Annotated in this window: 60 protein-coding genes and 2 tRNA genes (2 of these 62 cut by a window edge); 31 read left to right on the top strand and 31 right to left on the bottom strand. The window is 65.7% G+C overall.

Going from position 1 to position 54,164, the window contains the following annotated elements; all coding sequences use genetic code 11:
* The 9 genes from nadD to N2K99_RS10040 form a co-directional block, all read left to right on the top strand.
* Positions 1-395: the 3' portion of a nicotinate-nucleotide adenylyltransferase gene (gene nadD / locus N2K99_RS10080; RefSeq protein WP_231709344.1), read on the top strand. The gene continues 214 nt to the left of window position 1, outside the view; 395 of the gene's 609 nt are visible here — the last part of the coding sequence; the start codon falls outside the window, past its left edge; it ends in the stop codon at positions 393-395.
* A gap of 24 nt (positions 396-419) precedes the next feature.
* A complete protein-coding gene (locus tag N2K99_RS10075; RefSeq protein WP_227933675.1) occupies positions 420-1,715 on the top strand; it encodes a hypothetical protein in 1,296 nt (431 codons plus the stop codon).
* Between the two features lie 24 nt (positions 1,716-1,739).
* The gene (gene rsfS, locus N2K99_RS10070) at positions 1,740-2,126 is read left to right on the top strand and encodes a ribosome silencing factor (protein WP_227921091.1); all 387 of its coding nucleotides are present in this window, start codon (positions 1,740-1,742) and stop codon (positions 2,124-2,126) included.
* A gap of 9 nt (positions 2,127-2,135) precedes the next feature.
* Positions 2,136-2,819, top strand: a complete 684-nt coding sequence (locus N2K99_RS10065; RefSeq protein ID WP_227921092.1) for a histidine phosphatase family protein — start codon at positions 2,136-2,138, stop codon at positions 2,817-2,819.
* Between the two features lie 126 nt (positions 2,820-2,945).
* A tRNA-Ala gene (locus tag N2K99_RS10060) sits at positions 2,946-3,021 on the top strand.
* A 49-nt stretch (positions 3,022-3,070) separates the two neighbouring features.
* A tRNA-Ala gene (locus N2K99_RS10055) sits at positions 3,071-3,146 on the top strand.
* Between the two features lie 171 nt (positions 3,147-3,317).
* Positions 3,318-3,980, top strand: a complete 663-nt coding sequence (gene pnuC, locus N2K99_RS10050) for a nicotinamide riboside transporter PnuC (RefSeq protein WP_227921093.1) — start codon at positions 3,318-3,320, stop codon at positions 3,978-3,980.
* On the top strand, positions 3,977-5,083 hold the full coding sequence (locus N2K99_RS10045; RefSeq protein ID WP_227921094.1) for an AAA family ATPase: 1,107 nt from the start codon (positions 3,977-3,979) through the stop codon (positions 5,081-5,083). Before pnuC ends, N2K99_RS10045 begins: the two co-directional genes overlap by 4 nt.
* Positions 5,083-5,823 carry an NUDIX domain-containing protein gene (locus N2K99_RS10040; protein ID WP_227921095.1) on the top strand — a complete coding sequence of 247 codons (741 nt, stop codon included), beginning with the start codon at positions 5,083-5,085 and terminating at the stop codon, positions 5,821-5,823. Before N2K99_RS10045 ends, N2K99_RS10040 begins: the two co-directional genes overlap by 1 nt.
* Before the next feature lie 24 nt (positions 5,824-5,847).
* On the opposite strand, the gene N2K99_RS10035 is transcribed toward N2K99_RS10040, so the two are convergent.
* Genes N2K99_RS10035 through N2K99_RS10025 form a run of 3 tightly spaced genes read right to left on the bottom strand, consistent with a single transcriptional unit; the run spans position 5,848 to position 9,214 of the window.
* Positions 5,848-6,552: a lysoplasmalogenase gene (locus tag N2K99_RS10035; RefSeq protein WP_227921097.1), complete on the bottom strand. Its 705-nt coding sequence runs from the start codon at positions 6,550-6,552 to the stop codon at positions 5,848-5,850.
* A 56-nt stretch (positions 6,553-6,608) separates the two neighbouring features.
* A complete protein-coding gene (locus N2K99_RS10030; protein WP_227921100.1) occupies positions 6,609-7,916 on the bottom strand; it encodes a D-arabinono-1,4-lactone oxidase in 1,308 nt (435 codons plus the stop codon).
* Entirely contained in the window at positions 7,913-9,214 is a 1,302-nt protein-coding gene (locus tag N2K99_RS10025) for an amino acid deaminase/aldolase (protein ID WP_260554622.1), read from the bottom strand. Before N2K99_RS10025 ends, N2K99_RS10030 begins: the two co-directional genes overlap by 4 nt.
* Before the next feature lie 183 nt (positions 9,215-9,397).
* Here N2K99_RS10025 and N2K99_RS10020 point away from each other — a divergent pair, with 183 nt between their 5' ends.
* Both N2K99_RS10020 and N2K99_RS10015 read left to right on the top strand, forming a co-directional pair.
* Complete coding sequence (locus tag N2K99_RS10020) at positions 9,398-10,495, top strand: acyl-CoA desaturase (RefSeq protein WP_227921104.1); 1,098 nt, start codon at positions 9,398-9,400, stop codon at positions 10,493-10,495.
* A gap of 62 nt (positions 10,496-10,557) precedes the next feature.
* Positions 10,558-11,631, top strand: a complete 1,074-nt coding sequence (locus N2K99_RS10015) for an App1 family protein (protein ID WP_227921107.1) — start codon at positions 10,558-10,560, stop codon at positions 11,629-11,631.
* Positions 11,632-11,695: 64 nt separating this feature from the next.
* On the opposite strand, the gene N2K99_RS10010 is transcribed toward N2K99_RS10015, so the two are convergent.
* The 4 genes from N2K99_RS10010 to N2K99_RS09995 form a co-directional block, all read right to left on the bottom strand.
* Complete coding sequence (locus tag N2K99_RS10010) at positions 11,696-12,121, bottom strand: hypothetical protein (protein WP_227921109.1); 426 nt, start codon at positions 12,119-12,121, stop codon at positions 11,696-11,698.
* Between the two features lie 321 nt (positions 12,122-12,442).
* The gene (locus tag N2K99_RS10005; protein ID WP_227933673.1) at positions 12,443-13,321 is read right to left on the bottom strand and encodes an NAD(P)H-binding protein; all 879 of its coding nucleotides are present in this window, start codon (positions 13,319-13,321) and stop codon (positions 12,443-12,445) included.
* A gap of 110 nt (positions 13,322-13,431) precedes the next feature.
* Positions 13,432-14,532, bottom strand: a complete 1,101-nt coding sequence (locus tag N2K99_RS10000; RefSeq protein WP_227921113.1) for an aromatic acid exporter family protein — start codon at positions 14,530-14,532, stop codon at positions 13,432-13,434.
* Positions 14,533-14,572: 40 nt separating this feature from the next.
* Positions 14,573-15,511, bottom strand: a complete 939-nt coding sequence (locus N2K99_RS09995) for a LysR family transcriptional regulator (RefSeq protein WP_227921116.1) — start codon at positions 15,509-15,511, stop codon at positions 14,573-14,575.
* Positions 15,512-15,961: 450 nt separating this feature from the next.
* On the opposite strand from N2K99_RS09995, the gene nrdH reads away from it, so the two are divergent.
* The 4 genes from nrdH (at position 15,962) to nrdF (ending at position 19,967) form a co-directional block, all read left to right on the top strand.
* Complete coding sequence (gene nrdH / locus N2K99_RS09990) at positions 15,962-16,207, top strand: glutaredoxin-like protein NrdH (RefSeq protein ID WP_146361766.1); 246 nt, start codon at positions 15,962-15,964, stop codon at positions 16,205-16,207.
* Positions 16,208-16,305: 98 nt separating this feature from the next.
* Positions 16,306-16,803 (top strand): class Ib ribonucleoside-diphosphate reductase assembly flavoprotein NrdI, encoded by a 498-nt coding sequence (gene nrdI / locus N2K99_RS09985; protein ID WP_227921118.1) that lies wholly within the window; start codon positions 16,306-16,308, stop codon positions 16,801-16,803.
* Positions 16,800-18,938 carry a class 1b ribonucleoside-diphosphate reductase subunit alpha gene (gene nrdE / locus N2K99_RS09980; RefSeq protein ID WP_227922734.1) on the top strand — a complete coding sequence of 713 codons (2,139 nt, stop codon included), beginning with the start codon at positions 16,800-16,802 and terminating at the stop codon, positions 18,936-18,938. Before nrdI ends, nrdE begins: the two co-directional genes overlap by 4 nt.
* 54 nt (positions 18,939-18,992) lie before the next feature.
* On the top strand, positions 18,993-19,967 hold the full coding sequence (gene nrdF, locus N2K99_RS09975) for a class 1b ribonucleoside-diphosphate reductase subunit beta (RefSeq protein ID WP_227921120.1): 975 nt from the start codon (positions 18,993-18,995) through the stop codon (positions 19,965-19,967).
* A gap of 96 nt (positions 19,968-20,063) precedes the next feature.
* On the opposite strand, the gene N2K99_RS09970 is transcribed toward nrdF, so the two are convergent.
* From N2K99_RS09970 to N2K99_RS09945, 6 genes are all read right to left on the bottom strand, one after another.
* Entirely contained in the window at positions 20,064-21,479 is a 1,416-nt protein-coding gene (locus tag N2K99_RS09970) for a hypothetical protein (RefSeq protein WP_227921123.1), read from the bottom strand.
* 90 nt (positions 21,480-21,569) lie between these two features.
* Positions 21,570-22,538, bottom strand: a complete 969-nt coding sequence (locus N2K99_RS09965; RefSeq protein WP_227921126.1) for a PaaX family transcriptional regulator C-terminal domain-containing protein — start codon at positions 22,536-22,538, stop codon at positions 21,570-21,572.
* A gap of 12 nt (positions 22,539-22,550) precedes the next feature.
* Positions 22,551-23,744 carry a cytochrome P450 gene (locus N2K99_RS09960; protein ID WP_227933672.1) on the bottom strand — a complete coding sequence of 398 codons (1,194 nt, stop codon included), beginning with the start codon at positions 23,742-23,744 and terminating at the stop codon, positions 22,551-22,553.
* A gap of 86 nt (positions 23,745-23,830) precedes the next feature.
* Positions 23,831-25,519 (bottom strand): phosphonate ABC transporter, permease protein PhnE, encoded by a 1,689-nt coding sequence (gene phnE / locus N2K99_RS09955; RefSeq protein WP_227921128.1) that lies wholly within the window; start codon positions 25,517-25,519, stop codon positions 23,831-23,833.
* The gene (gene phnC, locus N2K99_RS09950) at positions 25,516-26,304 is read right to left on the bottom strand and encodes a phosphonate ABC transporter ATP-binding protein (protein ID WP_227921129.1); all 789 of its coding nucleotides are present in this window, start codon (positions 26,302-26,304) and stop codon (positions 25,516-25,518) included. Before phnC ends, phnE begins: the two co-directional genes overlap by 4 nt.
* Before the next feature lie 59 nt (positions 26,305-26,363).
* Positions 26,364-27,368 (bottom strand): phosphate/phosphite/phosphonate ABC transporter substrate-binding protein, encoded by a 1,005-nt coding sequence (locus N2K99_RS09945; RefSeq protein WP_227921130.1) that lies wholly within the window; start codon positions 27,366-27,368, stop codon positions 26,364-26,366.
* Between the two features lie 283 nt (positions 27,369-27,651).
* On the opposite strand from N2K99_RS09945, the gene N2K99_RS09940 reads away from it, so the two are divergent.
* The 7 genes from N2K99_RS09940 to N2K99_RS09910 all read left to right on the top strand — a co-directional run bounded on the left by N2K99_RS09940 (position 27,652) and on the right by N2K99_RS09910 (position 33,696).
* Positions 27,652-28,620 (top strand): ABC transporter ATP-binding protein, encoded by a 969-nt coding sequence (locus tag N2K99_RS09940; protein WP_227921132.1) that lies wholly within the window; start codon positions 27,652-27,654, stop codon positions 28,618-28,620.
* Positions 28,617-29,411 carry an ABC transporter permease subunit gene (locus N2K99_RS09935; RefSeq protein WP_227921134.1) on the top strand — a complete coding sequence of 265 codons (795 nt, stop codon included), beginning with the start codon at positions 28,617-28,619 and terminating at the stop codon, positions 29,409-29,411. The genes N2K99_RS09940 and N2K99_RS09935 overlap by 4 nt, the downstream gene beginning before the upstream one ends.
* A gap of 51 nt (positions 29,412-29,462) precedes the next feature.
* Positions 29,463-29,939 carry a hypothetical protein gene (locus N2K99_RS09930; protein ID WP_227921136.1) on the top strand — a complete coding sequence of 159 codons (477 nt, stop codon included), beginning with the start codon at positions 29,463-29,465 and terminating at the stop codon, positions 29,937-29,939.
* Between the two features lie 86 nt (positions 29,940-30,025).
* A complete protein-coding gene (locus tag N2K99_RS09925) occupies positions 30,026-30,841 on the top strand; it encodes a ribose-phosphate pyrophosphokinase (RefSeq protein WP_227921138.1) in 816 nt (271 codons plus the stop codon).
* A 10-nt stretch (positions 30,842-30,851) separates the two neighbouring features.
* The gene (locus tag N2K99_RS09920; protein ID WP_227933671.1) at positions 30,852-32,399 is read left to right on the top strand and encodes a nicotinate phosphoribosyltransferase; all 1,548 of its coding nucleotides are present in this window, start codon (positions 30,852-30,854) and stop codon (positions 32,397-32,399) included.
* Positions 32,396-33,037, top strand: a complete 642-nt coding sequence (locus N2K99_RS09915; RefSeq protein WP_227933670.1) for an NUDIX domain-containing protein — start codon at positions 32,396-32,398, stop codon at positions 33,035-33,037. The genes N2K99_RS09920 and N2K99_RS09915 overlap by 4 nt, the downstream gene beginning before the upstream one ends.
* A gap of 122 nt (positions 33,038-33,159) precedes the next feature.
* Positions 33,160-33,696: a DivIVA domain-containing protein gene (locus N2K99_RS09910; RefSeq protein WP_227933669.1), complete on the top strand. Its 537-nt coding sequence runs from the start codon at positions 33,160-33,162 to the stop codon at positions 33,694-33,696.
* A gap of 59 nt (positions 33,697-33,755) precedes the next feature.
* Here N2K99_RS09910 and arfB read toward each other — a convergent pair whose 3' ends face one another.
* The 6 genes from arfB to N2K99_RS09880 form a co-directional block, all read right to left on the bottom strand.
* Positions 33,756-34,178, bottom strand: a complete 423-nt coding sequence (gene arfB, locus N2K99_RS09905; RefSeq protein WP_227933668.1) for an alternative ribosome rescue aminoacyl-tRNA hydrolase ArfB — start codon at positions 34,176-34,178, stop codon at positions 33,756-33,758.
* A gap of 33 nt (positions 34,179-34,211) precedes the next feature.
* Positions 34,212-34,577, bottom strand: a complete 366-nt coding sequence (locus tag N2K99_RS09900; RefSeq protein WP_227933667.1) for a serine/threonine protein phosphatase — start codon at positions 34,575-34,577, stop codon at positions 34,212-34,214.
* Between the two features lie 16 nt (positions 34,578-34,593).
* The gene (locus N2K99_RS09895) at positions 34,594-35,169 is read right to left on the bottom strand and encodes a DUF1697 domain-containing protein (protein ID WP_227921152.1); all 576 of its coding nucleotides are present in this window, start codon (positions 35,167-35,169) and stop codon (positions 34,594-34,596) included.
* A complete protein-coding gene (locus N2K99_RS09890; protein ID WP_227921153.1) occupies positions 35,166-35,948 on the bottom strand; it encodes an alpha/beta fold hydrolase in 783 nt (260 codons plus the stop codon). The genes N2K99_RS09895 and N2K99_RS09890 overlap by 4 nt, the downstream gene beginning before the upstream one ends.
* Before the next feature lie 114 nt (positions 35,949-36,062).
* A complete protein-coding gene (locus N2K99_RS09885; RefSeq protein ID WP_227921154.1) occupies positions 36,063-36,896 on the bottom strand; it encodes an SDR family oxidoreductase in 834 nt (277 codons plus the stop codon).
* A gap of 147 nt (positions 36,897-37,043) precedes the next feature.
* Complete coding sequence (locus N2K99_RS09880) at positions 37,044-37,472, bottom strand: VOC family protein (RefSeq protein ID WP_227921155.1); 429 nt, start codon at positions 37,470-37,472, stop codon at positions 37,044-37,046.
* A 100-nt stretch (positions 37,473-37,572) separates the two neighbouring features.
* Between N2K99_RS09880 and N2K99_RS09875 the strand changes: the two genes are divergently transcribed.
* Positions 37,573-38,559 carry a YafY family protein gene (locus N2K99_RS09875; RefSeq protein WP_227921157.1) on the top strand — a complete coding sequence of 329 codons (987 nt, stop codon included), beginning with the start codon at positions 37,573-37,575 and terminating at the stop codon, positions 38,557-38,559.
* A gap of 57 nt (positions 38,560-38,616) precedes the next feature.
* Here N2K99_RS09875 and N2K99_RS09870 read toward each other — a convergent pair whose 3' ends face one another.
* Both N2K99_RS09870 and N2K99_RS09865 read right to left on the bottom strand, forming a co-directional pair.
* Positions 38,617-39,072 (bottom strand): hypothetical protein, encoded by a 456-nt coding sequence (locus N2K99_RS09870; RefSeq protein WP_227933666.1) that lies wholly within the window; start codon positions 39,070-39,072, stop codon positions 38,617-38,619.
* Positions 39,073-39,275: 203 nt separating this feature from the next.
* Complete coding sequence (locus tag N2K99_RS09865; protein WP_227933665.1) at positions 39,276-39,842, bottom strand: MOSC domain-containing protein; 567 nt, start codon at positions 39,840-39,842, stop codon at positions 39,276-39,278.
* Between the two features lie 123 nt (positions 39,843-39,965).
* On the opposite strand from N2K99_RS09865, the gene N2K99_RS09860 reads away from it, so the two are divergent.
* On the top strand, positions 39,966-40,667 hold the full coding sequence (locus N2K99_RS09860) for a D-alanyl-D-alanine carboxypeptidase family protein (RefSeq protein ID WP_227933664.1): 702 nt from the start codon (positions 39,966-39,968) through the stop codon (positions 40,665-40,667).
* Positions 40,668-40,677: 10 nt separating this feature from the next.
* Here the strand turns inward: N2K99_RS09860 and N2K99_RS09855 are convergent, their stop codons facing one another.
* From N2K99_RS09855 to N2K99_RS09840, 4 genes are all read right to left on the bottom strand, one after another.
* Positions 40,678-41,985, bottom strand: coding sequence for a Y-family DNA polymerase (locus N2K99_RS09855; protein WP_227921166.1), 1,308 nt, complete (start codon positions 41,983-41,985; stop codon positions 40,678-40,680).
* Entirely contained in the window at positions 41,978-42,397 is a 420-nt protein-coding gene (locus N2K99_RS09850) for a LexA family transcriptional regulator (RefSeq protein ID WP_227933663.1), read from the bottom strand. The genes N2K99_RS09855 and N2K99_RS09850 overlap by 8 nt, the downstream gene beginning before the upstream one ends.
* Before the next feature lie 87 nt (positions 42,398-42,484).
* Positions 42,485-43,036 (bottom strand): TM2 domain-containing protein, encoded by a 552-nt coding sequence (locus tag N2K99_RS19125; protein WP_227933662.1) that lies wholly within the window; start codon positions 43,034-43,036, stop codon positions 42,485-42,487.
* Between the two features lie 236 nt (positions 43,037-43,272).
* Entirely contained in the window at positions 43,273-44,280 is a 1,008-nt protein-coding gene (locus N2K99_RS09840) for an NAD-dependent epimerase/dehydratase family protein (RefSeq protein WP_227933661.1), read from the bottom strand.
* Positions 44,281-44,394: 114 nt separating this feature from the next.
* Here N2K99_RS09840 and N2K99_RS09835 point away from each other — a divergent pair, with 114 nt between their 5' ends.
* On the top strand, positions 44,395-45,240 hold the full coding sequence (locus N2K99_RS09835; protein WP_227921173.1) for an aldo/keto reductase: 846 nt from the start codon (positions 44,395-44,397) through the stop codon (positions 45,238-45,240).
* Positions 45,241-45,266: 26 nt separating this feature from the next.
* Positions 45,267-45,440: a hypothetical protein gene (locus N2K99_RS09830; protein WP_227921175.1), complete on the top strand. Its 174-nt coding sequence runs from the start codon at positions 45,267-45,269 to the stop codon at positions 45,438-45,440.
* 6 nt (positions 45,441-45,446) lie between these two features.
* On the opposite strand, the gene N2K99_RS09825 is transcribed toward N2K99_RS09830, so the two are convergent.
* Positions 45,447-45,776: a hypothetical protein gene (locus N2K99_RS09825; RefSeq protein WP_227921178.1), complete on the bottom strand. Its 330-nt coding sequence runs from the start codon at positions 45,774-45,776 to the stop codon at positions 45,447-45,449.
* Between the two features lie 109 nt (positions 45,777-45,885).
* Here N2K99_RS09825 and N2K99_RS09820 point away from each other — a divergent pair, with 109 nt between their 5' ends.
* Positions 45,886-46,572 carry an SOS response-associated peptidase gene (locus N2K99_RS09820; RefSeq protein WP_229951723.1) on the top strand — a complete coding sequence of 229 codons (687 nt, stop codon included), beginning with the start codon at positions 45,886-45,888 and terminating at the stop codon, positions 46,570-46,572.
* Between the two features lie 21 nt (positions 46,573-46,593).
* On the opposite strand, the gene N2K99_RS09815 is transcribed toward N2K99_RS09820, so the two are convergent.
* Complete coding sequence (locus N2K99_RS09815) at positions 46,594-47,568, bottom strand: aldo/keto reductase (RefSeq protein WP_227933660.1); 975 nt, start codon at positions 47,566-47,568, stop codon at positions 46,594-46,596.
* 98 nt (positions 47,569-47,666) lie between these two features.
* On the opposite strand from N2K99_RS09815, the gene N2K99_RS09810 reads away from it, so the two are divergent.
* The 3 genes from N2K99_RS09810 to N2K99_RS09800 all read left to right on the top strand — a co-directional run bounded on the left by N2K99_RS09810 (position 47,667) and on the right by N2K99_RS09800 (position 50,082).
* Complete coding sequence (locus N2K99_RS09810; RefSeq protein ID WP_227933659.1) at positions 47,667-48,452, top strand: thioesterase family protein; 786 nt, start codon at positions 47,667-47,669, stop codon at positions 48,450-48,452.
* Between the two features lie 3 nt (positions 48,453-48,455).
* On the top strand, positions 48,456-49,208 hold the full coding sequence (locus N2K99_RS09805) for a lipoyl protein ligase domain-containing protein (protein WP_227933658.1): 753 nt from the start codon (positions 48,456-48,458) through the stop codon (positions 49,206-49,208).
* Between the two features lie 100 nt (positions 49,209-49,308).
* Complete coding sequence (locus N2K99_RS09800; RefSeq protein WP_227933657.1) at positions 49,309-50,082, top strand: winged helix-turn-helix domain-containing protein; 774 nt, start codon at positions 49,309-49,311, stop codon at positions 50,080-50,082.
* Here the strand turns inward: N2K99_RS09800 and N2K99_RS09795 are convergent.
* Positions 50,079-51,521: a lipase maturation factor family protein gene (locus tag N2K99_RS09795; RefSeq protein WP_227933656.1), complete on the bottom strand. Its 1,443-nt coding sequence runs from the start codon at positions 51,519-51,521 to the stop codon at positions 50,079-50,081. The genes N2K99_RS09800 and N2K99_RS09795 overlap by 4 nt on opposite strands.
* A 55-nt stretch (positions 51,522-51,576) precedes the next feature.
* Entirely contained in the window at positions 51,577-52,119 is a 543-nt protein-coding gene (locus tag N2K99_RS09790; RefSeq protein WP_227933655.1) for a hypothetical protein, read from the bottom strand.
* Positions 52,120-52,237: 118 nt separating this feature from the next.
* Here N2K99_RS09790 and N2K99_RS09785 point away from each other — a divergent pair, with 118 nt between their 5' ends.
* On the top strand, positions 52,238-53,044 hold the full coding sequence (locus N2K99_RS09785; protein ID WP_227933654.1) for a PIG-L deacetylase family protein: 807 nt from the start codon (positions 52,238-52,240) through the stop codon (positions 53,042-53,044).
* A gap of 98 nt (positions 53,045-53,142) precedes the next feature.
* On the opposite strand, the gene N2K99_RS09780 is transcribed toward N2K99_RS09785, so the two are convergent.
* Both N2K99_RS09780 and N2K99_RS09775 read right to left on the bottom strand, forming a co-directional pair.
* Positions 53,143-53,916, bottom strand: a complete 774-nt coding sequence (locus N2K99_RS09780) for a class I SAM-dependent methyltransferase (protein ID WP_227933653.1) — start codon at positions 53,914-53,916, stop codon at positions 53,143-53,145.
* Positions 53,917-54,078: 162 nt separating this feature from the next.
* Positions 54,079-54,164, bottom strand: partial view of a hypothetical protein gene (locus tag N2K99_RS09775; RefSeq protein ID WP_227933652.1) — the end only. The gene runs 91 nt beyond the window's last position; only the last 86 of its 177 coding nucleotides appear in the window; its start codon lies off the right edge, out of view — the gene reads right to left on this strand; it ends in the stop codon at positions 54,079-54,081.

The following is a 54,164-nucleotide window of genomic DNA, read 5'->3' as shown; positions in this document are numbered from 1 at the left end:
TCGACCGGCCCGGCCCTACGTACACCATCGACACACTGCGCGATTTGAAGGCGGCGAGGCCCGAGGCTGACCTGTTCTTCATTACCGGCGCCGATGCCATGGCGCAGATCCTGTCCTGGAAAGACATCCAGGAGCTGTGGTCACTGGCGCGTTTCGTGGGGGTCACGCGGCCGGGACACGTTCTGGAGAACGTGGGCCGGGATGACGTCTTCCTGTTGGATGTGCCGGCCATGGCGATTTCGTCGACCGACTGCCGGCGCCGCGTGGCCGAAGGCAACCCCGTGTGGTACCTCGTGCCGGACGGGGTAGTGCAGTACATCGCGAAGCACCGTTTGTACGCCGCCGACAGGCAGGCTCCGAACTCCGCGGAAACCGAAACAGAACCAGTAGCGTAAATACAGATACCGGATGGGTAGGAAATGACTAACGGTCCAGAGTCCGCGCCGCGGCGCAGCCGCCGGGCGGCCGACGTACCCGTGGATTCCCCGGCCGGGCCGCGGGAACGTGAGTCCCAGCAGCGCGCCCGGGACCGGGAAGCGCTGCGTGCGTACAAGGCCCTGGCAGAGACGCCGGAGCGCCCTGACCCTGAGACCGCGACGCCCACCCGACGGCAGCTGAGGCTGCAGCAGCAACAGCGCGCTGCGGCGGCGGGTACCGGGACCGGGTCGGCTGAGTTGCCCGCGGATGTCCCGGCCTCGCCGGACGCAACCGGACCGGTCGCTTCCGAACCGTCTCCAACGGCACCTGCCGGGACGTCGCTGCGTCGGGAACGACGCCGGCAATCGTCAGTGGCGGGCACGGACACCGAACCGGAGTCCCCGACGTCGGAACCGAGGGCTTTGGAAACGCAGGCCTCGGAACCGAAGGCTTCGGAAACGCACGCTCCGGAAAGGCAGCACGAGCAGGAATCCGGCTCCCGGGCATCCCGAAAGCAGAGCCGCCGCGCCGCACCGGCGTCGGCAACTCCGGCCGTTGCGGAAGGTACGGCTGCCGGCACCGACCCCAACGCCGACGTCGAGGGTATGAGCGTGGAACAGGCCCTGGCTGCCCGTCAGGCACTGGAGGGACAGGCCCGCAACCACGTTGCGGCCATGGAGGCCCTGCAGGTTGATGATCCGCAGGCCGTGGACCTGGAACTGCTGGCCCAGCAGAAGGCGCTGGCCGAACGTGCCAAGGTACTGAACCGCCGCACCCGTGCCATCGAGAAACTGTCGCAGGAAAACGAGCAGCGCAAACCGTCGCCGAGCGACCCGAGTACTGCCCACAACCTGGCGATGGTGACGCCGCTCGAGTTCGTGAAGGTCCCCGGGATGGAACATCCCGTGATGAAGGCGCCGCAGACCTCGCACATTCCGATTGTTACCTCGTCGACGCCGGTGGTGGATCCGGAGGCTGCTGCCGCGCGGACCCTGCCGGCGGTTCCTGCCCAGCGTCCGGCGTCCGTGCCGCGCCGGGTACCGGTAGGCGCCACCGACGTGCGCCATTCACGGATCCTCGCCCGCGCGGACGCGCTGGTCAATAAACCGGTTGAATCCGAGGAAGCTGCCGCCCCCATCGGTGCCCGCAGTGCCTTCGGACTTGACCCCCTAGATGTCATGACGGCCGGACTCGGCCGTACCCGGAGGCTGCGTTTTGCGGCCGCCGGTGTTGCAGGTCTGGGCACACTTGCCCTGATCGTCGGAGTACTAATGATCGTCGGCGGCCTTGGCGGCTGACCGATTACCCCAAGGAGACACACTTTGAGCGCCACCGAATCTTCCATCGACATTGCACGGGCGGCGGCCAAAGCGGCCTCGGCCAAGATTGCGGACGATATCGTCGCAATCGACGTGAGCGAACGGCTCGCCATCACCGATGTCTTCCTCATTGCCTCGGCATCGAATGAGCGCCAGGTCAACGCCATTGTTGACGGCATCGAAGAGGAACTGTCCAAGATGGACCTCAAGCCCGTGCGCCGTGAAGGACGCAGCGAAGGCCGTTGGGTCCTGCTGGACTACGCCAACGTCGTTGTGCACGTCCAGCACGAGGAGGACCGCGTGTTCTACGCCTTGGAGCGTCTGTGGAAGGACTGCCCCGAGGTTGACCTTCAGCTCGAAGACGCTCCTGCCGGCGCCGAGTCCGAATAGCCTGTGACCATGAGCGCCCCTGCCCCTTGGGATCCGGATTCCGCGTCGCGCCGGGTGGTTTTCTGGCGCCACGGACGTACGGAATGGAACCGGGCGGGGCGCTTCCAAGGGCAGCAGGATATTGCCCTTGACGCCACCGGCCTTCGGCAGGCTGCCGAGGCGGCTGCAGTGCTGCGGTTCCTCGAACCCGACGCGATTGTTTCCTCGGACCTGAGCCGTGCCCTGGGCACAGGCAGGGTCCTGGCCGCCGAGACCGGTCTTGAGGTTGCGGAGGACAAACGCCTGCGGGAAACGTTTGCCGGCACGTGGGAAGGGCGTACCTTCACACAGATCGCGGAGCAGGACGCACCGCTGCTGAGTGCCTGGTCGGCGGGAGTAGGCAGCGCCCGGGCGGGCGGCGGGGAAACGCGCGTCGACGTCGGCCGGCGAGTCGCCGAAGCCGTGGGGGAGGCCGTCAGGGAAGTGCCTGCCGGCGGCACGCTTGTGGCCGTAAGCCACGGAGGAGCCATCCGCGCCGGAATCTGCGCCTTGCTCGGTCTGCCTACGGAGTCCTGGGCGGTCATCTCGGGAGTATCCAACTGCCACTGGTCGGTCCTTCAGGAAATCCCGGACCGGCATGGGAATTCCGCCTGGCACCTGGCCCAGCACAACGTAGGCCTGGACTCGCTCCCCAGCGGCCCGGTGGAGGGCTGAAAGACCCTCTTTCCTGCCCGGCAGGGGAGCACTGAGTGGATTTTGCGCTCCTGTTGATTTGTACTAAGGTAGAGGAGTTGCTTCGCCCCGGTGAACGGAAAAGTGAAGTAAACAACCTTTAGTTTTGGGGCTGTGGCGCAGCTGGTAGCGCACCTGCATGGCATGCAGGGGGTCAGGGGTTCGAGTCCCCTCAGCTCCACCAAAACCTTCGGGAAGCCGGAGGGTTTGCGGTGGAAAATCACTGAAAGTTTGGGGCTGTGGCGCAGCTGGTAGCGCACCTGCATGGCATGCAGGGGGTCAGGGGTTCGAGTCCCCTCAGCTCCACCAACAAGACCGCTGGAACACGGGAAATCCTGTGTCCGGCGGTTTTTTAGTGCCCGGAATGCTCCGGTTCGTTGTGACGTAGCTCTCAATACTGGTCCGCACCAGGTCTTCCGTTCTCTCCCCATCGGCCCTAGGCTACTCATTGTCACACTGACAATAAATCAGGAGAGCGTCATGAATGCAGTACTGGACTGGATGAACTCGCCGGCAGCATCCCTGCTTGGAGCACCCGTCAGCTGGATCGAAGTCATCGGGTTCGTCACCGGTGCAGCCTGCGTCTACGGTGTGGCCCGGCAGAAGGCCTGGAACTGGCCCGTGGGCATCATCAACAACATCGCGTTTATGGTCCTCTTCTTCGGCGCCGGGCTTTACGGGGAGACTCTCCTGCAGGCCGTGTTCGCCGCCGTGTCCGTTTACGGGTGGTACAACTGGGTCCGCGGCGCCAAGAACACGGAGCAGAAAAGCGACCTGCCCATCCGTGACGCCAGCCGGAACGAGGTGATCGCCGGCATCGCCGCCGTCGTCCTGGCCACCGCGGGGATCGCCATGATCCTCACCCACGGAACCGACTCCGAGGTTCCCTGGCCCGATGCCTTCGTCCTGGCCGCGTCGCTCCTGGCCACTTACGCGCAGGCCAAGAAGATTTTCCAGCACTGGTACGTCTGGATTGCCATCGACCTCGTCAGCGTTCCGCTGTACTTCTCCCGCGGACTCAACCTCACCGGCGTCCTCTACATCGGTTTCACCGCACTTTGCGTCTACGGTCTGATCGACTGGAAGCGCACGCGCACCGCGGCCGCCAGCCCGGCTGCTGCAGCCGGAAAGATACCGGCATGAACCTGTTTGGACAGGGTGTCGTGATCGGCAAGTTCTATCCGCCGCACGTCGGCCACCGGCACCTCATTGCCCGGGCAGCGGAGCAGTGCACCAAGCTCGCAGTCGTCATCCTGAGCAGCAGGTTTGAGAGCATCACCCTTGAAGACCGGGTGAAGTGGCTTGCCGCCGAGTTCGCGGAGACCAACGTATCCGTGATCGGGATGCCTGATGACTGCCCCGTGGACTACAACTCCCGGACCATCTGGAAGGCGCATAACGAGGCATTGCGCATCGCCCTCAAGCTGAAGGGAATCACAACCGTCGACGCCGTCTTCAGCTCCGAGGATTACGGCAGCGAACTGGCGCAGGACTTCGGCGCGGCCCACGTCATGGTCGACAGGCTCCGCACCGCCTATCCCGTCAGCGGCACCCTCTGCCGGGATGACCTCAGCGCAGCCTGGCGGAACATCATCAAAGGTGCCCGGCAGGACCTGGCCGTGCGCATCATCGTCGTGGGAGCCGAATCCACCGGCACCACCACCCTCGCCCGGGCCCTGACCGAGCACTACCGGGCAAGCTTCCCCGAGCTCGTCGACGTTCCCGAATTCGGCCGCCAGTACACCTACGACAAGTTCGCCGCAGTGCAGGAAACAAAGCCCGACGCCGTCCTGTCCGACATGGTCTGGACCGCGGAGGATTTTGCCGTCATCGGTGAACGGCAGAACGAGATGGAAAACGAAGCCGCCGCGCGGTGTCCGCTGGTCATCGCCGACACGGATGTGATCACCACCTCCCTCTTTGAGCGGGTGTACATCGGTGAGCAAAGCTATGGTTCCTACCATGCCGTCGACCGGCTGCCCCGCCGCGACCTCTACCTCATTACCGACCACGACGGCGTCGCGTTCGAGGACGACGGCTGGCGCGAGGCCGAGCACCCCCGCGCCGAGATGACCGAGTGGTTCAAGGAGGAGCTCACGGCAGCCGGGCACTCCTGGATCCTCGTTTCCGGCACTCCGGAGGAGCGGATATCCACGGCAACTGGGATAATCGACCTCATCATCGCCCAGCGGAACCGCTTCACCTCACCGCCCTGGGCAAAGCGGACGGTACTGACAGGAGCCTGATGGCCACCGAAGAAGAGCAGTTCCTTCAGGACTACGCGCCCAGGGAGTATCCCTCCGTGGCGCTGACCGTGGATCTGGTCGTCTTCGCCGTCAAAGGAAGCACCCTCCATGCAGCATTCGTCCGCCGCGGAGGGCACCCCTTCAAGGCTGCCCTGGCGCTGCCCGGCGGCTTCGTGGGGGCGGATGAGGATGCCCTCACGGCCGCCTGGCGCGAGCTGCAGGAGGAAACCGGGCTGGATCTGGGGGCGCACCGCGCCTACGTCGAGCAGCTCGCCACCTACAGCTCACCTGTTCGTGACCCGCGCATGCGCGTCGTGTCCGTCGCCCACCTGGCGCTGCTCGCAACCGACGGCAGTGCCCTGCCGGCACTGAACCCGGGCACCGACACCGCAGCCGCGCAGTGGATGCCCGTGTATGACGTCCTCGCCAATGAGACGCTGGCCTTCGACCACCGCGAGATCCTCACCGCGGCCCTGGACCGCCTTGCGGGCAAGATCGAATACACCCTCACTGCAGCCAGGCTCCTGCCTGAGGAATTCGCCCTCTACCAGCTGCGCCGGGTGTACCAGGCCGTGTGGAACACGGACAAGCTCGACGCCGGGAACTTCACCCGCAAGATGACCGGCGCCCTGCGCGACACCGGACGCAAGGTCGTCCGCGGGAAGGGCGCCCCCGCAGCGGTGTTCACCGTCAAGGACGAGTACCTCAGCCCGCCGATGATACGGCCCGCGGAGGGATGAGGCGCTTCCGCCGGGACTGGACCCTCAGCGTCCGTCCCGCCAGGTCCGAAGCACCCCGGCAACAATAAGGGCCTGCCCCGCACAGTAGGTCAGCATGACCAGGGGATTGGTCCAGTCAGGCATCTGCTCGGGCAGGAAGATCCGGCCGGACAGGATCGTGTCCGAGGCCAGGAACAGCAGGCCGCCGGCTGCCACCATCGGCCGGCACCGCGCCGCCGTCGCCGCAGTGCCGGCGAGGACAATGCCGTACGCGGCCACGGCCGGGGCCAGACCGCCCAGCGCAGGCCACAGCACCACGAGCATCAGCACCCACCACAGCGGGAAGACCAGTGCCCACCGCGGGATTCTCCCTGCAGCGGCGTACCGGGCCAGGAGCCAGATGTAACAGACGTGGGCGAGCCCGAAGGAGCCGAGCATTACCGGCAGTTCCGGTGCCGACGGGAAGAACGCGGCCGCGCCGTCACCGATCCAGGAGAAGAACAGGGCCGTAAGCAATAGGGCCGCCGGCAGCATCCGGCCGGCAGGCCCGCGGACGACGCCGCGCGCGCCCCACAGGGCGGCGATGGCAAGCAACGGCATCAGGGTGAGCTTGGTGGGCTCGGCGATGTCGGTGGCTTCGACCGCCCGCGCCCCGATATGAACGGCAGAGGCTGCTGCGAACGGCAGGAAACCCCACCACCACGAGCGGGGCAGGACGGTGGTCTGGCTTTGGGCGGGCGCGGCGGTCACGGCACTCCTTCGGGTCGGCTGCAGACCATCGTACGGTGACTCCGGCGCGATGGCCGTTAGGCGCCCAGCACCCGGTCCAGATAGGCGTTGGCGAAGACCCGGTCCGGATCCAGCTGCTCCCGTACCGCCAGGAAGTCCTTGAAGCGCGGGTACCGCTCCGCCAGTGCTGCCGCCTCCAGCGAATGCAGCTTGCCCCAATGCGGCCGCCCGCCGTGGGCGAGCATAAGTTCCTCGACGGCGTTGAAGTACTCGGCGAAGTCCTCCCGGTAATAGCGGTGCACGGCAATATAGGCTGTCTCCCGGCCGTACGCGGTGGACAGCCAGCGGTCATCAGCCGCCGCCCAGCGGACCTCCACGGGAAACGAGATCCGCCAACCGCGCTCCTCGATCAGCTCCCGCAGGGCGGAGAAGGCCGGGGCCACGCTGTCCGCCGGAACGGCGTACTCCATCTCCCGGAACCTCACGTTGCGCCGGGTGGTGAAGACCCGCGCCGAGGCGTCCGAATAGTCCCGGCCGCCGAGCAGCCGTGCCGCTGCGGCGTTCACGGCAGGGACAACCGCCGGGACCGCACTGCCCACGGCACAGGTACCCCGGAACACGGTGTTTGCCAGCAGGGAGTCGTTAATCCAGCGCGCAGCGGGACCGGGCGGACGGCAGCGGGCAGAGCCGGGCAGGCGGGTGTTCGCCTTGGTGGCAGCGCGGCCGGTGTGCGGAAACCAGTAAAACTCAAAATGGTCGGTTGCCTTCACCCTGTCGTTTAGTCCCTCGAGCACATCCGCCAGGGGTTCGGATCGCTCCTCGGCCTTGAGTACGAATGCGGGTACGCACTGGAGGGTGACGTCGGCGATGACGCCCAGGGCGCCCAGTCCGAGGGCGACGGCCGGAAGCAGGGGATCGTCGCCGCGCACGCTGAGCAGGCCGCCGTCGGGCTGGACCACGGTCACGCCCACCACTTGGGTGGCCATCCCGCCGAACCCGGCGCCCGTTCCGTGCGTCCCGGTGGAAACTGCACCGGCGATGGACTGCCGGTCAATGTCGCCGAGGTTCGGCATTGCCAGTCCATAAGGTTCCAGCAGCGCCGGAATCCGATGCAGCCATGTGCCGGCCTGTAACCGCACCCGGAACCTTCCGGTGTCCGCTTCGACTACCCCCTGCAGGGCACTGAGATCCAGCTGGACGCCGTCGGTGGCGGCAATGTCGGTGAAGCTGTGGCCTGCCCCCACGGCCTTGACCCGCTGCCCGGCACCGGCCGCGTCGGCCACGCACCGCTGGAGGCCGGCGGTATCGAGCGGCCGCTCCACGCGGAGCGGTTCCGCAGTAACGTTCCGTCCCCAGTTTTCCCACCCGGGGCCCGCCGCCCTCACAGGAACGCCTTCCCCTCGCCGCGGTAGGTGGGCAACGTGTCCACGATCTTCCCGCCGTCCACGACCTGGTACTCGTTGAGGTGTTCGGCCGGCTCGCCGCTCTTGGCGTGCCGGAACCAGACGCGGTCACCGGGATGCAGCGTCCCGGCGGCCGCACCGCGCAGGGGAGTCTGTACCTCTCCCGCCCCCTCACGCGGGAGGAAACGCAGGTCCGGCGGCCAGACCGGACGCGGGAGGCGGCTGGCTCCCGGCGGCCCCGAAGCGATCCATCCGCCGCCCAGCACGGTAGCGGTGTCCGACGTCGGACGGCGGACGACGTCGAACGCGTAGGCTGCTGCGGGGGCCGGCGTAAACGCACGGTAGTTGTCGAACAGGTGTCCGCCGAAGAGTCCGGAACCGGCCGTAATCTCGGTGACCGCCGGGTCCGCGCGCGTGGCTTCGATGGAGCCGGTGCCGCCGCCGTTCACGAATTCGAGCGGGGCCAGATCGCGCAGCCGCCCGGCAATGAGCTGCCTGCGGCCGAGGAGCTCGGCCATGGACCGCGGCTGCAGGTGCCGCATCAGGACATTCCGTGGGCCTGCCCCGGGAACCGCATCGCCCACGCCGGCCACCTGGGCTTCGTACATCATCAAACCCACCAGCGCGAAGCCCGGCCGGGCGGCAATCCGGCGGCCCAGCCCGACGGCGTCGTCCGGGGTGTGCAGGGGAGACCGCCGGGTGCCGATGAAGCCCAGCGCCGGCGCCTGCCAGGAGGCATCCGCATCCAGGCAGATACGCACTTCCGGGCGCTTCCCCGCCGGCGCCAGGGCATCCACCAGGTCCAGCTGGGACTCGTCGTCGACCATCAGGGTTACCCGGGAGGCCAGCCGTTCGTCGCCGAGGAGCCGGGTGAGGGCCGCCCGGTCCGTGCTGGGATATCCCACCAAAACATCCGTGCACCGCTCCGCCAGCCAGAGGGCTTCGGAGAGTGTGTAACCGAAGACGCCCCGAAAACCGGGAAGCTGAAGCAGTGCCTCTATGACGCCGCGGACGCGGAGGGACTTGCTGGCAACCCGCAGGGGCACGCCGCCCGCGCGCCGGAGCAGGTCCGCAGCGTTGGACCGAAGAGCCTCCAGCCCCAGCACCGCCACCGGTGCGGGCAGTGCCGCGGTGGCCTCCGACAATGCGGGCCAATAGGTTTCGGGGGTCAGCCAGGGACGGGACACTGCTGTTCCGGATGGATCCGGTGTTCCCGGAAAGCCGGGCGGGAACAGTTGCAGAGGGGGAGCCGGAGTCCCGGCGTCGTTGCGGTTACCCATGGTGACCTCCGTTGTCTGCACCCACCCTAAACGCGGAACACCGCACCCTCCAGCACGCAACGCTCGGCAGCAGCAGCGCAATGTCACAGACAAACACCAGACTTCCGGGTTAGGGTGGTCACATCCGCAGAGCGAAACCGCTCGCCACGCCGACTGGGAAGTCGTACACCACCAGAAGGCCGCATGAGCTTAACCGCATCCTCCACTGCACCCGTTGAAGAAGTCCCGAGCGAAAAGAAGCCGCGCCGGAATAACGTCACCAGCACCTACTCCGGACTGCTCAAAGCCGTCCGCGACGAAGGCCTGCTGAAGCGCCGGAGCTCTTTCTACATCACCACTTTCGTGTTCCTGTGCATCGGCCTGGTTGCCGCTGCCACAGGGTCTTTCTTTATCGGGGAGAGCTGGTTCCAGCTGCTCATCGCCGCGGCGCTGGGCATCCTCCTGACGCAGCTCGCGTTTATTGCGCACGAGGCCTCGCACCGGCAGGTCTTCGAATCGGGGCCGGCTAATGACCGGGCCGGCAAGTTCGTGGCAAACGCCGTCGTCGGCATCAGTTACCAGTGGTGGATGAACAAGCACAGCCGGCACCATGCCAACCCCAACACGGTGGGCAAGGACCCGGACATCGACATGGACACCATTTCCTTCCTTCCGGAGCAGGCGGCACGGCAGAAGGGCTTCATGGCCTGGTTCGCACGCCGCCAGGGATGGCTGTTCTTCCCGCTGCTGATGCTGGAGGGCATCAACCTGCATGCGACGTCCATCAAGCACCTGTTTGCGAACAAGCAGGTCAAGGGACGCATTTCCGAACTGGTCATGGTCTTCACCCGCCTGGGCCTGTACCTGGCTGCCGTGTTCTTCTTCCTGCCGGTGGGAATGGCCTTCGCCTTCATCGGTGTGCAGCTGGCAGTCTTCGGCGTGTACATGGGTGCTTCGTTCGCCCCGAACCACAAGGGCATGCCGATTCTCCCCAGGGACTCCAAGGTCGATTTCCTTAGCCGCCAGGTTCTGACTTCCCGGAACATTGTGGGCCGCGGCATGAACACCCTGATGGGTGGACTGAACTACCAGGTGGAGCACCACCTGTTCCCGAGCATGCCCCGGCCGTCGCTGGCCCGGGCCAGCGAACTGGTGAAGGAACACTGCTCCAAGCATTCCATCCCTTACACCGAGACCACGCTCGTGCAGTCCTACGCCATTGTGGTTCGGTACCTCAACGAGGTGGGGCTCTCCGCCCGGGATCCGTTCGACTGCCCGGTCCGGTCAAAGTACCGCATCTAGCGTGCTGATCCTCCGGAGCAACGGCAAATACCTGCGATCGAAGCATCTGACAGACTAGGAATATGACAAAAAACCCCGCAGACCGTCCGGCAGACAAAACCCCGGCGGCCCACCTCGGCATGCGCATGGAGGATTCCCTGCATGCGTGGCGCGATGAACGTGCCCGGAAGCGGGGGGACGTGCAGATAGTCCTTCCCTTCACCGGATACGGCTCCACGGAATGGGTGCGCGTACTTGGCCGGGTCATCCTGGCCAAGCCCGGTTATTTCGACGGCGCTGAAAAGTCGATGGCGTCCAAGGCGATCGCCGACGGGATCCGCGGCTGGCGGAACTTCATGAGCCCGCCGGTCAACAAAGCCACGGTCACCGTGGTTGTGGGCGACCAGAAGCATGTGGTCACCGCGGACCGAGGGGGAGTGGTTGACGCCGTCCTTCCTGCGGATCTTGCTCCGGGCTGGACCACCGTCCTGCTCCGTTCCGAAGACGGCGAGGAAACCACCGCGCCGGTCTACGTGGTGGATCCCGCAGCCGAGGTGGGCGTGGTGTCGGACATTGACGACACCATCATGGTCACCGCCCTTCCACGGCCGATGCTGGCAGCCTGGAACACCTTTGTCCTCGATGAGCACGCCCGAACGCCCACGCCGGGAATGGCTGTGATGATGGACCGCCTGGCACGGGAAAACCCCGTGGGCCCGGTGCTCTACCTCTCGACCGGCGCCTGGAACGTCGCCGCTACGCTGACCCGGTTCATTACCCGCAACCTGTATCCGGCCGGTCCGCTGCTGCTGACCGACTGGGGTCCCACCACGGACCGCTGGTTCCGCAGCGGCCAGGCGCACAAGCGCAGCCAGCTGGAACGGCTGGCCCAGGAATTCCCGGACATCAAGTGGCTGCTGATCGGCGATAACGGCCAGCACGACGAAGAAATCTACGCCGACTTCGCCCAACGCCACCCGGAGAACGTCCGGGCCATTGCCATCCGCCAGCTGTCAGCCGGCGAAGCGGTGCTGGCCGGTGGACGGACGGGCAAGCCGGGGGAGACCCCGGTGGACGTCCCCTGGATCTACGCGCCCGACGGCGCCGGGATGGCCCGTCAGCTCGCGGAGCTCGGGCTGCTTACCGACGAGGGGTAGCTTTCCCGCTTTCAAGAATCGGCTCGTGCCCTGGGAGGTCCCAGGGCACGGGCCGTTTGGCGTTTTAGGGCAGTTCTGCCTCAGTGATCGTCATTCCCCAGGGAACGCCTTCCGCCCCGGTCACCGCCACGTCAATGATGCCTGCGGCGGGCCGCACATCCACCGTCGCGGTGGTGGTTGCGCCCTCCTGCCCACAGGAGAACGTCACAGGGCCGATGTTCGCAACGTCAACGGTGACGGTGCTGGCCTGGGCACAATTTGCGTGGAAGGTAAGGGCCTCGGCACCACTGCGGAGACCATGGACGGCGAAACTGCCGCCGTCCGCGTCCTCCATCTGGGTAACGAGGACAGCTGCACCCGGGTCCGGCGCCGAGACCGGGAAGGCCGATCCGGACGGGGCCCGCGGGCTCTGGGTTACCGGGGTCTCCGGGGCAGCGGAACCTTCCGCTGTTTCTGCCGTTTCGGCTGCCGAACAGCCGGACAGGAACATAGCGCCAAAAGTAAATGCGGCAATTGCCGGCAGTGCGATTCTGCGCTCTTTCACTAACATTGGTTCCCCCTTTTTAGTGGGGAGGCCCTCCATGTTGTCTAACCCGGATTTCCGGGCGGCTGACCCCTACGGATGGTGCTTAGCGGTACGCAGTTCAAATGGTGTTTCTATGTGGAGTCTTGCTTTTCCGCCGGACAGTGTCAACCTTTACGGGCCCATTCCAGGGGTGCCCCTGTGCCCTGGTCACGCGCTATTCCGCGCTTTTAGCGGTGATTAAACTAATTTCCGACAACGGTGTTTCCGGGGGTATTTTCCCTTGGTTTAACGGTGCGAATTCAGGGCCGGGCGAAGGACATCGTAAGCCCACGCCGCCAGGGAGGTGGGGGTGGAGGTCATCAGGCTGCGCGGGTCCTCCGGGGTGAAGTCCAGCTGCCCGCGGGACATCCCCAGGATCCCCTCAATCCGGGCCTCCGTTAGTCCGGCACCGCGCAGCATGCCGGCATACTCCGTCTCGGATATCTGCTCCGCGGCCAGCGGGCGGCCGACGGCGGCACCAACAATTGCGGCTATCTCCCGGAGCGACAGGTCCTGCGGACCGAGGACTCCCAGGGTGTGCCGGCCGTGCCAGTCCGTGGCGAGCAGCCGCGCGGCTGCGACGTCACCAATGTCCCGCGGATCGACCCACGGCATCCGGTGGCCCACCGGGAGGATACTGATCAGCACGCCGGCGCGCACGGAGTCCAGGTCAGCGAGCAGGTTGGTGAAGAAATAGCCGCAGCGCAGGTGCGGCACGTGTGCGCCCGTACCGTTCAGCAGTACTTCGGTGCGGGCCAGCCCGTCCACTTCGCCGAACCCGCTGCGGACCTCGGCTCCCACACTGCTCTGGAACACCACGCGCGGAACGGCATTGGCGGTCACCGCTGCGGCGGCCGTTTCCCCGAACCGCTCATAGCCGTCCAGCGGGTCGTCGTCATCGCTGGGCGGATCCACCCAGTACAGGGCATCTGCGCCGAAGGTGGCACGCAGGACGGCGTCCTCATCGTCCTGGTTGCCCTCCACCAGGTCGCAGAACCGCCGGAGTCCGGGCTCCAGCCGGGAGGCATCCCGCAGCAGGGTCGTCGGCCGGACGCCTGCCTGGATGAGCAGCCTTAGGACCCGGGAACCAACGTGCCCCGTGGGCGTGGTGACAACAATCTTCATGGCGCTGTCCCTTGTCCGGCGGCATCCTTGGTGCGGCGCGGCCTGGTTGCGGTCTCTGCTGCGGGGGAGTCTAACGGTCCGCCCGCACGGCAGGAAAGGGAGGCGCGGGGCTATGCGTCGCCGTCGGACTCCGTGTTGATGATCCGCAGGATGCGGCGCAGGTCCATGGCCAGGGCCGCCGTCGCGTCCACGGGGCTGTCGGCCGAGCCTGAGGTGTTGACCAGGCGCACCAGCTCCACGAGCGCCTCGGTTGCCGTGGAGTGCTCCTCGCTTTCCGGATCCCAGGCCTCCACCGCTTCGGCGCAGCCGTTCACTGCCTTGGCCAGCGGTACGGTCAGGGCGGCCGGGACAGCGACGTTCTGCGGATTCCGCCAGATGGCGTCAGTGAGGACTTCGGTCATATCCTTCACATGCCGGGTGGCACGTTCCATGGCCCGCAGCGCCCGGTAGTCGGCAGTGAAATCACGGCTGTACTTGCGGCTGCGGATGTTTCCGTGCCGGCTGGTGTCCGCCAGCTCCACGGCTTCCCGGACCTCCTTGGTCAGGGTATCCAGTTCGCTCTCGCGCTGGGACCAGTCCTCGTGTTTGGGCGGCCAGGTTTCCTCCAGCGCCGTCCCCATGTCCCGCAGCTGCCGCGCCAGCGATTTCCGCAGCGTCACCAGCCCGTTGACGGCGCCGTTCAGGTGCAGGGGCGGGAAGACGAGGGCGTTTACGGCCAGCCCGACAATAACGCCGACCAGCATCTGCACGCCGTAGCCGAACGAGTAGCCGTCCGGATCATCACCGCCCAGGAGCAGCACGAACAGCGCAGCCATCGGCACGTATTCCCGGCCGGACGCGCCCAGGAAGGACAACCCGCCGAGCAGCACGCCAATGCCGACGATCACGGATATGGTCCAGACATTCGGGGTGCCGATCAGCAGGGCCCCCAGCGCCAAAAGCATGCCGGTCACCAGGCCCGCGAGGGTTTCCATGCCGGTGCGGAAGGAACCGGAGACGGTGGGGTACATGCTGACAATGGCGCCCAGCGGAGCGTAATACGGGTACTGCGAAGCCACCCCCGGCACATGCGGGGCAAGTGTCCAGGCTATGCCGACAGCGAGGGTGGCCTTGAAGGCGAGCTGGAAGCGGGTGACGCGCAGGACTCCGGTTACCCGGTTGGTAACGGCACTCAATGACCGTTTGGGGATGGTTTTTTCGCCAGTGGTCATGTTTCGAGTATGGCCCGGGCCCAACTCAGGAAACGACTTTTCAGCCCTGCCGGGCACCGGATGTGGGGAGCGGCACTATGCTCCGGCGGCCCAGCACATCGGCCAGCCGGTCCAGGAACAGCCGGACCTGGACGTTTTGTTCGTGGATCAGCAGGGCAAAGATGCTGCGTGCCAGCCGGATTTCGGGGACATCCAGCACCACTGTGCCGGCCGGCCGGTTCAGCATCGCCAGTTCCGGCACCAGCGCCGCGCCAAGGCCCGCGGAAGCCATGGCCAGGCTGGCGTTGAAGTCATCGCAGTATGCGGCCACCTGCGGGTGGAGGCTGCAGCTGGCGAAGAGCCGCTCAATCACCAGGGCATCGGGGGTACCTGGATGATGCATGATCCAGGGCATCCCCGCCAGCTGCTCGGCCGAGACCTCGGCACCGCTTTGGATGCCCCAGGACTCGGGCAGCACCACACGGAAATTATCGTCGCCCAGCCAGCGGCGGCTGATGGAGGACGGCCAGGCCAGTCCGCCCTGGCCCACCTGGTACACCAGTGCGACGTCGAGGTTCCCTCCCGTGCGCAGGCCCTGGATGGTCTGTGCGGGTTCGGCGACGGAAAGCAGCAGGTCAATTCCCAGATCCCGCCACTGGGGCGAGGCCAGCAGTTCCGGCAGGGCGAAGGTGGCCAGGCTGGGGAAGATGCCCAGGCGGAGCACCTCCGAGCTGCCCGGTCCGGGACGGGCCGCTGCCGCCAGGAGGGCATCCATGTCGGTGAGCACCTTGACGGCGTGCCGGGCCATAACGACGGCGGCTTCCGTGGGGGAGGCGGTGCGGGCGGAACGCTCGAACAGGCGCGCACCGGTGTCCTTCTCCAGGGCGGACATCTGCTGGGACACTGCCGAGGCCGTGTAGCCCAGCCGCAGGGCGGCTCCGGCAAACGACCCGGTGCGGAGGACCTCCAGCAGCGTCTTCAGGTGCACGGGGTTCACCATCCTGCCCCTCCTTCCTCGCCCCTGCGGGGCCGACCACAATATCTAGTGTTGGCGGGTACTAGACCCGACACGCCCACGGTACGCGACACGCGTGAATCTTGCCTGCCTCGTCACATGTGCATCGCGTTCTGCACAGGCTGTGGAGAACCCCCGCCGGGCCGCGGGAATCCCGCCTATTTACGCGGCATCCCCTGTGCACAAACTGTGGACGGCGGCCCCGTGTAATGACATACTTGTAATACATCATGTAGGGGTTCCACCTTGGGGGGCGCACTAGATGTAGTGTCTGGGCATGGAACTGGATGTAGTATCTAGGAACAGACTTCGAGAGCTTCACCAAGCTCCACAAGCAACTTTTTGAACACGACGAACGTCCAGTATCGCCGGCTTCATCAGGCACCATCCAGCATCACAGAACAGACTTCACGCTTCACTAGGGGAGACCACGCCATGACCGTTACGGTTTACACCAAGCCCGCCTGCGTACAGTGCAACGCCACTTACCGTGCCCTCGACAAGAAGGGCATTGTGTACCAGAGCGTGGACATGTCGCAGGACCCCGAGGCCCTCGAGCGCGTCCGTGCCATGGGCTACATGCAGGCACCCGTTGTCGTCACCGAGCAGGACTCCTGGTCCGGCTTCCGGCCCGACAAGATCGAAGAGCTGGCCCAGGCACAGGTTTCCTCCGTAGCCTAGGGAACCGCCGGGCCCCGTCCGGCTTCCCGCCGCAGCACCTCGCATCACGCACCACCCGCGCAACACCCGTCAGGAGCGCAGCAACCATGGCACTGGGGATGGCAGACCAAGCCGGCTTTGCGCCGGCATCGGCATCCGCAGGGGATGGACAACCGGAAACGGACGCCTCCCTGATTTACTTCTCCTCAGCCTCCGGGTATACCCGCCGCTTTGTGGAAAAGCTCGGGATCTTCGCGGCGGCTCTCCCGCTCCACACCTCCCAGCCCACACTGCTGGCTACCCGGCCCTACGTACTGCTGCTTCCCACCTACGGTGGAACGGCAGCACAGCCGGGGGCCGTGGCCCGGGGCGCCGTTCCCAAGCAGGTCATCAAGTTCCTGAACAACGAGCGCAACCGCTCCTTGATCCGGGGTGTGATCGGGGCGGGCAACACAAACTTCGGGGACTCCTATTGCCTCGCGGCGGACATCATCGCCGTGAAGTGCCAGGTCCCCGTGCTGTATCGATTTGAACTCATGGGCACGTCCGAGGACGTTGCCAAGGTTAACGAAGGATTGGAAAAGTTTTGGACACATCAGTCGCAGAAGCCGGCATGACGGACTCCAAGGAGCTCCCGGAGGCTTACAAGGACCTGGGCTACCACGAGCTCAACGCCATGCTGAACCTGTACGGCAAGAACGGAGAGATCCAGTTCGACGCCGACCGCGCTGCTGCGCGCCAGTACTTCCTCCAGCACGTTAACAACAACACGGTCTTCTTCCATGACCTGGAAGAGAAGCTGGAATACCTGGTCAAGAACGACTACTACGAGCCGGAAACGCTCGACCAGTACTCCATGACCTTCATCAAGGAGCTGTACACCCGCGCCTACAAGAAGAAGTTCCGCTTCGAAACCTTCCTCGGCGCGTTCAAGTTCTACACCTCGTACACGCTGAAGACCTTCGACGGCAAGCGTTACCTGGAGCGCTACGAAGACCGTGTCTGCATGGTTGCCCTGCACCTGGCACGCGGCGACGAGCAGCTCGCCACGCAGATGGTGGACGAAATCATCGAGGGCCGCTTCCAGCCGGCCACCCCCACGTTCCTCAACGCCGGCAAGGCCCAGCGCGGCGAGCTCGTCTCCTGCTTCCTGCTGCGTATCGAAGACAACATGGAGTCCATCGGCCGCTCCATCAACTCCGCGCTGCAGCTCTCCAAGCGCGGCGGCGGCGTCGCCTTTGCGCTGACCAACATCCGCGAGGTCGGCGCGCCGATCAAGCAGATCGAGAACCAGTCCTCGGGCGTCATCCCCGTGATGAAGCTCCTTGAGGACAGCTTCTCCTACGCGAACCAGCTCGGTGCCCGCCAGGGTGCCGGTGCCGTATACCTGCACGCCCACCACCCGGACATCAACCGGTTCCTCGACACCAAGCGTGAGAACGCCGACGAGAAGATCCGCATCAAGACCCTCTCCCTCGGCGTCGTCGTCCCGGACATCACCTTCGACCTGGCCAAGCGCGACGAGGACATGTACCTGTTCTCGCCGTACGACGTCGAGAAGGTCTACGGCATGCCGTTCTCCGACATCTCGGTCACCGAGAAGTACTACGAGATGGTGGACGATTCCCGGATCAAGAAAACCAAGATCCGTGCCCGCGAGTTCTTCCAGACCCTCGCCGAGATCCAGTTCGAGTCCGGCTACCCGTACATCATGTTCGAGGACACGGTGAACCGGGAGAACCCGATCGACGGCAAGATCATCATGTCCAACCTGTGCTCGGAAATCCTCCAGGTTTCCCAGCCCACCACGTACAACGATGACCTGTCCTACGACGAGACCGGCAAGGACATCTCCTGCAACCTCGGCTCGCTGAACATTGCCAAGACCATGGACTCGCCGGACTTCGGCCGGACCATCGAGACGGCTATCCGCGCGCTGACCGCCGTTTCGGACATGAGCCACATCGGTTCGGTTCCGTCCATTGCCAAGGGCAATGACATGTCGCACGCCATCGGCCTGGGCCAGATGAACCTGCACGGCTACCTGGCTCGCGAGCGGGTCTATTACGGTTCCGAAGAAGGCATCGACTTCACGAACATCTACTTCTACACGGTGGTCTACCACGCCGTGCGGGCGTCGAACCTGCTGGCCATCGAGACCGGCCGCAAGTTCGCCGGCTTCGAACGCTCCAAGTACGCCACGGGGGAGTACTTCGACAAGTACACCAACCAGGAATGGGCACCGCAGACCCAGCGGGTCCGCGAACTGTTCGACGGCGTGCACATCCCCACCCAGGCTGACTGGGAGGCGTTGAAGGCTTCGGTCATGGAACACGGCATCTACAACCAGAACCTGCAGGCCGTGCCGCCCACCGGCTCGATCTCCTACATCAACAACTCCACCTCCTCCATTCACCCGGTGGCGTCGAAGATCGAGATCCGCAAGGAAGGCAAGCTGGGACGCGTTTACTACCCGGCTCCGTACCTGACGAACGACAACCTGGAGTACTACCAGGATGCGTACGAGATCGGCTACGAGAAGATCATCGACACCTACGCCGCTGCAACCCAGCACGTGGACCAGGGCCTGTCCCTGACGCTGTTCTTCAAGGACACCGCAACCACCCGCGACATCAACAAGGCGCAGATCTACGCCTGGCGCAAGGGCATCAAGACCATCTACTACATCCGCCTGCGCCAGCTCGCGCTGGAAGGCACCGAGGTTGAGGGCTGCGTTTCCTGCATGCTGTAAGGCCTGCCCGAACTGCATTCCCTTCCCCGAACTTTTGAAGACAAGGAATTATTCATGACCGAGAAGCTGAAGCTGATCGACGGCGTCCAGGCGATCAACTGGAACCGGATCCAGGATGAGAAGGACGTTGAGGTCTGGAACCGTCTGGTCAACAACTTCTGGCTGCCGGAGAAGGTGCCGCTGTCCAACGACGTCCAGTCCTGGGCCACGCTGACTCCGGATGAGCAGCAGCTCACCATGCGTGTGTTCACCGGGCTGACCCTGCTGGACACCATGCAGGCCACCGTCGGTGCCGTCTCGCTGATCCCCGATGCGCTCACCCCGCACGAGGAAGCGGTCTACACGAACATTGCGTTCATGGAGTCCGTGCACGCCAAGAGCTACTCCTCGATCTTCTCCACCCTGGCTTCCACCAAGGAGATTGACGAGGCCTTCCGCTGGTCCACGGAGAACCCGAACCTGCAGAAGAAGGCGCAGATCATCACGGATTACTACCGCGGCGATGATCCCCTGAAGCGCAAGGTGGCTTCCACCCTGCTGGAGTCCTTCCTCTTCTACTCGGGCTTCTACCTGCCGATGTACTGGTCCTCGCGGGCCAAGCTCACAAACACGGCCGACCTGATCCGCCTGATCATCCGTGACGAGGCAGTACACGGCTACTACATCGGCTACAAGTACCAGCGCGGCCTGGAGACGGTTCCCGTGGAGCGCCGCGAGGAACTGAAGGACTACACGTACGAGCTGCTCTTCGAGCTGTACGAAAACGAAGTCCAGTACACGCATGACCTGTACGACGGCGTCGGCCTGGCCGAGGACGTCAAGAAGTTCCTGCACTACAACGCCAACAAGGCGCTGATGAACCTGGGCTACGAGGCCATGTTCCCGTCCACCCTGACGGACGTGAACCCGGCGATCCTCTCGGCCCTGTCCCCGAATGCCGACGAGAACCACGACTTCTTCTCCGGCTCCGGATCTTCCTACGTGATCGGCAAGGCCGTGAACACGGAAGACGACGACTGGGACTTCTAGTGGGCGTCTGATCCACCTGAACAACTACGGCCCTCCGTCCGAGCAACGCTCGGATGGAGGGCCGTATTGCTGCCACCGGGACCGCCGGAAAACCGTTTAGTTCCCCCTCTCGCCGCGCAGCATCTCATCGGGCTTGAAGGTGGCAAAAGTGCCGCCCCGCTCCAGACCGGACTCTTCCGCTATGGTGTCTGCCAGCCGGTTAAGTGCCGCTGGATGCGCCACATTCGCCCACCTTCCGGTCTCGAGCCGGCGCTGGAGACTAGTGACGGCGGCGGCAACTTCCGAGTCGGCGTAATTGCAGTGCCCCGGCCGGTCGACGAAGGCCTGTCGGAGCAACCGATTGTCGCCATTGGCCCTGACACGGGACGCATATGTTCCCGCCTGCGTAACGGTGGGTGCCGTATCCCCGGTCTCATGGAGGGACAGCACCGGTCCGGAAAGCTCTCCCCTAGGGGTGGCGTTGGCCTGCATGTAGGCCAATGCGCCGGGATCGGCGGTAATCCGGTCACTGGCCGCCAGGGTCTTGAGGTCTTCTTTCAGGGAGATGCCGGCCTGGGAATAGAGGTCGCGGACCAGCTTGGAGTTCCCCGAATGAATCAGTGACCCGGCATAGTCGACCCCGGTGTTCCAGGAGAAGTTTCCGCCCGCCCGTCCTTCAAGCGGCTGCCGGGGAGAGATGACGCCGAACATAAAGGCTGAGTACATCTGCTGCTGTTGAGCGGCATAGTCCTTTGGTGACGGCCGCGGATCCTCCGGCTGGGTCCACCCCGGAATCTGTGCGACGGCGGCCGCCAAAGCGATTCTGGCCCGGCCAGCCGGTGTAGCCTGCGCTTCGTCCAGCACTTGGCGGAAGGCTGCCTGCCGCGTTTGCTCATCAGTGACGTTCACGAGTTCCAGGCGTGGGTCGTCGGGGGCGAGGAGCATCTTCAGGATGAAGGCGCCGTCGAGGCTGCCGTTGAGCATAGGCACCGCACCGGCAACGGATCCGCACAGCGGCAGTGCTGCATCAACCTCTGCGGGATAGGCCTCCATACTGGCCACGGACGTGAGTCCGCCCATGGATGCGCCCCAGGCGATGACGGATCCGGGTTCCCCCATATTCTCCTCTATCACGGCAGCGACTGCGGGTTGGTTGGCGATCAACTCCTCTACTGCCCATCCACCCGTCGCCGCGGTGGTTCCCGCGAGGGCATACCCCTGGTCCAGAAGCCAGCGCCGAAGCTCGTCAGACGGAGCGGCTGCGGGTTCAGCACCGGCACCGCCACCGTAGCCGGGATTCCAGATCAGCGCGGTGCCGTTCCAGTGGGTTGGTGCATACAGGACGTAGCGGCCACCCTGGGGCAAGTCGCCGCGGAATTCGGCGGTCCCGGCGGCGGCCGCCGGGGATGTCGCTGGGTTCGGCGAGGCGGTGGCCGTCGACGCCGGGATAAGGCAGAGGGCGCACGCGACGCCGGCGGCTATGACAGCGCCGGGGCGTCGGGCGGAATGGGAGGTTGGGGTGCGGTATGGCATGTTCGTCCTTCCAGTAGCACGTCTGTTCAGCGCGCGGCAATGGAGATGCATAACGGGAGGACGGCGGCACCGCAGGGCATAGACCGGGAATCAGTCCTCCGAGAGAAGGGAAGCCGATGCAGCGAACGTATGGTGCGTGATCCGCTCAGCCAACTGCTCGTCGTGTACACGAAGTATCCGGCGAACACCTGCCTCGGCCGCTGGACCAAGGCTGTCATAGAGGGCGGCGCAGGCAGCAACGGCCCGGTGCAGGGGAAAACCGGCCCCCAGCAGTTCATGAGGCAGGTGGGGATCCTGCCTGCGGAGGGTGCGCCAATCCGCCATCAGGGAGGTCCGCAACCGGAGGGCCTCGTCCCCTGACCGTTCCGATGAACCCGGCGGCAACCCCAGCACTGCTTCCGGTCCCTGCTCCAGCTTCTGGGCGAAAGGCTCCCACCGATCGATGAAAGCGGCGTAGTCCGCGGCCAGCTCCGGGAGGCCGAAGGCAGCGTGTATCGCGTCCAGCCCCGTGCCCTCGGGCAGCTTCGCTTCGGTAAAAACAGTCAGGTGGCCCTGGTTCAGCTGTGCTCCCAGGTTCGCCTGGAGCTCGACGACGGATTCGAGCTGGTTGCCGGGCCTGATCCATAGTGCGTCGTAGAGATTTCCAAAGTGAAGCTGGCGCAACTGGTCGCGCAGCAGCCGCCGCGTACCCCTGGCGTCCTCCGGAAGCGAGTATCCCACCAGCGTCCATGTGCCGTCCCACGGCTGGGCGACGTGGCCCATGAAGAGGGCACGGACGTGGTAATTGATGCGTTCGCGGCTCATGGGTGACACCCCATATGCCGTCTGGCGTCCTGCCTTCGTTCCGGTCAGGAACCCTCTCTGGGCCAGGCGTTGAATCGCCGCTCGTCCGCCTGTTGCTGTAATCCCGAAGACCTGGAGCAACTCGACAAGCGCAGCCGAGGGGATGGGCTCTTTCCGTGCGTGCCAGTAATCTCCCAACAGGACCGTCAGTAGCTGCTGCGAACGGGCGCCGTTCTGGAAGCGTGGAAGAACCGGCACGGATGTGGACGTGGGCATGGGACGATTCTGTCATTCGCCCGGCCCGCTGGAAGCGTCGGCGTTGCCCGTGTCCGGTGTGACCCGCAGTCGAAGCGGGACGGCTCGGGGTCCGTACTCCAGCCAGTTCATCATCACGACATCACCCGCCAGTTCAAAGGCCTCCGTGTGTTCGAGAAGCACCTCCAATGCGATGAGCAGTTCCAGCCGTCCCATGGTTGCCGCGGGACACTTGTGCGCACCGCGCCCAAAGGCCAAATGCGAGTTGTTCGGTCTCCGCAGCACAAAATCGTCCGGACTCGCAAAGACCCCTTCATCCCTGTTCCCGGACGGGAAAATGAGGGCAATGGGCTCGCCTTCGCGGACCGGCCGCCCGTGGACTTCCGTGTCTCGGCTGGCTGTTCTCGCGAAGACCCGGTAGGGGGCGTGGAGCCGGAGGAACTCTTCTATGGCAGGAGCAAGGTCTTCCGGGTGCTCCCGCAGATGCTGCTGAAGGACCTGGTCCTGTGCAAGATGCACCAGACAGCTGCCGAGAACGGCCTGTGGTGCGCCCATGCCGGCTACGATCATCTGCCGGATCGTGGCTATTGCTGTCCGCTCGCTGATATGGTTCTCCGGATTCAGGGCAGCCTGGTGAAGACTGGAGACGAGGTCCCGCTCTGGGTCGGCGCCGGCTTCCACCCGCTCCCGGTACACCTGCTCCGCTATCGTGTAGAGCTCAGTACTGCATTGCCCGATGACGTCGTCATCCATGTCCTGGATGGCGAAGGAGTATCGGACTCCGATGTCCCGGATACGCCGGGCGAGGGAGGCCGGCACGGCCAGGAAAGCGGCGAAGCAGTCCATGACATAGGGGGCTGCAAAATCCCGGACGCCGTCGGCGTCGTCGCTGAGGAAGAGCGACTGCACCAGCTCCCGTGCACTCGCTCGAAAGGCTTCTTCGTGCTCCCGGACCACTGAACGGCGCAGGACGGGGTCAATTGCTTCACGGTAAGCGGTGTGTTCCGGCGGATCGAAATGCAGGGGAGGCCTGCGGGAGGATCTGGGGACATGAGGAACCACGTTCTGCACGGAGGTGATGAAAAGTTCATCGTCCTGCGTAATGCGGACAATATCCTCGTAGGTTGTTGCCGACCAGAAGCCGCCGAAGTCATCGCTCCACGGGAAGGGATTGCTTCGGCGCAGCTCTGCGTAATCCTGGTGGGCACTGCCGAACGTCTCGTCCATGGCGGGAGACCACTCCGCGGCGCGTCCCCCGGATGCGGGGGCGCCGGCCGAGGCCGGCGAAGCGTTGCCATAAGGGCATGGGGACATTAGATAACCTTTCTGCGGGCCCAGCGGGCCACCGATTCAAGAGCGATGACCACAACAATGAGGCCGATAAGGATGCCGGCTGTCTGCTGGTAGTGCAGGGTCGCCACGGATTCGTCCAGCAGGAAACCCACGCCACCGGCACCAACGATTCCCAGCACGGCTGACTCGCGCAGGGCCAGGTCCGAAGTAAAGAGGCTGTTTCCAATGAAACTGGGAACAAACTGCGGCCAGACCCCGCTGACGAACACCTGAACCCGGTTCGCTCCCGTCGCCTCAAGGGCCCTTAGCGGTGCAGGGTCAACGTTATGCAGGGAATCCGTGAAGAACTTGGACGCCAAAGCCGTGCAGGAGATCGTCAGAGCCAGGAAACCGGCGAACGGTCCAAGTCCCAAAGCGGCAACGAAAATCAGGGCGTAGATAATGTCGGGGATGCCCCGGACGAAAACCACCAGGCCGCGCAATGCAAATGCCAGCGGGGCGAAGCGCACCAAATGCCGGGTGGACAGTACGGCGATAACGAGGCCGATCAGCACTCCGAAAAACGTGGCAGTGAACGCCATGATGACGCTTTCGAAGATCCCAAGCAGGATGTCCTGGGTGAATACGGGAGGGACAAAACCGGCGAGTAGGGCAGTGGCGTTGCCCCAGGCCTGTCCCAACCGGGCAGGATTCACGGAAAGCTGACCCAGCGAGAAGAGGAAAAGGCAGGCGGCCGCCGCGCCGGCGCCGGTGCGCAGCAGCCTTGACCGGTTCCATCCCGGCGTGGCCGCTGTTTTGCCGGCTGCAAAGAGCCGGGACTCGGTGTGTTCATCTGCGTGCTCGGCCACCGCACGCTGAACGAGGTAGGCAATCAGTTCAAGGATCAGGAGGAGGACGACGATGGCCAGGATGATGCCCGCTGCCCTGCGGTAATTCAGGGACCCGATGGCAGTCTGCAGCGCAACACCGATACCGCCGGCCCCGACCAGCCCGAGTACGGCAGAGGCACGGACATTGATGTCCAGGCGGTAAATCACTAGCGATGCAGCGGCCGGCAGGGCTCGTGTCAGCGTGGTGGAAACAAAGTTCTGCATGCGGTTCGCGCCGACGGCGGCAATTGCTTCATGCGGAGCCGGAGTTTGTTCTTCAAAGACGTCGGACATCATCTTTCCGATCATGCCGACGGAATGGAACGCGATGGCCAGTGCGCCGGCGAGCGGTCCCAGACCGAAAATACGGACGAAGAGGATGGCAAAGATCAGTGACGGGACGGCTCTGGTGACGATAATGATGCCTTGGGCAAACCACCGGACTGCCCGAGGGCCAGTGAAGTGCCGTGATGCCGCCGCTGCCAGGAAAACCGACGCGATTGCCGCCAGCCCCGTTCCAGCCAGGGCGATCCAAAGTGTTTCAAGCAGCAGGGTCAGGAGAGCCGGTACGGGACCCGTGGTGGGAGGAACCATCCTTTGAAGCAGCCGGCCGATGTCCCCGAGTCCAGCGGCCACCGCGGCAGGGCGGATGTCGATCCACCAGATGCCGAAGACCGTCACAGCGAGGTAAGCCAGCGGAATGCCGAGCGTCGCTGCGGATACGCGCGGTCGCCCGCCGGGGGTTGGCTTCGGTGTGCCGTTGCTCCCGGGGTCGAACTGCCGTTCCGCCCCCGCCACTGCCCGGCCGGCTTCGTCGATACTGTCCGTGGAGGCACTCATGCAGTGCGGCCTTTCGCCTTCTCGTAAATGGCGCGGACAGCAGCCTCCGAGGTAGCCGGGGTGGGGGTGTCGAGGATGAGGGAGCCGTCACGGACCGCCACCACCCGGTCTGATACCTGCAGGGCGAGGTCAACCTGATGCAGGGAACAAATAACCGTAAATCCGTCCTCTGCACTGACCTTCTTCAGGGTGTTCAGGACCGAGAGGCTGGCACTGGGGTCCAGCGACGCCACCGGCTCGTCGGCGAGGACAATGCGGGCATCCTGCATCAGTGTCCGCGCTATGGCTACCCGCTGCTGCTGCCCGCCCGAAAGCGTGTCACAGCGTTGGAACCTCTGATCGGCCAAGCCAACCCGTTCCAGGTTCGCTACTGCTTTCTCCCGCAGCGGCCGGGGATAGGTTGAAATCCCGTAGCGGGGCATCTTGAGCGATCCCAAAGCCCCCATCAGCACGTTTTCCATTGCGCTGAGGCGGCCCACCAAGCCGAATTGCTGAAAAACAAAGCCGACGCGCGTCCGCAGCTTCCGCAGGTTCTTTCGGCCGCACGTGGCCGGGTTTACGCCTAAGACGGTCACACTGCCCCCGGTGGGGCTATGGCTGCCGTTGATCAGCCGGAGAAGCGTGGACTTGCCGGCGCCGGAGGGTCCGACGAGGGCGACAAACTGCCCCGGATGCACATCCAGGTTTACCTCTCGGAGGACGGTCTTGGCCCCGAAGCTCATGCTTAGATCCGTGAGGAGCAGACTGGGGGCGGTGTTGGTGTCGTTCGGGGACTGGGGGGCCACGGTGTGATGTCCTGACTCAGGCGGGGGCAGGGGAGCAGGCATTGCTTCTTCCTTACCGGCTATTCGTTCCGGCAGACTTCTGCCTGGGTGGTTTCGCAGATTTCACGGATGGTCGCGAAGTCCTCATCGGTGGCAGGTTCAAAGGCGAAGGCCCCGGTACCGCCCCATTCACAGGCCATCTTGCCGGCATACTCCTCGCCCCACGACGGCTGCGCCTCGCGTTGGTCGTCGGGGCAAAGACCCGCTTCAGCGGCGGTTACGGCATTGTATTTGAGCACCGCATTGCTGATTTTGGTGCGCAGATCTTCCGGCAGCCAGTTGCCGATAACCATGGGAGTTCCTGGAATATCCGGGGAGGTCCACAGGGTCTCGACGTCTCCGTCCTTAATTACTCCTCGAGCCGGAAGAATGTCCGTGATGAAAGTGCCGGCAACAAAAGCGACATCGCAGTCACCGGCAAGCATCTGCGTCACTGCAACGTCATGGGAACCTGCGAAAATCGGATTAATGTCGCTCTTGGGATCCAAGCCGATGCTTATCAATCCTGCTGCTGCAGCCAGATAGCCGGTGCTGGACGCAGGATCGGTGAAACAGACGTCCTTCCCCTGGACATCCTCAAGCGTTTTGATGTCCGAACCGGCAGCGACGACGCCCAGGGATTGGACTGCACCGGATCCGGCTGCCGGAGTCCGCTGGTCCATGGCAACCGGCGTGACGTCCGCGACATTCTGGGCAAGGTAGTAGGAGAATGCTCCATAGGTGGCCACGTCTACGCGCTCCGCAGCCTGCGCTTCGATGACCCCGGCATTGCTGCTCACGGCCTCGATGCTGGTGGGGAGCCCGGTTTCCTTTTCGATTGCCGCAACGATTGGTTTGAAGCTGTCCTCGAGCTCTTTGCTGTCATCGGTGGGTACAACCGCGAAAACGAGCGACTGCGGTGCATCGCTGGAAGCACCGTCTGAGTTGTTGTTGCCGGCGGGTCTGGCGTTGGGGCTGGCTCCGCAGGCACTGAGCAGGAGACTGGCGACGGCTAGGGCGGCAAAGGCCTTGGTGTTTTGGTTCATAGTCAGCTCTGACTCCTCTGATTGCGTCTGGAAGTTTCGCCCGTTGCTGGCCGGCATTGCCCATCAAGGGGGGAACTAAGCGACACTTTCCTGATCGAACGATTACAAATGTGTCGCCTATTGCCGGACGACTCAGCTAAGGTTGTGGCGTGCGTCACAGTTGACCAACTATTATTGAATTTGTCAATGGTTCAAGCATGGATCCTGCGTTGCCTCCTGGCCCGCCCCGGCGACCGGTGCCGCCGCCTACCCGACACCCGCTGCAGGCGCGTAGCCTGACCGCATGGAATCTGGCTCTGGCGTCGCCGTCGTCCGCACCCGCGGGTTGCATAAGAACTTCGGACGCGTTGAAGCGCTGAAAGGCATCGATCTGGAGGTTCCCACGGGAAGCATCTTCGGGGTCATCGGTCCCAACGGCGCCGGCAAGACCACATTGATGCGCCTGCTGCTGGACCTGCTGCGTCCCAGCTCCGGGGAGGTAACCGTCCTCGGTGTTGATCCCCGCAGCGGAGGGTCGGCCCTGCGTCGTCGCATCGGCTTCCTGCCGGGAGATCCGGCCCTGGCGGACAGGGTCAGCGGACGTGAACTCCTTCGCTTTTTCTCGCACATCAGTGGACACGTGGATCCGGGGACCGTTCCGGCGCTGGCGGAGCGGCTCGATCTGGACCTCGGCCGCCCGGTGCGTGCCCTGTCCAAGGGAAACCGGCAGAAACTGGGACTCATTCAGGCGTTTATGCATCAACCGCCACTGCTCATCCTTGACGAACCAACCAGCGGATTGGACCCGTTGGTCCAGCAGGAGTTCCTGGCGCTGGTGAGGGAAGCGAGCAGCAACGGCCAGACGGTGCTGCTCAGCTCGCACGTTCTCAGCGAGATTGAGGAGGCAGCTGACACTGTGGCCATCCTCCGGAAGGGGACAGTGGTGTCCGCTGCCAGCACCGCGGATATCCGGGCTTCAGCCGGTCGCCGCGTGCGGATTGGAATCACCGCAGCAGAGGCACCTGCCTTGGTTGAACGCCTTCGGCAGGTGCCCGGATTCGAGCTGCTGCAGGTACCCGCTGACCCGGACCCCCGGGACCCAACCTCAATCCATGGCCGGTTCAAGGGTGACATGCCGGACCTGATCACGGCCCTGGCGGGACATCACCTCCTCGACCTGGTGGTTCAGGAGCCCGACCTCGAGGAAGCCGTACTGCGGTTTTATGGGCCGGAGAACGCCGCCGGACCGGACGACGGCGGTGCCGCCGAATGAGCCGCCTCCCCTTGTTCACCCGTTCACTCGCCGCGTCATGGCGTCCGCTTCTGGGATGGGCGGCGGGTATCCTGGCTGTCCTGAGTCTGTACCTGCCCCTCTATCCATCCCTGGCCGGTCAGGCTTTCCAGGATCTCCTGCAGAGCCTGCCGCCCGAACTCATATCCGCACTGGGCTATGACGAGCTGACCACCGGCGCCGGTTATACCCAGTCGACGTTCTTCGGCCTCATCGGGTTCGCCCTCTTCACCATCGCCGCCATTTCCTGGGGAACCCGGGCGATTGCCGGCGACGAGGAGAGCGGGACGCTGGAACTCGTGCTGGCCCACGCGGTCGGCCGGGTCCAGCTCGTGCTGGAGCGCAGCGCCGCCATTGCTGCCCGTCTGCTGCTGCTCGGCCTTTTCGCGGGCCTGGCCGTGCTGGTTTTCAACCGCCCCGCACAACTCGGTCTCATTCCTTCCCATGTCTGGGCCGGGTGTGCGGCGCTCATCGGACTGGCGCTGCTGACTGCGTCCGTCGCCCTTGCTGCGGGAGCCTTTACCGGCCGCCGCGTCTGGGCGCTCACCGCGGCCGTTGCGGTCGCCGTCGGCGGGTACGCTCTCAATGCGGTGGCCAACCAGAATCCGGACCTGGACTACCTTCACTCCTGGACGCCCTATCACTGGGCCTTCGGCGGCAGCCCGCTCGGCAACGGGGCCGATTGGGCCGGGCTCGGTGCACTGTATGGAACAAGTGCGCTGCTGGTGCTGCTCGCTGCCTTCGCGCTTACCCGGAGGGACATCGGCACGTGATTGGCAGGCCTGTGCAATGATGTCCCCACCAAAACGACGGGGTGGACGCCAATGCGCAAAGTAAAGGAACTCGCAGCCGCAGCAGCGACGGTGCTGCTGCTTTCTGCCTGCACGGACGCCGGGTCGTCGAGCGCGGACGAGCAGGCCGCTCCGGCCGGCCGCACCGTCGAGGGAACTCTTTCCTCTTTCGGGTCGGTCAACGAAGTGTACGACGCCGTCGTCGGCGTCCTGGACTGCGACCCCGGCACCACAGCGGAGCCTGTCACGATGCAGATAGACGGATATCTTCCCGAGTATCGGATGTGCACCGACACCGTCGAAATAGTCCGCTACGAGAACGAGGCGGACCGGACCAAGGCGTCCGAACTGCTGAACGCCGCCGAAAACCCGCTCCCGTACTTCGCCGAAGGCAGCAACTGGCACGTGCTGGTCCTGCCGGGCCGTGAGGGGCAGATGCCGGGGCCGGACCAAACCGCCGCTCTCGCCGAGGAGTTGGGCGGCCGTTTCGTCAGCCCAGCGACCGGGTAGCCCGCACCCATTGTTCATTATTCGTAACAGTACGTTTATTGCACCAATAAACTTCCATTGACGAAAAAGCGGTGTAGGCTGGCAGCATGTTCACCGCATACGCCACAGTCCCGCAGGGATACACCGTCCACTCGGCAGCGACGCCGATGTCCTTCCCTGCCGGGGAGGCCCACCTCAAGGTCGCAGGCAGCCCGGAGGAAACCCCGCTGTACTTCTATCTGACCGGCGCCGACGCCAACGAGTACATAACCGCAGCCATGTGGATCGACTACGCCCACCAGGGCGGCCACAAGGTCCAGGCCCTCATTCCGTACCTGCCCGGAGCCCGCCAGGACCGCGGCAACCCCTTCGGTGCCAAGGTCTACGCCAACCTCATCAACGCCATGAACGCCGACGAAGTGGTCTGCTTCGACCCGCACTCGCCCGTCATGCCGGCCCTGGTCCGCAACCTGCGCGTCGTGGATTCCTCCGCCGTCATCGCCCAGGTCCTGCGGAACAAGGCGGGGGAGTATGCCGGCGTCATCTGCCCGGACGCCGGGGCGAAGGAACGCACCGCCCGAGCCGCCGCAGCCCTCGGACTTCCGCTCTACTCCGCCGAGAAGCACCGGGACTTTGCCACCGGCAAGCTGTCCGGGTTCACCTGCGAGGAACTGCCCGACGACGGACGCTTCCTGGTGGTCGACGACATCTGCGACGGCGGCGGAACCTTCATGGGCCTGGCAGCCGCCACGGGGCTCGGGCCGGACCGCCTGGACCTATGGGTCAGCCACGGAGTGTTCTCCGGCAAGGCAGCCCAGCTGCGGCAGGCCTACGGCTCCATCTACACCACGGATTCACACCCCGGCGCCGCCAACCCGGCAGTCGCCGCTTCCATCACGCCCCTGATCTCCCACCTCATCTAAGGAACCGGCCATGACCACGACAGCAGCACCGATCGCCCTGACCACCGCCAGCATCACCGCAGCCCTGTTCCAGACGGACGCGTACAAGCTCGGCCACATCCACATGTACCCCCGGGGCACCACAAAGGTTCTCTCCAACTTCACCAACCGCGGCTCCCGGATCGAGGGCGTGGACCACGTGGTGCACTTCGGCCTGCAGGCCTTCCTGCAGAAGTTCTGCATTGAAGCCTTCGCCCCGTTCTTCGCCGCCGATGAAGACGACGCCGTGGCCGAATACCAGGCCGGCCTCAACGACATCCTCGGCCCCAACACCGTAGGCACCGACCACATCCGGTCCCTGCACCGCCGCGGCTACCTGCCGCTGATCTTCCGTGCCGTGCCCGAGGGAACCCGGGTGCCCCTGCAGGTCCCCTCGGTCACCGTCGAATCCACCGAGCCGGAGTTCTTCTGGCTGGTCAACTACATCGAGACGGCGCTCAGCGCCTCCATCTGGCAGCCCTCCACCGCGGCGACCATTGCCGACAAGTACCGCGGCATCCTCGACACCGCCGCCGCGAAGACCGGCACGGACGCCGGCTATGTGGACTGGCAGCTCCACGACTTCTCCTTCCGGGGCATGCCCGGTGTCGAAGCTGCCGCCGCTTCCGGCGCCGGCCACCTGCTCTCCTTCAAGGGCTCGGACTCCCTCGGTTCGGCCGACTTCATCCGCCGCTACTACAACTCCTCCTTCGGCACGGACAACGGCCAGATCCTCGGCTCCATCCCCGCCAGCGAGCACGCCGTGATGTGCGCCGGCGGCCAGGACGGAGAAGCGGAAACCTTCCGCCACATCCTGGAGGTCAACCCCACCGGCAACATTTCGCTGGTTTCCGACGGGTACGACCTGTGGCACGTACTGCAGGGCATCCTGCCCGGACTCAAGGACATCATCACCTCGCGCGACGGCAACGTCGTCATCCGTCCCGATTCCGGAGACCCGGCCGACATCGTCTGCGGCTCCTCCACCCGCCCCGGCGCCGTCGCCCCCGACACGGCACCGTCGATGGCAGAGGACCCGGCCTACTTCGGCGTCGTCGCCCTCCTGGAAGCCGAGTTCGGCTCCACCCGTAACGACGCCGGCTACAAGGTCCTGAACAACGTGCGCGTTATGTACGGCGACTCCATCACCCCCGAGCGTGCCGCAGACATCACTGCACGCCTGGAGAAAGCGGGCTACGCCTCGGAGAATGTCGTGCTCGGCGCCGGTTCGTTCACCTACCAGTACGTCACCCGGGACACGTTCTCCTCGGCCATCAAGGTCACCTACATTGAGGTCAACGGCCAGCCCCGCAACGTGTTCAAGGATCCGATCACCGCCAAGGGCTTCGGTTCCAAGCGTTCCGCCACCGGCCGCCTGGCCGTCACCCGGAACGACGACGGCGAACTGGTCCTCATCGAGAAGGCCACCCCCGAGCAGGAAGAGGCCTCCCTGCTGCAGCCCGTCTGGGCCAACGGCGAGTTCCTCCGCCGCCAATCCTTCGCGGACGTCCGTGCAGTGCTCGGTAACATTGCCTCATGAGTTCCGAAAGGCTGCAGCCCCTCGTCTCGATCGATACCGTGCCCTTCATCGTGCGGGACGGGGGGCTGTGCCTGGTGACGGCGGAGCGGGCCAATGAACCCTTCGCCGGCGCGCAGGCGCTCCCCGGTGTCCTCCTGCTTCCGTCCGAACGGCTGGCCGAGGCCGCACTGCGCGCGCTGACGGTCAAGACCGGAGTAGGGGAGGACCAAGTGCAGCACCTCGACACGGCGGGCGTCTACGACAACCCGGACCGGGATCCGCGCGGGCCGACCATCTCGATTGTCCACACCGTTGTCCTGCATCCGGACGCCCGGCTCAATGAAACCGCGGTGAAGGTCACCCCGGTGGAACGGGTATCCGGGCTGCCCTTTGACCACGACACCATCATCCGCCGCACCGCCGGCACCGTGCTGGACGCGCTCTGGGTGGACGCGGGACTGACCAAGGCGCTGCTGGGGAAGCACTTCACCACGGCCCACGCCGCACGGATGAGCCGGAGCCTGGCGGCCGCCGCCGGACGCACCGAACCGGACTCCTCCAACCTGGGCCGGATGCTGGCCCGCAACCCTGCATTGTCCAAATCCGGTGCAGTGGCAGAAGGCCGTGGGCGGCCGGCCGCAGGGTGGTCCTGGTTGTAGAACGTCCTGGTAAATTGCGTGAATCAAATGCCAGCGTTTAAAAGGGGGACGGTTACAGTTATTGCCGCTAGCACTACCCGTTCTGCGGCACAGCAAACCGACCCAACGAAAGCCGGATATCCATGTCTTTTGAGTATGTTTCAGCGGTAATGGCCCAAGGCAGCAGCGAAAGCGATGGCTCAGGGAGTAATTGGATTCTTGTAGGGATGATTGTTTTGGTCTGTTTGGTATGTTTCATACCCTCCAAATCCAAGGGGAAATCCGGATCGCTGGGTACCGGGCAGCTCACTGCTGAAGAAGTTAAAGCTATGCGTTTCCAGCCCACGAAATTCAAGGAGGGCTACGACCAGGACGAGGTCGATGACCTGCTTGAACGGGTAGTCAGGGAGCTTCAGCGCCTCGAAAAGGAAAACACTCAGGTGCAGCAGGCCGTTTCCCTGGGTCGGTCCGTTCCTCACACCTCGCCGATCATCACTGCTGACCAGGTAATGAATCAGAAGTTCTCACCGACAAAATTCCGTGAGGGATATTTGCAGGATCACGTTGACGATGCCCTCATGAGGGTTGTTATGGGTCTTCGGGACCGGGTTTCCGAAAATGAGCAGCTTCGACGCCGGGTAGGCCCGTCCCAGTACGGAACTTCGACGACGCCGAGCTAACCCGGATACGGCCCTTCGGCGGGCAGCAGCCCTCGAATTGATGCCAAGCCCTGGTGGAATTAATCAGCCGGCGGCCGTTGCCGTTGCCGCTTCGTGGCACCCCGTTGTTTCTTTGCATCGAGGCGGCGGTAGTTCGAGCCGCGGGTAGGTTTGGTGGTCCGGCGCGGAGCAGGTCCGGGCGCCAGTCCGTCTGCCACGAGCGCGGCGAGCTTGGCCAGGGCTGTTTCCCGATTGCGAAGCTGGGATCGTTGCTCGGAGGCCGTCACGGTCAGCACTCCAGCCACGAGACTGCGTTTCAGCCGCTGCAGCAGCAGCAGGCGTTGCTGTTCCGACAGCACCGCAGAACCGGCTACGTTCCAGGAGAGCGCAACGCGGCTGTCCGAGGTGTTGACGTGCTGGCCCCCAGGGCCGGACGAACGGGAGAACCGCCAGTCGAGTTCAGCCGCGGGAATCGTGAGCGCGGGCGACACCACCAAATCCATCCCTCCAGCGTCGCACGAACGAAACCGGTAGGGCTAACGGGAATGCAGCCGGTCGGTGGGCAGCAGCAGTTCAATTGCAGCGGTCATATCGGCGGCCTTGGCAATCGCGCCCTCCGCTGTCGGAGCCACCACCACCCGGTCCCGGCGCACTTCCTGGATCAGCACCGGTATCTGCTGCCCGCCGTCGTCGAGCCACCACTCCTCGATAAACATCCGAAGGCCCAGCTCATCGAGCAGGGCTTCGGCCGCATCGAGGTCACCGGCCTCAGCGCGACGGCGGTGCAGCAGGTCATACGGGACAAACCCGCCGTCGTCGGTCATATGGATGAAGCCGACGTGCTCGCCGTCGAGGCTGCGCAGATGGTCGAAGGTGTTGTCGGACGGCAGGGGTTCGGACATGGCAGGACCCTAACACCTAAGCATCACCCGGCAGCCGCTCCCACAGTTTCCGGGTGGTGTTCCAGCTGCGGATGGTCATCGACTTGTACAGCGGCGAGGCCGCGATGGCACTCAGCCGGCTCTTGGTCAGCTCGGAGCTGAGCCGCTGCGAGTAGATGACGCCGTCGCCCGGCCAGATCTCGTCAATGCCTTCCCTGGGACGAAAAGCGTCCATGGCGGTGTCCGCATCGATGTCCATGAGGAAAATCGCGTCCGAGTGGTAGAGGTCCGGCCGCTCTCCGAAGTGCTGGGGCCGGTGTTCGACGACGGCCTGCAGCTGCGCCCGGCCCAGCACGAGGACCTTGATGAGTTCGTCGTCGAGGTCGAAGTTATCCGTGAGTGCGGCTTCGATCTGCCGGCCGACGGAGCCGGCGTCGTCACTCGATGCCAGGAAGACATTCCCGCTCGCAATGTAGGTGGACACCTGCTGGAACCCGAGGCCTTCAAGATGCCCCCGTAACTCCTTCATGGGGACCTTGTTCCGCCCGCCGACGTTGATGCCGCGCAGGAGAGCCAGGTAAGGGAGCGTGTCCGCGGCCGGGCTGTCGGTCATTGCACCGGGATACGGCGGCGGATTTCGCGCACGGTGCCGGTCGGATCGGGGGAGTGGTCGTGGGATTCGGGCACTGTTACCAGGACGGCCTGCGGCATCCGCCGCGCCAGCTTCTCGGTGGCGTCCATAATGACCGGGTAGGTGGTGGTACCGCGCAGGATGGTGACGGGTACCGAAACCTGGGCCATCGCCGCCGTCGGGGTGGACACGGCCTGCGACAGCAGCGCGTCGTAGACGGCGGACTGCGCCAGCGGAACCAGGGAATCGAACATGGGGCTGGCCTGGATCTGCTCAATAAACGCTTCGGGCAGGCCGATACCTTCCCGCTGAAAGGTGGTGACGGCGTCCGCCGGGTTACCTGAATCAACGAGGGCCTGAAGCCGCTGCGGAAGGTCGATCGAAGGTTCCCCCTCGCCGAAGAGGAACGGCGGCTCCGACAGGAACAGGTGGCTGATCGGTGCCCCTTCGGCCGCGGCAAGCAGGGCGAGCATGGCACCGGAGGAATGTCCGAGGACTGCCGCGTCACCGCCGACGGCGTTGAGGACCGCCGTGAGGTCCTCCACCTCCCGCCGAGGAGAGTAAGGGGAAGTATCCGTGCTTTTCCCGCGGGCTCGGCGGTCCACCGTCACCGCCTGGAAACCGGCGGCTTTGAGCGCGGCGGCCAACGGGGCGCCGGCGTCGGCGGTTGAAAACGCACCGCCGACAATGACCACCGGCGGGCCGTGGCCCGTCTGGTCGAAGGCGATCCGGGTGCCGTCTGCTGAGTCTGCGTACAACATGCCCAGATTCGATCACGCCGGCGAGGCCCCGGCAATCAGTGGCTGCGCATCCGCTGCTCCCGGCGGCCAAACTTCCCGTGCATCCGGCACCCCGCCGCCGCGCCGTCAGTGGGCCTAGCCGGCCACCTGGCTGCGCTGGCCGGTGTCGACGGCGGCCACCGCACCGCCGTCGACCAGCAGGTCCGCGCCGGTGATGAAGCTGGCGTCCTGGCTGAGCAGGAACGCCGTTGTGCTGGCGATGTCGAAGGCGGTGCCGAGGCGCTTGGTGCCGGAAGCTTCGATCATGGCGCGCATCTGCGAGCCGGATTCGCCGGAGAGTTCCTGCTGGCCCATCGGCGTGGAGATGACGCCGGGGCTGATGCTGTTCACGCGTGCCCCGCGGGCACCCCAGCGCAGGCTGGCGGTCTGGACGCGGACCTGGTTGGCGCGCTTGGCCACGCTGTAGGCGTGTCCGGGGTGGTCGATAGCGGCAACAAACGGAATCAGCAGCAGATCATCGGCAGGCTTGGTGGCCAGGCTCGCCAGCACGTCGGCGGGCATCTGGCCGCCGGCCATGTAGGCGGACATGCTGGAAATGACGACGCCGGCACCGCCCGGGGCGATGACCTTTTCGAATTCCTCCAGCACCACGGCCACACCGAACAGGTCCACCTTCCAGATGGCCTCCACCGGTGCCTGGACGGGGGAGAGCCCTGCGGTGTGGACGACGCCGGTCACCGCTCCCAGCTCGCGGGCCGTTGCGGCCAGGGCGGCCACGGATTCGCGGGAGGAAACATCGACCTTTTGGGAAACGACGTCGTAGCCCTCACCGAGCGCGGTGGCCACTGTGCTCTCCAGCAGCTCTTCATTGAAGTCCGCCACGAGGACCTTCCGTCCTGCGCCGGACCGGCGCATAACCGCCTGGCCCATGCCGCCCATGCCGATAACTACCAGTACTTCCGAGGCCATGATGCTCCCATGTCAGAGGTGACCGGCGGAGAAAACCGCCGGATGTATGCCTCTGAGACTAGCGGGTCTCGGTTTCCCCGGGCACGGCGCCGCGGCGGGCACGGACAGAGGAACGGTCCGTGCCCGCGGTGTACCGGCGCATGGAGGTTAACCGGCAGGGTCATAGGCGACGGCGACGTCCAGCACCCACGTGACGCCGAAGCGGTCCTGCACCATTCCGTATGCGGGGGAGAAGGCCGAGGGCGCCAGGTCCTGCAGCACGGTGGAGCCCTCGGCAAGCCGCCCCCAGAGATCCGCGATCTCCTCGGACGAGTCGCCGCGGACCGAAACGAAGGAGGATTTATCCCCCTGGTCGTAGGACACGCTGGCGGGAACGTCGTAGGCCATGATCGAGAAGCCGTTCCCGCCGATGACCTGCCCGAACTTGACCTGGCCGGCCTCCTCGGGGAGCTCGACGCTGTAGGCGTCCTCGTTGGTGACGACGATAAGCTGCCCGCCGAAAACCGAGTGGTAGAACTCGAGGGCGGCCCGGGCATCGCCGCGGAAGTTCAGGTGGGGCGTGGTGGTGACAGACATGGGTTGCTCCTTCTGGAATGGCCCGGGTGTTTCCCGGTAACACCCACTCTTCTCTTAGTAGAGGTCAGTTTCTGGCCGCTATTTCGTTTATCTTTCTCGTATGCCCACCACGACGTCGCGTCTCCTGCTGCTCCTCTCACTTCTGCAGACCCCGCGGGACTGGCCGGGGCAGGTGCTCGCGGACCGGCTGGAGATCAGCCCCCGGACCGTGCGCCGCGATGTCGACCGCCTGCGGGAGATGGGTTACCGCATCTCCGCGCTGAAGGGGCCGGACGGTGGCTACCGCCTCGACGCCGGTGCCGAGCTGCCGCCGCTGCTTTTTGACGACGACCAGGTGCTGGCCCTCGCCGTCGCACTGCACTCCGCGCCCCTGACCGGAGCAGGCATCGAGGAGGCCGCCGCCCGCGCGCTGGCCACCGTCCGGCAGGTGATGCCCTCCCGGCTGCGCCACCGTTTGGACGGACTGCAGTTCACCGCGCTGCCGGGCCGTGCGGCCGAATCTGTCCAGCCGGACGTGCTGCTGGCCCTCTCCACAGCCGTCGGCACACGTCAGGTGCTGCGCTTTGACTATGCAGGTGCCCAGTCGGGAGACGGCGACGTCGGATTCTCGCCGCCGCGCCGCGCGGAACCGCACCATCTGGTGGCATCGCGCGGACGCTGGTATCTGGTGGCGTGGGATTTGGACCGAAACGACTGGCGGATCTTCCGGGCCGACCGGATCACTCCGCGGCTGCCCGCCGGTCCCCGGTTCCGGGAGCGGGAACTGCCCGGCGGCAACGTGCATGATTTCCTTTCCGCACGGTTCCGGGGAACGGAACCGGGGAAGAGTCCCGCTGAAGACTGGCCCTGCCGCGGCGCCGTGGTCCTGCATCTGCCGGCGGCCGACGTCGTCCCGTTCGCCGGTGACGGCACGGTCGAAGCGGTTGGATCCGACCGGTGCCGGTTGGAAGCGGGCTCCTGGTCCTGGGCAGCGCTTGCGGCGGCCTTCGGCAGGTTCGACGCCGAGCTGGAGGTGGTTGGTCCGCCTGAGCTGGCGTCCGCCTTCGGAACGCTGGCGGCCCGTTTCGCCGCGGCTGCACCGCGGTAAGTCTCCGCCGGTCAGGAGCTCTCCCAAGCCGATTAATGAATGTGCTCTCTGTGGCAGTCAGTTCGTAGAAAAGTAGAACACCGCCCCGGCTGCGACGATGAAGAGCATGCCGACCGTTGATGATCCGGCCGTAAGCAGGCGGGACGGTTTCCTGCCCCTTCGGGTGAGCAAATGAATAATAGCCAGGATGCCGAAACCGAAACCGATCAGTGCAAGCACAATGACCGCCGGATTCAACGGCGGACCCTCGGGAGCCTGGTCGTTTCCTATGACGCCGATGACGGACAGAATGACCATCACCGCGCCCAAGGCCATTCCCCCGAACAAGGGAATGATCAGGTTTGCTTTGGCTGTATCGCGGTTCCCGGTGAAAGTTCCGGCGGCCCGCCTGCCGTAAGACGACTCCAACACGGAGTTCGTGATCCTGGCGAGCCAGTCACGCCGGGAATACCCGAGGAAACACCCGGCAATAATGAGTGAGCCAATAATGACTCCCGGCCAGAAAACGGACATAAAGAACCCCCGATGAATGAGACTGGGCCCGGATACCGGGCTGCCGGAATGCTAAGTCATCGGGCCTGTGCTGTCACTGGGTGATTACCTGTTTCTTCGCCCGGGGGCCGTCCTACTCCGTCCGGGCGTTGACCTCTCCCTTGTGGCTGGGATGGGAGAAAGCGGAACAGCCCATGGGGAGAACTACCCATGGACCGCGTGGCTTACGGGAGCCGGCCGGGCCTCAGCAGCGAGGGGATGGCAGCCCGCGCAGGGTCCAGCGGCACCGGGCTGATAAGCACCGCCGGGCCGCGGTGAAGCGTGCCGCTGCTCAACGGCCGGCAGCGCAGCCCGCCCCGGCCCCGCATCGCCTTGTGCGCACCGGGCGCCAGGACCCGATCCATCCAGGCGCAGGGGTGGGCCTGCCTGCCGCCATGGAATTCCACCCGACCGTCGACAGATTCGAGGACAAAGTCCTGCCCCAGCAGCGGAGACAGCTCGGCACCGCAGAGCACCACGTTCCGGCGGGCCAGCAGCGGGTCAAAGGGATCGGCACCAAGCTCCGCGGCGATGGCCTCCAACGACTCCACAGCGAACAGGGTCACGGCCGCATCCATATGCGCGGCCTTGCCGAAGAACCGGTCCCCGACAATCCCCTTCCCGGCTACTACCTGAGCTTCGTCCGCATCGGTGGTGACGACGTCGGCCGGCCCGTCCTTGGCGCGCCCGAAGTAGGCGTGCGCCGGTGAGACCAGCAGGTGCAGGATCTCGACGTCGTACGTATAGCTCATGCCTCCACGCTAACCGCTCCTCCGAGGACGTACGTTGCCGGCACGGGCGCGCCGGTGCCGCGCGCGTTGCGCCGCACGTGCGAGGATGGCGCGAAATGATGAGGGTGCCATGCCGGATAAGGGGTGGGTAACGGGACAATGCGGTACGTCTACCTGCGGACCTGCGCGTCAATGGCCGGCCTGCTGTGTTTATGCCTGGTCGTCTCCCTTGCCGTGTTCCTGAACCTGTCCAATGAGCCGGCCGACGCGGCGGCTGCCCCTGAAGCCCAGGCGCCGGACAGCGTCACGCTCGTGGTCAACAAGCACCGTCCCCTCGCGGCGGACTATGTGCCGCCGGACTTGGTCGACGCGGGCGGGCTGCTGCTGCGGGCCGAAGCGGCTGCGGCCTATACCGGCATGGTTAGTGCTGCCGCGGCGGAGGGCATCCCCATTTCTCCCGTCAGCGGCTATCGGTCGAGCGAAGAACAGTCCCGGCTGCACTCCTCCTACACCGAGAGGTACGGGCAGGAGGGAGCCGATTCGCTCTCGGCCCGGCCCGGCTACAGCGAGCATGAGACCGGGCTGGCCGTGGACATCGGCAATCCGGATGGCCTGTGTGCGCTGGAAACCTGTTTCGAAGGAACCGCGGCCGGTGCCTGGACTGCGGCGAACGCCCACCGGTACGGCTTCCTCATCCGCTATCCGGCGGGGGCGGAACACATCACCGGGTATGCCTATGAGCCCTGGCACCTGCGGTACGTGGGGCCGGAAGTCGCCGGCGGAGTCCACGACGCCGGGCTGACGCTGGAGGAGTTTCTCGGTCTTCCGGCCGCCCCGGACTACTGATCGGGTGTGGCTAAACCGCCTTCACTACCGGCAGTTCGCTCCACTCGGTGGTGTACCGGGGTGAGGAATACTTACGCGACATGGTCCACTCCGGCGTCGCCGTCGACATCCCCGCCAAACCGAGGCCGATGCTCGCCGCCCCGTATTTGTCCGTGACTTTCCCCAGCAGTTCGCCCAGGTTCCGCCGTTCCTGTGCGGAGACGAACTCCTCGAACAGGGGCTGCGCGCCGGCGGATTCCAGCCCGCTGAGCATCACCCCGGCCTTGGTGTAGGGCACCCCCTCGACCACCTGGGACTCGAGGGCACCGACGGCGGCCCGGCTGAGGACCACGGGATCTGACGTCGGGCTGGGCAGGCGCACCGTGGCAGAGGGGAACGACGCCGCCCGCTCGCTGAAGTGCGATGTGCCGGCATAAGCGGTGAGGATGCTGGCCTGCTGTCCTTCGCGCTCCAGCCGGGCGGCCGCCTGCTGGGCGTAGATGCTCATGACCTGGCGCATCTCGGCACCGGTAGTGACCGGGGTCGAGAAGCTCCGGGAGAAGATCAGCTGCTTGCGGTCCGCCCGCTCGTCCTCCTGCGGAATGCAGGCGGTGCCGTTGAGCTCCAGCACGGTGCGCTGCAGGATAACCGAGAATTTCCGGCGGATCAGTGCAGGGTCGGCGGCGCGCAGGTCCGCGACGGTGGAGATCCCCATGGCATCCAGCTTCGCGCCCAGCCGGGACCCCACGCCCCAGAGTCCGGTGACCGGCACCCGGGACATGATGGCTTCCACAGCTGCCGGGTCCATGGTCTCGAGGTTGCAGACACCCTGCAGGTGCCGGTTCTGCTTGGCGATCCGATTGGCGAACTTCGCCAGGGTCTTGGTGGTGCCGATGCCCACGCAGACAGGCAGACCGGTGTGGCGGGCGACGGCGGTGCGGATGGTTGCGCCCTGTGCCTCCAGGTCGCGCGGTGTGCCGGCGAGTCCGAGGAAGGACTCATCGATCGAGTACACCTCCTGCCACAGCGCGTAGCGCCCCAGCAGTTCCATCACGCGGGAACTGAGGTCTCCGTAGAGCTCGTAGTTGCTCGAGCGCTGGATCAGGCCCACGCGCGGCGCGGATTCGGCGAGCTTAAACCACGGCGTGCCGGTCTTGATGCCCAGCGCCTTCGCTTCGTCGGAGCGCGCCACCACGCAGCCGTCGTTATTGGAAAGCACCACCACCGGCACCCCTGCCAATTTCGGGTCGAAGGCGCGCTCGCAGGAAACGTAGAAGCTGTTGACGTCCACCAGGGCGATCCGCTGGGCGGCGTTCGGCGACACGGACTGCTCAGACATGGTGCAGGCAGCGGGTCACAACACCCCACACGGATAGTTCCGACGGCTCCGCCACGAGGATGTCCGGATACCCGGGGCTTTCGGCCCGCAGCACGATCCGCTGCCCGCCCAGCAGCAGTCGCCGGACCGTGAGCTCGCCGTCCACCACGGCGACGACGACGGCGCCGTCGCGCGGCGTGAGCGAACGGTCCACAATCAGTTCATCCCCGTTGCAGATACCGGTGCCCGCCATGGAATCGCCCTCCACCCGCACCACGTAGGTGGAGGTGGGGTCCCGGATCAGGTGCCGGTTGAGGTCGATCCGGCCGTCGAAGTAGTCCCGGGCCGGACTGGGAAAGCCCGCGGCAGTCGCGGCGTCGGACTCCGACGGCGGCGCGGGGCGGCGCGACCGGTCCGCTGAGAACACCGCCATGCCGAGGCCTCCTGGGGATATTTCTAGAACAGGGATATTTCTAGAACATACTTTCGAACCCTCAGCCTAGCACCGGACTGCTGTTCGTTACTTGAGCGGGATCCCGTGCGCGTCGGTGCGGAAGGCCTTGGCGTTGCAGAGAATCATCAGGCCTTCGACGAAGCCCCAGACGGCTCCCATGCCCGTGAAACAGGTCAGGACAAGCTGCGCGATGCCCACGCTGTTGTTGCCCAGGTAGAAGCGGTGGACGCCGAAGCCGCCGAGGAAAATTCCGAGCAGCCCGGCGGCGACGCGGGATTTCTGCGGCCGGTAACCCGTGCCCTGCGGTGCATGGCCGAACTGGGCATGGCCGTAGCCCTGGGCCTGCTGGTGGCCGGCGGCAGGGTAACCCTGGACGGGATACCCTGGGCCTGGTTCGGGTAGCCCTGGCCGGGATACCCCTGGGCCTGGTTCGGGTAGCCCTGGCCGGGATACCCCTGGCCGGGCTGGTTCGGGTAGCCGGGTGAGGGATAGTGAGGTGCCTGCTGCCCGTATCCCTGGGGATTCTGGGGCTGGGGATGAGACTGGGGGTGCTGAGCCTGGGCCGCCGGCGGCGGGGTCGGTTCGGGTTTCTTGGGGGAGGCGTATTGCTCGTCCCACTCGTCGGACCACCGGTTTCCGTGGTTGTTTCCCTGACCGGGACCGTTACCTGACATGGTTTCCTCCAACGTTTTTTCGAAGCCATCCCGGACCGGGTGTCGAGACTGCGCTTCAACTCCGGCGGCGAGCGCCGCAACCATCCGGATATACCTGCTGCCTGCACTCTAACAGCCGCCGGAAAACAGACGCTCCGGACCCGCCACCCGGAGGGAACCGGGCCCCCGGAGGAACTGCCCCTAGGCGCCCGCCCGTGCCCAGCCCGCGAGGCAGTCGCTGACTTCCATCCATCCGGCGTCCAGAACCTGTTCCCGGGGATGGGCATCATGCCACTGGATGATTTCGCGGGCACCCTCGGAAAACGGAATCACTGCACGGTAATCCGGCACCAAGGATTTGATCTTGCTGTTGTCGAAGATGACCGAATGGCTCTTGTCACCCAGCAGGCCCGGGCCCCGCTTCGGATCCAGTGCTGCAATGGTCTCAGAGGCCACGTGGACCAGGAGCGGGTCGGGGACGCCGGCGGCCGCCGCCAGGGAACGGTAGACGGCATCCCAGGGCAGGAACTCATCGGACGTGATGGTGTAGCTTTCGCCGACGGCGGTGGGCCGGCCCAGAAGGCCCACAAAGGCCTTCGCGAAATCCCGGCTGTGCGTCAGCGTCCACAAGGACGTGCCGTCACCGTGCACCACCACCGGCAGCCCGGAGCGCATCCGGTGGATGTCCGTCCAGTGCCCGGACATCGGGACCATCGTGGCGTCATAGGTATGCGACGGGCGCACCACCGTCCCCGGAAAGCCCTCGCTCCGGTAGGCCTGCACCAGGATGTCCTCCCCGGCGATCTTGTCCCGGGAATACTGCCAGAACGGGTTGCGCAGCGGCGTCGACTCCCGCACCGGCAGCCGCGCGGGCGGCTTCTGGTACGCCGAGGCCGAGCTGATGAACACATACTGCCCGGTCCGGCCGCGGTACAGCTCCACCGCCGCTGCCACATGTTCGGCGGTGAAGGACAGGAAGTCCGCCACGGCGTCGAACGTCCGGCTGCCCAGGGCGTCCCGCACGGCACCTGTATCCCGGACATCCGCGGCCAGGACTTCGACGCCGGCCGGCACCGGACGCAGCGCAGACACACCCCGGTTCAATACGGTCACCCGATGTCCGAGACTGGAAGCGTGCGCGACGGCAGCGGCACTGATCACGCCGGTGCCGCCGATGAAAAGCAGATCAAGAGCCGCTGGATGCGTCATTGCGGGTTTCCTTACGGGTTTCCTTGACTGGGGGCAGGAGCCGGGCTTAGGTGGAGGTGCTTAGGCTCCGAACTGCACCAAGCCTAGATGAACGCACGGCAGGAAGGCACCGCCATGACAGAGAGTCCCCGCACCGTTGTCCCGGAACTGACGCTCGGCAACTCCGTACGGATTCCGCAATTGGGGTTCGGCGTCTTCCAGGTTCCGGCGGACCGGACGCAGGAAGTGGTGGAGGACGCCCTGGCTGCCGGATACCGGCATATCGACACTGCTGCCGCGTACGGCAACGAGGCCGGAGTGGGAGCGGCCATCGCAGCGTCCGGCATTCCGCGGTCCGAGATCTTCGTGACCACCAAGCTGCGCAACGGAGACCAGGGGAGGGCGAGGGCAGCGTTCCTGGACAGCCGGCGAGCGCTGAACCTCGACGTCGTCGACCTCTACCTGATCCACTGGCCGGTGCCCTCGCAGGGGACGTTCGTGCAGGCCTGGAAGGAACTCGAGGCCCTGTACCGGGACGGCTATATGCGCGCCATCGGGGTCTCCAACTTCCTCGCGGACCACCTGGATGCCCTGTATGAGCAGAGCCAGGTCCTGCCGGCCGTGAACCAGATAGAGCTGCATCCCGGGTATCAGCAGGCGGTGCTCGCGGCCGACACCGTTTCCCGCGGCATCGCCGTCGAGGCCTACAGTCCGCTGGGGCAGGGCCGGGAACTGGCCGGGGCGGAGGTGGCCGCGCTCGCAGAGAAGTACGCAGCCACGGCAGCTCAGGTGGTGCTGGCCTGGCATCTGGGTTCGGGAAGGATCGTCATTCCCAAATCGTCCGACTCGGCTCGGATGCGGGAAAACCTGGCCGCTGTCGGGCTCGAACTGACGCAGGAGGAGCTGGACCTCCTGGACACGTTGGAGGGCGGACGCCGGATCGGTGCCGATCCGGCGACGGCGGACTTCAGTCAGCTCTGACCGGCCGGACAACCCAGGGAGGATGGATGCGGCCGTCGCGGGAAGCACCGGATCTCCTCCACGCCATCGCCAACGAGCTGCAGGACGACGGTCCGCTGACCGGCGGCACCATGTTCCGCAGCCCGGGCCTGCGCACCGGACCCAAGATCGTGGCACTCACCCGCGAGGCGCTGGAATATGTCCGCAGCCTTCCGGGGTAGCTGACTTCACCCGGCATCCCGGGCAGTGCGGTCGCCCAGGGTTTCCTTGCGCGAGTTGTTGGTCCGGCGGGTGACGGCCGAGGCCCAGACCCAGGTGGCCCGGCGCCGCCCGGCGTCCTCCCAGAGCACCTGCACCGCCCGGGAGGACCAGCTGCAGGCTTCGCCCTTCACCCGCTCGGCAGCGCCGGGGAACCGGATCCAGGCCCAGACGGGCACGCCGGGCACGGACGTGGTGACCGGATTGTGCTCGAAGTCCAGCTCTTCCGGGGTAAGGCTGATCGGCTCGGCCCGCCGCGCATAGCGGGCCGCCAGCCGCTCGGCGGCGTCCTGGTTCATACAAATAGAATATATGTTCGAATGCGGGTAGCCGGTCCGGGTCCCTGCCCTGCTCCTGCCGGCGGCCGGTCCATGGTGCACAATAGGTGCCATGTGCGGACGGTACGTAATGGCAAGGGCGACGTCGGATCTGGTCTCAGCGTTCGCCGTCGAGCAAACGGTGGGACCGGATGTGCTGCCGTCCTGGAACGTCGCTCCCACGGACGACGTCCGGATCGTCACCGAGCGGTTCTCCAACGAAGCACCGGTGCGGCGGCTGGCGACGGCGAAATGGGGGCTGGTGCCGGTCTGGGCCAAGGACCCCAAAATCGGCTCCCGGATGATCAACGCCCGGCGGGAAACCATCCTGGAGAAACCGGCGTTCCGCAAGGCGGCCGTAAAGCGCCGTGCCCTGGTGCCGGCGGACGGCTACTACGAGTGGGAAAAGTCCGCGGACGGCAAAATCCCCACCTACCTCTACTCCGGGAAACAGGACCCGCTGGCGTTCGCCGGCCTGTACGAGTTCTGGCCGGACCCGGCGCTGCCGGAGGACCACGAACACAAATGGCTGCTGAGCGTCACCATCATCACCACGAAAGCCACCGACGCCCTGGGCCACATCCACGACCGCACCCCGCTGATCATCCCGCCGGACCTCTACACGGACTGGCTGGACCCGAAGCTGACCGACGGAGCGGACGTCGCCCAACTGCTGGACGCCGTGCCCGAGCCCACGCTCACCCCGCGGGTGGTGTCCCGCGAGGTCAACTCGGTTCGCAACAACGGGCCGGAACTGATCGAGCCTGCGAGCGCCTGACCCCTGGTGAACCCCGGTGGATCACCAGGCATAGTCCTCCGGGGCCGGTGAGTGCCCGGGAAAGATCCCGTCCAGCCGCGCCAGCGTCCGTGAATCCAGGGGAACGTCCAGGGCCAGCAGCGCCTCGTCCAGCTGCTCCTGGGTGCGCGGACCCACCAAGGGCGCCGTCACCGCGGGCTGGTGCAGCAGCCAGGCCAGTGCCAGGACGCCGGGCAGGATGTCCAGCTCGGCGGCCAGGTCCTCGTACTGCCGGATCTGGTCCCCGTGTTTCTCGAGCAGGTCCCGCACCCTGCCCTCGGCACGCCGCCCGCCGCCGTCGGCCTCCTTCGCCAGGATCCCGCCGAGGAGGCCGCCCTGCAGCGGTGACCACGGCAGGATTCCGAGCCCGTACTGCTGCGCCGCGGGAAGGACCTCCAGCTCCACGGACCGGTTGATCAGGTTGTAGATGCTCTGCTCGCTCACCAGCCCTGCGAAGTTCCGCCGGTTGGCGTTCTCCTGCGCCCGGGCAATGTGCCAGCCGGCGAAGTTGCTGCTGCCGTTGTAGATGATCTTGCCCTGTGCCACCGCCACCTCCATGGCCTGCCAGATCTCCTCCCACGGCGTATTCCGGTCAACATGGTGGAACTGGTACAGATCGATGTAATCCGTCTGCAGCCGCTTCAGGCTGGCGTCGAGGGCGCGGCGGATGTTCAGTGCGGAGAGGTAGGTGTCGTTGGGGCGCTCGCTCATGGAGCCGTAGAGCTTGGTGGCCAGGACGGTGTCCTCGCGCCGCCCGCCCCCTTTGGCGAACCAGCGTCCGATGATCTGCTCGGTCCAGCCCTTACGCTCACCCCAGCCGTACACGTTGGCGGTGTCGAAGAAATTGATGCCGGTTTCCCGGGCGGAGTCCATGATGGCGTGGGCGTCCGCCTCGTCGGTTTTGGGTCCGAAGTTCATGGTGCCCAGGCACAGGCGGGACACTGACAGGCCGGAGCGGCCGAGATGCGTATATTCCATCGGGCCAGTGTGCTCCCCGTTACGTTGCGGGGCCAGCCGTCGGGCGGTGCTGGGGTAGCCTGAAAGCCAATTCCGGAACGGCAGGGAGAAGCAAGCACGTGGCTGAATCGTATTATCGCTCGCTGGGCAACGACGCCTATGAGGCAACCATTCACACCCAGGGGGCCTGGAACCCGCAGGAGCAGCACATGGCTCCCATTTCCGGACTGCTGGCCCACTGCCTGGAGCAGTTCCGTCCACGCCCCGAGCTGCGTATGGCCCGGATCAGCTACGACATTTTCGGGTTGATCCCGCGCACCGCCTTCGAGGTGAAAACCTCCGTCCTGCGTCCCGGACGCACCATCGAACTGGTGCAGGCCGAGATGGTGGTTGAAGGCCGCACCGCCGTGCGCGCCACCGCCTGGCGCCTTGCCCGCGGCTCGACGGCAGAGGTGGCTGCGCTGGAAGACGACGCCATGCCCGGTCCGGCAGAGGCGGGCACCCATGAAGGCATGACCGAGTGGCCCGGGGCGTTTATTGAATCCCTGGAGAAACGGGCACTGCCGGGGCTGCGTCCGGGCCGCGGCCGGGCGTGGCTGCGCACCCCGCACGAAATGGTGGAGGGCACGCCGACGTCGGACCTGGTCCGCCTCGTGGGCATGGCGGACACCGCCAACGGTATTTCCACCCGCGTGCCCCCGGGCGGGGACAGCTACATGTTCCCGAACGTGGACCTGCAGCTGCACCTGCACCGCGAACCCCGGGGGGAATGGCTGGGCCTGGATACCCAGGTGACCTTCGGTGCCGACGCAATCGGCCTGACTTCGACGGTCCTGCATGACCTGCAGGGCCCGTTTGGGCGCTCCGAGCAGATCCTGACCGTCCGGCCGCTCGGCGGAGCGTAGGCGGTGCCCGCCGCCTTGGAAGTGTTCCGGCAGGAGGAATCCCTGGGCGCCGCGGCCGACCTCGACTTCGCGCTCGCCATGCTCGAAGCCGTCCGCAGCGGTGGGCTCGGCCCGGCCCTGCGGATATACCGTCCCCGCCCCACGGTCGCCCTGGGGCAGCGCGACGCCAAGCTGCCCGGCTTCGCCGCGGCGCAGGCTGCCTGCCGCCGGCAAGGCTTCGAGCCGCTGGTCCGCAAGGCCGGCGGCCGGGCCGCCGCCTACCACGACGGCTGCCTGGTCCTGGACCACGTGGAGCCGGACGCCGATGCCCTCGCCGGTTCGAGACGCCGTTTCGCGGACTTCGGCGAGCTGCTGGCCCGCGCGTTCCGCAAGGTCGGGCTGACCGCCGGTGTAGGCGAAATTCCGGGGGAGTACTGCCCCGGGGAATTCACCGTCTCCGGCGAGGCTCCCGGCGGCGCTCCCGGCGGGGAGCGGATCAAACTGGCGGGCACGGCCCAACGGGTGATTGCCGGCGGCTGGCTGTTTTCCTCGGTGCTGGTGGTGGACAACGCCCTCCCGCTCCGCCGGGTCTTGACCGACTGCTATGCCGAGCTCGGGCTGGGCTGGGACCCGCGCACCGCCGGAGCCGCCCGGGACCTCGCACCGGGACTGGATATTGCCAAGGTGCAGGACGCCGTCCTGGCCGCCTACGCCGGCTACGCACCCCTCGTTGACGGGGACTTCACCGCACTGCGGGGGAGAGTTGCGCAACACTAGGGCCCGGTCGCTTCGTCCCGGCGGCTGCCGGGGATAGTGTTGATGGCGGTGAGCCGGCTTAACCGGAGCGGCTATCAACATTCGTAACAAAGGAATTCCATTGGGCTCAGACACCGTTGAAAACACTGCGCTGCGGCTGCAGGCGGTCCTTGAGATCCTCGCAGCAGAGGACCCGTCAGCTACCGGCAAGGTCAGCAGGGCAAAGGTACTCGGTGCCGCCCTGGACCGTGTGCCGCTCGCAGGACGCGAAGCGGAGGCCCTGGCCAGCGGCACCACCCGCGGCGAGCGTGCCCTGGTGAACGCCACCACCAAGCTCGTCAAGGCGGGCTGGATCCTCAAGGAAGCCCGCTCGGGCTGGAGCATCACCAACGAGGGCCGCCGGGCCCTGAAAGACTTCCCGGAGCCGGCGCACCTGTCAGCCGCCCTCAGCGGGAAGCCGGTGGCAGCGGCAGAAACCGCTTCCCCGGCAGAGGAAGTAGTGGAAGAGGTCCTGCGCGACGCCGTCGCCGTCCCTTCCGCTCCGGCCGAGCAGCACGGCTCGCACCCGGAAACCGACATCCCGGAGCCGTCCTTCCCGCAGCCGGAGTCCGTGGCCCTCGCCGGCGATTTCGGCGCGGCACTCGGTACCGAGGACTGGAACCCGGCCGGAGGGCAGTTCGCATTCGACCGCCACGACGAACTGTGGAAGCTCACGGTGGACCTGCCCGAAGGCACATACACCTACAAGGTGGCACTGAACGGTTCGTGGGACGAGAACTACGGGTTCGACGCACACCGCGACGGCGGCAACATCGAGCTGTGGCATACCGGCGGTCCGCTGACTTTCCTGTATGACCACGCCACGCACAACGTGGTCACCAAGGCAACCGCCTAGGACCGGCCCGGCGTCGTGCCCGGACCCTCAACGGGGTCCACCAGGAATCCGCGGGGCTCGCGCACCCACCAGACCCGGTCGCGGCGCAGTTCCGCCGGCGTGGAATAGCGGTAGCGGTAGACCCGGGCACGGATCCAGCGGGGCGGCTCGCCGTCGAACGGGTCCCTGCGCAGCAGGCGCAGGGTCCGCCGGTCGGCGGCGAGCAGCTTCCGCAGCAGCACCGGGAACCAGGCACCCGCGGCGCCCAGACCCAGGAACCACATCAGCCAGTCCAGGCGCAGGTGGTAGGGCGCAAACTGGCGCGGCATCCGGCGCGGGTCCCCGGGCTTGCCCTTGAATTCGTACTCCAGCCAGCGGGCGTCCGGCCCCGGCGGATCGTTGGTGCCCTCGATGACCACCTCGTTCCGGTGCCGCGTAATGCTGCCGAATGCGCCGTAGGCATTGGAGAGGTGCCAGCGGTTGAAGCTGGCATTCATCAGCTGGTCGCGGCGGACCAGGTTCTTCAACGGTGCCCACGCCCAGTACAGCACCGCCAGGGTCACGGCGCCGACGACGACGGCGAACGCCACCGGGGTTGCGGCCGGATCCGGTGCGGCGAACTGCGCCTCCGGGAGCACCGCCTGCACGGCCGAATCGCTGATCGCCGTGCACGCGAGCAGGATGGTCAGCACGTTCAGCCAGGCGAAGTTCCCCGAAAGGACGAGCCAGAACTGGGTAACAATCACCACCGCCGCGGCAATCGAGGCCACCGGCTGCGGGAAGAACAGGAAGAACGGCACCACCAGCTGGGCGAAGTGGTTGCCCAGCACCTCCATCCGGTGCAGCGGCTTTGGCAAGTGGTGGAAGAACCAGCTGGCCGGGTTCGGCATCGGCTGGGTTTCGTGGTGGTAGTACAGGGCGGTGAGATCCCGCCACACCTTGTCGCCGCGCATCTTGATCAGGCCGGCACCGAATTCGAGCCGGAACACCAGCCAGCGGAAGGCCCACAGCACCGCGACCGGAACCGCGACGTCGTCGGAGCCCAGGAACGCAGCCAGGAAACCGGCCTCCAGCAGCAGCGATTCCCAGCCGAACCCGTAGAACGTCTGCCCGATGTTCACCACGGACAGGTACAGCCCCCAGATAAACAGGAAGGCTGCCATCGGCAGCCACCACGGTCCGGTCTGCGGCACTCCCGCCACCAGCAGCGCGGAGACGGCGGCGCCCGCCCACGCCACGGCGAGCAGGAACCGGTCCGAATAGTGCCAGTGGAAGAGGGTAGGGATGCCCCGGCCCTTGATCCGGGCCAGGAACTGCGGGGCCGGGAGCAGGCCGTTTTCGCCCAGCAGCGCCGGGAACTGGGCGGCCGCGGAGAGGAACGCGATCAGGTAGACGGCGGCGATGCCGCGCTGCAGCACCTGGCGGGCGAACTCGTATCCTTCGGCGCTGAACCACTCCATGGCATGTCAGCCTAGCTCCGGCGGCGGGCCGGCGCTGCCGATCCTGGGCCCCGGCTTAGATGTACTGGTTGATGTAGACCCAGCGTCCCCCGAGGTCTGTATTGAGGGCTTCGAGCAGGGTCATGGTGAGTTCGGGTGAATACCCGCCGGTGCCGGTATCGATGATGACCGCGAAGGACGCCATGGCCATGCAGCTCCGCAGCTCCCAGTCGCCGAATAGTCCCGTCCATGAGCAGTCCGGACAGGCCAGCCGGGGCTCGGGACCGCCGTCGAACCATTCACTGACCAGCGGAACAACCAGCTCGAGCGGAAGCTGGACGGTGCAGCGCCGGCAAACGGGGCCCCCGGTACCCTCACCGGCAAAGTAATACTCCCGTCCGGCGACAAAGCTGTAGCTTCCGTTGGCGTCTGCGGAGGCCGCCAACGTGCGCGGTCCGAAGGCGTCGGCGGGATGCTTCTCGTAGTAGGGGTCGTAGACAGTAGGGTCGGCCACGCTCCAGCCGGTGCTGCGGAACCAGTTCCGTACCTGGCTGAATCGTTCCTCGCTTCCTTCCGCTTCCACGGAAAGGTCCAGCAGTTGTTCCCGGTTATCGCTCATGCCACACCGTAACGAATGCCGCCGGAAAATACCCGAAAGAGGAGCAGGTTCCTCTTGCCTGCCCCTCGTCCTACGCTGGAACGGTGGCAGAACCCCAGTCCCGCGGGAGGTGCCGGAAATGACCGGATCGCGTGTCCTTGCCCTCGTCGTCGCCCACCCCGACGACGACGCCTACGGGCTGGCCGGTACGGTGGCGCTGCACGAAGACGATCCGGGGTTCCGCTTCGTCCTGGTCCACGCGACCGACGGCGGCGCCGGGCAGATCGATCCGTCCTATCCGCCGGTCAACGAACCGCTCGGGCAGATCCGGCGGCGGGAAATGGAAGCCGCATGGACGGCGCACGGCAGGCCGCCGGACCGCCATGAGTGGCTGGACTACGACGACGGCGCTGTGGCGCAGGTTCCCTTCGGGGAACTTGTGGAGCGGATCGGCGGCATCCTGGCGCAGGAGCGGCCCGACGTCGTCGCCACCTTCGGCCCCGACGGGATCACCGGGCACCCGGACCACATCGCAGTCGGTGCGGCCACCGATGCCGCCTTCACGGGTCTTCGGGCCGACGGCGGTCCGGGGCTGCAGCGCCTGCTGCACGGCGGTGTCCGCCGCTCCACCTGGGAACGGTGGAACCGCAGCCGGGCCCGACACGGACTGGAACCCTGGGACGAGGACCGGGTGTATGACCTTCGCCCGGTTCCGGACGACCTGATCGGCATGGAAGTGGACGTCGGCAGCGTGGCGCACCGGATCGTGGCCGGGCTGATGGAACACCGGACCCAGCGCCACGTGGTCTCCCCAGGCGTACCCCCGGACGTGGACCAGGATGCCGGCTGGGCCCGTTCCGTCTCAACGGAGCCGCTGGTCATCGCCTGGCCGCCGCGGCAGCCCGGGGCAGCGGTGCTGGGCGATGTGTTCGAGGGGCTGGACTAGACGGGCGTCGACACAATGAGTTGGGCGGGGCGGAAAGGATCCCCTGATGGAACGCCAGCATGTCTGCGCGCCAGGTGACGGTGAGTTGCGGTGGACTCCTACCCCCTTAGGCAGAAATACGCCATCCCGAGGACGCCCCGGTAGCCCTCTTCATATGCCGCTCGCTGTTCCTCATATTGCTGACGAACCTGCCCTGCGGCGGGATGGTAGGCATCATGTGCTTTTAGCCAACGGGTAAACCTGTCGCGATATCCGGCCTCGAAGACGTCCCACTCCTGAACGCTTGCATGGTCCTCGTCCACCACCTCGAAACCAGCGGCGCGGATCTGCTCGCGTAACGCATCTGATGTCAGGTACTCGTCATCACGTCCAGCCAGAGGGGCGGTAGCAGCCGGATGAGGTGTTGCTGACCAGATCGCCTCGCCGTAGACGAGCCGGCCGCCGGGGAGTACCAGAGCTCGAAGGGCGCGCAGGGCTGCGGCGTAGTTGAGCGGCTGTGCGTCCTCTACCGGCGGCCCCCAGATCTGGCTCGCGCCGATGCAGATGACAGCGTCTGCGGGGCGATCCTGAGCTTCTAGCCCTGGCATCGAATCAAACGTCGCTCTGTTGAGCAGCCCGCGAGTCAATGTCTGTTGCCTGGCTCGGTCGATGGATGCGGAAGCACTGTCCACTCCGCGTCCCCGTGCCTGCGGGGCCGACGTCAAAACCCGAAGTAGTAGTTCGCCCCATCCGCACCCCATGTCCAGAACCTCAGCCGGTGCCGGGTCGGACAAGAACGCCACAAGGTGAGCGGCACGTTCCTCGGAAAGCGGGGTGAGCCAGGTCAGGGACTCATATAGGGGCGGCAGTTCAAGCGAAGTGTCGTCGGTCACACGATGATGTTCTCACGATTCATAGAAGCGACTGCTTGGGATATCCGCTTGTCCGGCAATGGATCCTCCTGCGGGACCCGCCTTAGCGATCGGCAAGGGAATAGCGATGATTACGGATACTGATACTCGTGGGAGAATTTCTGTCGCGGCTCGTACCGGTTCCTATTGCAGCGTGCGTAGCGCTGCCTCTAGCTTTGCAATGTCTACAGCGTCCTTGTCACGGCGTCGAAAGCCGGGAACCCATACCG

This window comes from Arthrobacter sp. zg-Y1110 (assembly GCF_025244865.1).
Classification (GTDB): Bacteria; Actinomycetota; Actinomycetes; order Actinomycetales; family Micrococcaceae; genus Arthrobacter_B.
Note: the sequence above shows the minus strand (reverse complement) of the source record. Positions and strands in the feature narration are given on the sequence as shown.

Coding starts and splice junctions, on each gene's coding strand:
- N2K99_RS09835 (WP_227921173.1), top strand. CDS start 44,395: ATGACAGAGAGTCCCCGCACCGTTGTCCCGGAACTGACGCTCGGCAAC.
- nrdI (WP_227921118.1), top strand. CDS start 16,306: ATGGCAGACCAAGCCGGCTTTGCGCCGGCATCGGCATCCGCAGGGGAT.
- N2K99_RS09830 (WP_227921175.1), top strand. CDS start 45,267: ATGCGGCCGTCGCGGGAAGCACCGGATCTCCTCCACGCCATCGCCAAC.
- N2K99_RS10010 (WP_227921109.1), bottom strand. CDS start 12,121: ATGTTCCTGTCCGGCTGTTCGGCAGCCGAAACGGCAGAAACAGCGGAA.
- N2K99_RS09940 (WP_227921132.1), top strand. CDS start 27,652: ATGGAATCTGGCTCTGGCGTCGCCGTCGTCCGCACCCGCGGGTTGCAT.
- N2K99_RS10020 (WP_227921104.1), top strand. CDS start 9,398: ATGAGCTTAACCGCATCCTCCACTGCACCCGTTGAAGAAGTCCCGAGC.
- N2K99_RS09820 (WP_229951723.1), top strand. CDS start 45,886: ATGGCAAGGGCGACGTCGGATCTGGTCTCAGCGTTCGCCGTCGAGCAA.
- nrdH (WP_146361766.1), top strand. CDS start 15,962: ATGACCGTTACGGTTTACACCAAGCCCGCCTGCGTACAGTGCAACGCC.
- N2K99_RS09825 (WP_227921178.1), bottom strand. CDS start 45,776: ATGAACCAGGACGCCGCCGAGCGGCTGGCGGCCCGCTATGCGCGGCGG.
- N2K99_RS10065 (WP_227921092.1), top strand. CDS start 2,136: ATGAGCGCCCCTGCCCCTTGGGATCCGGATTCCGCGTCGCGCCGGGTG.
- N2K99_RS09920 (WP_227933671.1), top strand. CDS start 30,852: ATGACCACGACAGCAGCACCGATCGCCCTGACCACCGCCAGCATCACC.
- N2K99_RS09930 (WP_227921136.1), top strand. CDS start 29,463: ATGCGCAAAGTAAAGGAACTCGCAGCCGCAGCAGCGACGGTGCTGCTG.
- N2K99_RS09915 (WP_227933670.1), top strand. CDS start 32,396: ATGAGTTCCGAAAGGCTGCAGCCCCTCGTCTCGATCGATACCGTGCCC.
- nrdF (WP_227921120.1), top strand. CDS start 18,993: ATGACCGAGAAGCTGAAGCTGATCGACGGCGTCCAGGCGATCAACTGG.
- N2K99_RS10025 (WP_260554622.1), bottom strand. CDS start 9,214: ATGGGTAACCGCAACGACGCCGGGACTCCGGCTCCCCCTCTGCAACTG.
- N2K99_RS09995 (WP_227921116.1), bottom strand. CDS start 15,511: ATGGTGAACCCCGTGCACCTGAAGACGCTGCTGGAGGTCCTCCGCACC.
- N2K99_RS10005 (WP_227933673.1), bottom strand. CDS start 13,321: ATGAAGATTGTTGTCACCACGCCCACGGGGCACGTTGGTTCCCGGGTC.
- N2K99_RS09885 (WP_227921154.1), bottom strand. CDS start 36,896: ATGGCCTCGGAAGTACTGGTAGTTATCGGCATGGGCGGCATGGGCCAG.
- N2K99_RS10075 (WP_227933675.1), top strand. CDS start 420: ATGACTAACGGTCCAGAGTCCGCGCCGCGGCGCAGCCGCCGGGCGGCC.
- N2K99_RS10015 (WP_227921107.1), top strand. CDS start 10,558: ATGACAAAAAACCCCGCAGACCGTCCGGCAGACAAAACCCCGGCGGCC.
- N2K99_RS10000 (WP_227921113.1), bottom strand. CDS start 14,532: ATGACCACTGGCGAAAAAACCATCCCCAAACGGTCATTGAGTGCCGTT.
- N2K99_RS09785 (WP_227933654.1), top strand. CDS start 52,238: ATGACCGGATCGCGTGTCCTTGCCCTCGTCGTCGCCCACCCCGACGAC.
- N2K99_RS09935 (WP_227921134.1), top strand. CDS start 28,617: ATGAGCCGCCTCCCCTTGTTCACCCGTTCACTCGCCGCGTCATGGCGT.
- N2K99_RS10040 (WP_227921095.1), top strand. CDS start 5,083: ATGGCCACCGAAGAAGAGCAGTTCCTTCAGGACTACGCGCCCAGGGAG.
- phnE (WP_227921128.1), bottom strand. CDS start 25,519: ATGAGTGCCTCCACGGACAGTATCGACGAAGCCGGCCGGGCAGTGGCG.
- N2K99_RS09865 (WP_227933665.1), bottom strand. CDS start 39,842: ATGAGCTATACGTACGACGTCGAGATCCTGCACCTGCTGGTCTCACCG.
- N2K99_RS09875 (WP_227921157.1), top strand. CDS start 37,573: ATGCCCACCACGACGTCGCGTCTCCTGCTGCTCCTCTCACTTCTGCAG.
- N2K99_RS09970 (WP_227921123.1), bottom strand. CDS start 21,479: ATGCCATACCGCACCCCAACCTCCCATTCCGCCCGACGCCCCGGCGCT.
- N2K99_RS09925 (WP_227921138.1), top strand. CDS start 30,026: ATGTTCACCGCATACGCCACAGTCCCGCAGGGATACACCGTCCACTCG.
- N2K99_RS09895 (WP_227921152.1), bottom strand. CDS start 35,169: ATGACCGACAGCCCGGCCGCGGACACGCTCCCTTACCTGGCTCTCCTG.
- N2K99_RS09855 (WP_227921166.1), bottom strand. CDS start 41,985: ATGTCTGAGCAGTCCGTGTCGCCGAACGCCGCCCAGCGGATCGCCCTG.
- N2K99_RS09890 (WP_227921153.1), bottom strand. CDS start 35,948: ATGTTGTACGCAGACTCAGCAGACGGCACCCGGATCGCCTTCGACCAG.
- N2K99_RS09945 (WP_227921130.1), bottom strand. CDS start 27,368: ATGAACCAAAACACCAAGGCCTTTGCCGCCCTAGCCGTCGCCAGTCTC.
- N2K99_RS09815 (WP_227933660.1), bottom strand. CDS start 47,568: ATGGAATATACGCATCTCGGCCGCTCCGGCCTGTCAGTGTCCCGCCTG.
- N2K99_RS09910 (WP_227933669.1), top strand. CDS start 33,160: ATGTCTTTTGAGTATGTTTCAGCGGTAATGGCCCAAGGCAGCAGCGAA.
- N2K99_RS09790 (WP_227933655.1), bottom strand. CDS start 52,119: ATGAGCGATAACCGGGAACAACTGCTGGACCTTTCCGTGGAAGCGGAA.
- N2K99_RS09870 (WP_227933666.1), bottom strand. CDS start 39,072: ATGTCCGTTTTCTGGCCGGGAGTCATTATTGGCTCACTCATTATTGCC.
- N2K99_RS09900 (WP_227933667.1), bottom strand. CDS start 34,577: ATGTCCGAACCCCTGCCGTCCGACAACACCTTCGACCATCTGCGCAGC.
- N2K99_RS09795 (WP_227933656.1), bottom strand. CDS start 51,521: ATGGAGTGGTTCAGCGCCGAAGGATACGAGTTCGCCCGCCAGGTGCTG.
- pnuC (WP_227921093.1), top strand. CDS start 3,318: ATGAATGCAGTACTGGACTGGATGAACTCGCCGGCAGCATCCCTGCTT.
- N2K99_RS09880 (WP_227921155.1), bottom strand. CDS start 37,472: ATGTCTGTCACCACCACGCCCCACCTGAACTTCCGCGGCGATGCCCGG.
- N2K99_RS09850 (WP_227933663.1), bottom strand. CDS start 42,397: ATGGCGGTGTTCTCAGCGGACCGGTCGCGCCGCCCCGCGCCGCCGTCG.
- N2K99_RS09960 (WP_227933672.1), bottom strand. CDS start 23,744: ATGGACGAGACGTTCGGCAGTGCCCACCAGGATTACGCAGAGCTGCGC.
- N2K99_RS09965 (WP_227921126.1), bottom strand. CDS start 22,538: ATGCCCACGTCCACATCCGTGCCGGTTCTTCCACGCTTCCAGAACGGC.
- N2K99_RS09840 (WP_227933661.1), bottom strand. CDS start 44,280: ATGACGCATCCAGCGGCTCTTGATCTGCTTTTCATCGGCGGCACCGGC.
- N2K99_RS10045 (WP_227921094.1), top strand. CDS start 3,977: ATGAACCTGTTTGGACAGGGTGTCGTGATCGGCAAGTTCTATCCGCCG.
- nrdE (WP_227922734.1), top strand. CDS start 16,800: ATGACGGACTCCAAGGAGCTCCCGGAGGCTTACAAGGACCTGGGCTAC.
- arfB (WP_227933668.1), bottom strand. CDS start 34,178: ATGGATTTGGTGGTGTCGCCCGCGCTCACGATTCCCGCGGCTGAACTC.